59 protein-coding genes (2 of these 59 cut by a window edge) are annotated in these 54,538 nt (G+C 71.2%); 29 read left to right on the top strand and 30 right to left on the bottom strand.

The genetic code is table 11. The features are described from left to right. The 3 genes from ABD830_RS51145 to ABD830_RS51135 form a co-directional block, all read right to left on the bottom strand. Window positions 1-1,019, bottom strand: partial view of an ATP-binding protein gene (locus tag ABD830_RS51145; RefSeq protein ID WP_345002886.1) — the 5' portion only. Its footprint begins 1,321 nt before the window's first position; the window shows 1,019 of its 2,340 coding nt (coding positions 1-1,019); the start codon lies at window positions 1,017-1,019; the stop codon falls past the left edge of the window. 284 nt (window positions 1,020-1,303) lie between these two features. Continuing rightward, window positions 1,304-1,702 (bottom strand): ATP-binding protein, encoded by a 399-nt coding sequence (locus ABD830_RS51140; RefSeq protein WP_345002885.1) that lies wholly within the window; start codon window positions 1,700-1,702, stop codon window positions 1,304-1,306. After that, window positions 1,699-1,887, bottom strand: coding sequence for a DUF5999 family protein (locus ABD830_RS51135; protein ID WP_345002884.1), 189 nt, complete (start codon window positions 1,885-1,887; stop codon window positions 1,699-1,701). Before ABD830_RS51135 ends, ABD830_RS51140 begins: the two co-directional genes overlap by 4 nt. Before the next feature lie 173 nt (window positions 1,888-2,060). Between ABD830_RS51135 and ABD830_RS51130 the strand changes: the two genes are divergently transcribed. Genes ABD830_RS51130 through ABD830_RS51120 form a run of 3 tightly spaced genes read left to right on the top strand, consistent with a single transcriptional unit; the run spans window position 2,061 to window position 3,968 of the window. After that, window positions 2,061-2,819 (top strand): MerR family transcriptional regulator, encoded by a 759-nt coding sequence (locus ABD830_RS51130; RefSeq protein WP_345002883.1) that lies wholly within the window; start codon window positions 2,061-2,063, stop codon window positions 2,817-2,819. A 46-nt stretch (window positions 2,820-2,865) separates the two neighbouring features. Beyond that, window positions 2,866-3,174, top strand: coding sequence for an ArsR/SmtB family transcription factor (locus ABD830_RS51125; RefSeq protein ID WP_345002881.1), 309 nt, complete (start codon window positions 2,866-2,868; stop codon window positions 3,172-3,174). Beyond that, window positions 3,171-3,968 (top strand): SRPBCC domain-containing protein, encoded by a 798-nt coding sequence (locus ABD830_RS51120; protein WP_345002880.1) that lies wholly within the window; start codon window positions 3,171-3,173, stop codon window positions 3,966-3,968. Before ABD830_RS51125 ends, ABD830_RS51120 begins: the two co-directional genes overlap by 4 nt. 60 nt (window positions 3,969-4,028) lie before the next feature. Here the strand turns inward: ABD830_RS51120 and ABD830_RS51115 are convergent, their stop codons facing one another. The 4 genes from ABD830_RS51115 to ABD830_RS51100 all read right to left on the bottom strand — a co-directional run bounded on the left by ABD830_RS51115 (window position 4,029) and on the right by ABD830_RS51100 (window position 10,759). Beyond that, window positions 4,029-5,042: a DUF4037 domain-containing protein gene (locus ABD830_RS51115; protein WP_345002879.1), complete on the bottom strand. Its 1,014-nt coding sequence runs from the start codon at window positions 5,040-5,042 to the stop codon at window positions 4,029-4,031. Window positions 5,043-5,256: 214 nt separating this feature from the next. Beyond that, window positions 5,257-5,988 carry a GNAT family N-acetyltransferase gene (locus ABD830_RS51110; RefSeq protein ID WP_345002878.1) on the bottom strand — a complete coding sequence of 244 codons (732 nt, stop codon included), beginning with the start codon at window positions 5,986-5,988 and terminating at the stop codon, window positions 5,257-5,259. Further along, window positions 5,988-7,427: an adenylosuccinate lyase gene (gene purB / locus ABD830_RS51105; protein ID WP_345002877.1), complete on the bottom strand. Its 1,440-nt coding sequence runs from the start codon at window positions 7,425-7,427 to the stop codon at window positions 5,988-5,990. Before purB ends, ABD830_RS51110 begins: the two co-directional genes overlap by 1 nt. A gap of 80 nt (window positions 7,428-7,507) precedes the next feature. Beyond that, a complete protein-coding gene (locus tag ABD830_RS51100) occupies window positions 7,508-10,759 on the bottom strand; it encodes an efflux RND transporter permease subunit (protein ID WP_345002876.1) in 3,252 nt (1,083 codons plus the stop codon). Between the two features lie 105 nt (window positions 10,760-10,864). Here ABD830_RS51100 and ABD830_RS51095 point away from each other — a divergent pair, with 105 nt between their 5' ends. Beyond that, a complete protein-coding gene (locus ABD830_RS51095) occupies window positions 10,865-11,311 on the top strand; it encodes a MarR family winged helix-turn-helix transcriptional regulator (protein WP_345002875.1) in 447 nt (148 codons plus the stop codon). Window positions 11,312-11,413: 102 nt separating this feature from the next. On the opposite strand, the gene ABD830_RS51090 is transcribed toward ABD830_RS51095, so the two are convergent. Next, a complete protein-coding gene (locus ABD830_RS51090; protein WP_345002874.1) occupies window positions 11,414-13,699 on the bottom strand; it encodes a HelD family protein in 2,286 nt (761 codons plus the stop codon). 172 nt (window positions 13,700-13,871) lie between these two features. Here ABD830_RS51090 and ABD830_RS51085 point away from each other — a divergent pair, with 172 nt between their 5' ends. Beyond that, window positions 13,872-14,219 carry a ribosomal maturation YjgA family protein gene (locus tag ABD830_RS51085; RefSeq protein WP_345002873.1) on the top strand — a complete coding sequence of 116 codons (348 nt, stop codon included), beginning with the start codon at window positions 13,872-13,874 and terminating at the stop codon, window positions 14,217-14,219. A 24-nt stretch (window positions 14,220-14,243) separates the two neighbouring features. On the opposite strand, the gene ABD830_RS51080 is transcribed toward ABD830_RS51085, so the two are convergent. Beyond that, on the bottom strand, window positions 14,244-14,645 hold the full coding sequence (locus ABD830_RS51080) for a nuclear transport factor 2 family protein (RefSeq protein ID WP_345002872.1): 402 nt from the start codon (window positions 14,643-14,645) through the stop codon (window positions 14,244-14,246). 54 nt (window positions 14,646-14,699) lie between these two features. On the opposite strand from ABD830_RS51080, the gene ABD830_RS51075 reads away from it, so the two are divergent. After that, window positions 14,700-15,254 (top strand): TetR/AcrR family transcriptional regulator, encoded by a 555-nt coding sequence (locus ABD830_RS51075; protein WP_345002871.1) that lies wholly within the window; start codon window positions 14,700-14,702, stop codon window positions 15,252-15,254. A 46-nt stretch (window positions 15,255-15,300) separates the two neighbouring features. Further along, window positions 15,301-16,062 (top strand): SDR family NAD(P)-dependent oxidoreductase, encoded by a 762-nt coding sequence (locus ABD830_RS51070; RefSeq protein WP_345002870.1) that lies wholly within the window; start codon window positions 15,301-15,303, stop codon window positions 16,060-16,062. 42 nt (window positions 16,063-16,104) lie between these two features. Here the strand turns inward: ABD830_RS51070 and ABD830_RS51065 are convergent, their stop codons facing one another. After that, window positions 16,105-16,575 carry a pyridoxamine 5'-phosphate oxidase family protein gene (locus tag ABD830_RS51065; protein WP_345002869.1) on the bottom strand — a complete coding sequence of 157 codons (471 nt, stop codon included), beginning with the start codon at window positions 16,573-16,575 and terminating at the stop codon, window positions 16,105-16,107. Between the two features lie 45 nt (window positions 16,576-16,620). Beyond that, a complete protein-coding gene (locus ABD830_RS51060; RefSeq protein WP_345002868.1) occupies window positions 16,621-17,190 on the bottom strand; it encodes a CGNR zinc finger domain-containing protein in 570 nt (189 codons plus the stop codon). A 63-nt stretch (window positions 17,191-17,253) separates the two neighbouring features. Here ABD830_RS51060 and ABD830_RS51055 point away from each other — a divergent pair, with 63 nt between their 5' ends. Further along, window positions 17,254-18,102 (top strand): SCO6745 family protein, encoded by an 849-nt coding sequence (locus tag ABD830_RS51055; RefSeq protein WP_425567279.1) that lies wholly within the window; start codon window positions 17,254-17,256, stop codon window positions 18,100-18,102. Window positions 18,103-18,173: 71 nt separating this feature from the next. Here ABD830_RS51055 and ABD830_RS51050 read toward each other — a convergent pair whose 3' ends face one another. Beyond that, the gene (locus tag ABD830_RS51050) at window positions 18,174-18,515 is read right to left on the bottom strand and encodes a VOC family protein (RefSeq protein ID WP_345002866.1); all 342 of its coding nucleotides are present in this window, start codon (window positions 18,513-18,515) and stop codon (window positions 18,174-18,176) included. A 65-nt stretch (window positions 18,516-18,580) separates the two neighbouring features. Here ABD830_RS51050 and ABD830_RS51045 point away from each other — a divergent pair, with 65 nt between their 5' ends. Both ABD830_RS51045 and ABD830_RS51040 read left to right on the top strand, forming a co-directional pair. After that, window positions 18,581-18,916, top strand: a complete 336-nt coding sequence (locus ABD830_RS51045; RefSeq protein WP_345003460.1) for an ArsR/SmtB family transcription factor — start codon at window positions 18,581-18,583, stop codon at window positions 18,914-18,916. After that, complete coding sequence (locus ABD830_RS51040; RefSeq protein WP_345002865.1) at window positions 18,913-19,335, top strand: SRPBCC domain-containing protein; 423 nt, start codon at window positions 18,913-18,915, stop codon at window positions 19,333-19,335. Before ABD830_RS51045 ends, ABD830_RS51040 begins: the two co-directional genes overlap by 4 nt. On the opposite strand, the gene ABD830_RS51035 is transcribed toward ABD830_RS51040, so the two are convergent. From ABD830_RS51035 to ABD830_RS51020, 4 genes are read right to left on the bottom strand one after another with little or no spacing between them, the layout of a single operon-like run. Beyond that, on the bottom strand, window positions 19,332-19,544 hold the full coding sequence (locus tag ABD830_RS51035; protein ID WP_345002864.1) for a hypothetical protein: 213 nt from the start codon (window positions 19,542-19,544) through the stop codon (window positions 19,332-19,334). The genes ABD830_RS51040 and ABD830_RS51035 overlap by 4 nt on opposite strands. A gap of 3 nt (window positions 19,545-19,547) precedes the next feature. Beyond that, window positions 19,548-20,282, bottom strand: a complete 735-nt coding sequence (locus ABD830_RS51030) for an alpha/beta fold hydrolase (protein WP_345002863.1) — start codon at window positions 20,280-20,282, stop codon at window positions 19,548-19,550. Further along, window positions 20,279-20,902 (bottom strand): LysE family translocator, encoded by a 624-nt coding sequence (locus ABD830_RS51025; protein WP_345002862.1) that lies wholly within the window; start codon window positions 20,900-20,902, stop codon window positions 20,279-20,281. The genes ABD830_RS51030 and ABD830_RS51025 overlap by 4 nt, the downstream gene beginning before the upstream one ends. Before the next feature lie 48 nt (window positions 20,903-20,950). Beyond that, entirely contained in the window at window positions 20,951-21,937 is a 987-nt protein-coding gene (locus ABD830_RS51020; protein WP_345002861.1) for a helix-turn-helix transcriptional regulator, read from the bottom strand. Between the two features lie 43 nt (window positions 21,938-21,980). On the opposite strand from ABD830_RS51020, the gene ABD830_RS51015 reads away from it, so the two are divergent. Beyond that, entirely contained in the window at window positions 21,981-22,733 is a 753-nt protein-coding gene (locus ABD830_RS51015; protein ID WP_345002860.1) for a DeoR/GlpR family DNA-binding transcription regulator, read from the top strand. After that, complete coding sequence (locus ABD830_RS51010; RefSeq protein ID WP_345002859.1) at window positions 22,730-23,917, top strand: MFS transporter; 1,188 nt, start codon at window positions 22,730-22,732, stop codon at window positions 23,915-23,917. Before ABD830_RS51015 ends, ABD830_RS51010 begins: the two co-directional genes overlap by 4 nt. Here the strand turns inward: ABD830_RS51010 and ABD830_RS51005 are convergent. After that, on the bottom strand, window positions 23,914-24,285 hold the full coding sequence (locus ABD830_RS51005; RefSeq protein ID WP_345002858.1) for a winged helix-turn-helix transcriptional regulator: 372 nt from the start codon (window positions 24,283-24,285) through the stop codon (window positions 23,914-23,916). The two genes, ABD830_RS51010 and ABD830_RS51005, sit on opposite strands and share 4 nt — an antisense overlap. A 77-nt stretch (window positions 24,286-24,362) precedes the next feature. Between ABD830_RS51005 and ABD830_RS51000 the strand changes: the two genes are divergently transcribed. Next, window positions 24,363-25,199, top strand: a complete 837-nt coding sequence (locus tag ABD830_RS51000; RefSeq protein WP_345002857.1) for an SDR family oxidoreductase — start codon at window positions 24,363-24,365, stop codon at window positions 25,197-25,199. Window positions 25,200-25,245: 46 nt separating this feature from the next. Here ABD830_RS51000 and ABD830_RS50995 read toward each other — a convergent pair whose 3' ends face one another. The 4 genes from ABD830_RS50995 to ABD830_RS50980 form a co-directional block, all read right to left on the bottom strand. Next, complete coding sequence (locus ABD830_RS50995) at window positions 25,246-26,010, bottom strand: TSUP family transporter (RefSeq protein ID WP_345002856.1); 765 nt, start codon at window positions 26,008-26,010, stop codon at window positions 25,246-25,248. A gap of 91 nt (window positions 26,011-26,101) precedes the next feature. Next, a complete protein-coding gene (locus tag ABD830_RS50990; protein WP_345002855.1) occupies window positions 26,102-26,962 on the bottom strand; it encodes a TIGR03619 family F420-dependent LLM class oxidoreductase in 861 nt (286 codons plus the stop codon). Between the two features lie 190 nt (window positions 26,963-27,152). Continuing rightward, entirely contained in the window at window positions 27,153-27,770 is a 618-nt protein-coding gene (locus tag ABD830_RS50985) for an ATP-dependent Clp protease proteolytic subunit (protein ID WP_345002854.1), read from the bottom strand. 1 nt (window position 27,771) lies between these two features. Further along, the gene (locus tag ABD830_RS50980; RefSeq protein ID WP_345002853.1) at window positions 27,772-28,395 is read right to left on the bottom strand and encodes a ClpP family protease; all 624 of its coding nucleotides are present in this window, start codon (window positions 28,393-28,395) and stop codon (window positions 27,772-27,774) included. 84 nt (window positions 28,396-28,479) lie between these two features. Between ABD830_RS50980 and ABD830_RS50975 the strand changes: the two genes are divergently transcribed. Next, window positions 28,480-29,940 carry a sensor histidine kinase gene (locus ABD830_RS50975; RefSeq protein ID WP_345002852.1) on the top strand — a complete coding sequence of 487 codons (1,461 nt, stop codon included), beginning with the start codon at window positions 28,480-28,482 and terminating at the stop codon, window positions 29,938-29,940. After that, window positions 29,937-30,581 (top strand): response regulator transcription factor, encoded by a 645-nt coding sequence (locus ABD830_RS50970; protein WP_345002851.1) that lies wholly within the window; start codon window positions 29,937-29,939, stop codon window positions 30,579-30,581. Before ABD830_RS50975 ends, ABD830_RS50970 begins: the two co-directional genes overlap by 4 nt. A 124-nt stretch (window positions 30,582-30,705) precedes the next feature. Here ABD830_RS50970 and ABD830_RS50965 read toward each other — a convergent pair whose 3' ends face one another. Both ABD830_RS50965 and ABD830_RS50960 read right to left on the bottom strand, forming a co-directional pair. Then, window positions 30,706-31,569, bottom strand: coding sequence for a DUF2268 domain-containing putative Zn-dependent protease (locus ABD830_RS50965; protein WP_345002850.1), 864 nt, complete (start codon window positions 31,567-31,569; stop codon window positions 30,706-30,708). 45 nt (window positions 31,570-31,614) lie between these two features. Continuing rightward, entirely contained in the window at window positions 31,615-32,385 is a 771-nt protein-coding gene (locus ABD830_RS50960) for a hypothetical protein (protein WP_345002849.1), read from the bottom strand. A 55-nt stretch (window positions 32,386-32,440) separates the two neighbouring features. Between ABD830_RS50960 and ABD830_RS50955 the strand changes: the two genes are divergently transcribed. The 7 genes from ABD830_RS50955 (at window position 32,441) to ABD830_RS50925 (ending at window position 39,028) form a co-directional block, all read left to right on the top strand. Beyond that, window positions 32,441-33,442, top strand: a complete 1,002-nt coding sequence (locus ABD830_RS50955) for an AAA family ATPase (protein ID WP_345002848.1) — start codon at window positions 32,441-32,443, stop codon at window positions 33,440-33,442. A 127-nt stretch (window positions 33,443-33,569) separates the two neighbouring features. Continuing rightward, on the top strand, window positions 33,570-34,502 hold the full coding sequence (locus ABD830_RS50950) for a DUF58 domain-containing protein (protein WP_345002847.1): 933 nt from the start codon (window positions 33,570-33,572) through the stop codon (window positions 34,500-34,502). Window positions 34,503-34,566: 64 nt separating this feature from the next. Next, a complete protein-coding gene (locus tag ABD830_RS50945) occupies window positions 34,567-35,514 on the top strand; it encodes a VWA domain-containing protein (RefSeq protein ID WP_345002845.1) in 948 nt (315 codons plus the stop codon). Window positions 35,515-35,575: 61 nt separating this feature from the next. Continuing rightward, entirely contained in the window at window positions 35,576-36,166 is a 591-nt protein-coding gene (locus tag ABD830_RS50940) for a class I SAM-dependent methyltransferase (protein ID WP_345002844.1), read from the top strand. Continuing rightward, a complete protein-coding gene (locus ABD830_RS50935) occupies window positions 36,163-36,702 on the top strand; it encodes a TrmH family RNA methyltransferase (protein WP_345002843.1) in 540 nt (179 codons plus the stop codon). The genes ABD830_RS50940 and ABD830_RS50935 overlap by 4 nt, the downstream gene beginning before the upstream one ends. A 35-nt stretch (window positions 36,703-36,737) precedes the next feature. After that, entirely contained in the window at window positions 36,738-37,538 is an 801-nt protein-coding gene (locus ABD830_RS50930) for a glycerophosphodiester phosphodiesterase family protein (protein ID WP_378521070.1), read from the top strand. A gap of 56 nt (window positions 37,539-37,594) precedes the next feature. After that, entirely contained in the window at window positions 37,595-39,028 is a 1,434-nt protein-coding gene (locus ABD830_RS50925) for an MFS transporter (protein ID WP_345002842.1), read from the top strand. A 51-nt stretch (window positions 39,029-39,079) separates the two neighbouring features. Here the strand turns inward: ABD830_RS50925 and ABD830_RS50920 are convergent, their stop codons facing one another. Continuing rightward, window positions 39,080-39,559, bottom strand: a complete 480-nt coding sequence (locus tag ABD830_RS50920) for a winged helix-turn-helix transcriptional regulator (RefSeq protein ID WP_345002841.1) — start codon at window positions 39,557-39,559, stop codon at window positions 39,080-39,082. Between the two features lie 33 nt (window positions 39,560-39,592). Here ABD830_RS50920 and ABD830_RS50915 point away from each other — a divergent pair, with 33 nt between their 5' ends. The 3 genes from ABD830_RS50915 (at window position 39,593) to ABD830_RS50905 (ending at window position 41,297) form a co-directional block, all read left to right on the top strand. Further along, a complete protein-coding gene (locus ABD830_RS50915) occupies window positions 39,593-40,144 on the top strand; it encodes a nuclear transport factor 2 family protein (protein WP_345002840.1) in 552 nt (183 codons plus the stop codon). A gap of 65 nt (window positions 40,145-40,209) precedes the next feature. Then, a complete protein-coding gene (locus ABD830_RS50910; RefSeq protein ID WP_345002839.1) occupies window positions 40,210-40,827 on the top strand; it encodes a hypothetical protein in 618 nt (205 codons plus the stop codon). 125 nt (window positions 40,828-40,952) lie between these two features. Continuing rightward, window positions 40,953-41,297 carry an RNA polymerase-binding protein RbpA gene (locus ABD830_RS50905; protein ID WP_345002838.1) on the top strand — a complete coding sequence of 115 codons (345 nt, stop codon included), beginning with the start codon at window positions 40,953-40,955 and terminating at the stop codon, window positions 41,295-41,297. Between the two features lie 61 nt (window positions 41,298-41,358). On the opposite strand, the gene ABD830_RS50900 is transcribed toward ABD830_RS50905, so the two are convergent. The 6 genes from ABD830_RS50900 to ABD830_RS50875 all read right to left on the bottom strand — a co-directional run bounded on the left by ABD830_RS50900 (window position 41,359) and on the right by ABD830_RS50875 (window position 50,496). Then, the gene (locus tag ABD830_RS50900; RefSeq protein ID WP_345002837.1) at window positions 41,359-41,841 is read right to left on the bottom strand and encodes a hypothetical protein; all 483 of its coding nucleotides are present in this window, start codon (window positions 41,839-41,841) and stop codon (window positions 41,359-41,361) included. Next, window positions 41,838-44,285: a molybdopterin oxidoreductase family protein gene (locus ABD830_RS50895; RefSeq protein WP_345002836.1), complete on the bottom strand. Its 2,448-nt coding sequence runs from the start codon at window positions 44,283-44,285 to the stop codon at window positions 41,838-41,840. The genes ABD830_RS50900 and ABD830_RS50895 overlap by 4 nt, the downstream gene beginning before the upstream one ends. Before the next feature lie 52 nt (window positions 44,286-44,337). Continuing rightward, window positions 44,338-44,814 (bottom strand): FxsA family protein, encoded by a 477-nt coding sequence (locus tag ABD830_RS50890; protein ID WP_345002835.1) that lies wholly within the window; start codon window positions 44,812-44,814, stop codon window positions 44,338-44,340. A gap of 125 nt (window positions 44,815-44,939) precedes the next feature. After that, the gene (locus tag ABD830_RS50885; RefSeq protein ID WP_345002834.1) at window positions 44,940-45,692 is read right to left on the bottom strand and encodes a polyprenol monophosphomannose synthase; all 753 of its coding nucleotides are present in this window, start codon (window positions 45,690-45,692) and stop codon (window positions 44,940-44,942) included. Beyond that, on the bottom strand, window positions 45,689-47,548 hold the full coding sequence (gene lnt, locus ABD830_RS50880; protein WP_345002833.1) for an apolipoprotein N-acyltransferase: 1,860 nt from the start codon (window positions 47,546-47,548) through the stop codon (window positions 45,689-45,691). The genes ABD830_RS50885 and lnt overlap by 4 nt, the downstream gene beginning before the upstream one ends. 740 nt (window positions 47,549-48,288) lie before the next feature. Continuing rightward, complete coding sequence (locus ABD830_RS50875) at window positions 48,289-50,496, bottom strand: HelD family protein (protein ID WP_345002832.1); 2,208 nt, start codon at window positions 50,494-50,496, stop codon at window positions 48,289-48,291. A gap of 326 nt (window positions 50,497-50,822) precedes the next feature. Between ABD830_RS50875 and ABD830_RS50870 the strand changes: the two genes are divergently transcribed. The 4 genes in view from ABD830_RS50870 to ABD830_RS50855 are tightly spaced (at most 22 nt apart) and all read left to right on the top strand, a layout consistent with a single transcriptional unit that may run on beyond the window. Further along, complete coding sequence (locus ABD830_RS50870; RefSeq protein WP_345002831.1) at window positions 50,823-52,046, top strand: ROK family transcriptional regulator; 1,224 nt, start codon at window positions 50,823-50,825, stop codon at window positions 52,044-52,046. Between the two features lie 22 nt (window positions 52,047-52,068). Beyond that, window positions 52,069-53,400 carry an ABC transporter substrate-binding protein gene (locus ABD830_RS50865; RefSeq protein WP_345002830.1) on the top strand — a complete coding sequence of 444 codons (1,332 nt, stop codon included), beginning with the start codon at window positions 52,069-52,071 and terminating at the stop codon, window positions 53,398-53,400. 1 nt (window position 53,401) lies between these two features. After that, entirely contained in the window at window positions 53,402-54,331 is a 930-nt protein-coding gene (locus ABD830_RS50860) for a carbohydrate ABC transporter permease (protein WP_345002829.1), read from the top strand. Beyond that, window positions 54,328-54,538, top strand: the 5' portion of a protein-coding gene (locus ABD830_RS50855) for a carbohydrate ABC transporter permease (protein ID WP_345002828.1). The gene runs 683 nt beyond the window's last position; the window shows 211 of its 894 coding nt (coding positions 1-211); its start codon is at window positions 54,328-54,330; its stop codon lies beyond the right edge, outside the window. Before ABD830_RS50860 ends, ABD830_RS50855 begins: the two co-directional genes overlap by 4 nt.

Below are 54,538 nucleotides of genomic sequence, written 5' to 3'. Positions count from 1 at the left end.
TAGCGTACGCCGCCCGGGTGGTCTTCTCGCATCAGCACGGACTTGTCGACCAGGCCGATCACCAGGTCGATCACGTCCTGGCGGGCGATTCCGTCCCCGCTGCAGACCGTCTCGGCCGCCTCCAGGTCCAACCCCCCGGCGAAGACCGAGACCCGCTGCCACAGCAGGCGCTCTTCTTCCAGGCATAGCGTGTAACTCCAATCGATCAGTGCCCGCAGCGTCTGGTGCCGGGGCAGCACCGCCCGTGACCCGGAGGTCAGCAGGCGGAAGCGGTCATCGAGCCGGTCGAGCAGTTGCTGGGCCGACAGGGCGCGCAGCCGGACGGCGGCCAGTTCGATGCCGAGCGGCAGTCCGTCGAGCAGGTGCACGATGCGGGTGACAGCGTCGCGGTTGTTCTCATCGACGGTGAACGTCGGCAGCACCGAACGGGCGCGTTCGGCGAACAGCCGTACGGCGTCCTGCTTCACCAGCGTCTCCAGCGGCGGCGCCGGCCGCTCGCACGAGGGCAGCGGCAGCGGCGCCACGGGCACGACCTGCTCACCGCCGATGCCGAGCGGCTGCCGGCTGGTGGCCAGCACACGCAGGTCGGGTGATGCGCGCAGGAGCGTCTCGGTGAGTTCGGCGCATTCGCCGACCATGTGCTCGCAGTTGTCGAGGATCAGCAGCGCCTGCTTGTCGCGCAGGTAGCGGGTCAGGACCCGCATGGGCGGGTCACCGGTGTGGTCGCGGATCTCCAGAGCCTCGGCGACAGCCTGGGCGAGCATGCCGGGGCAGTCCAGCTCGGCCAGTTCGACCAGCCACACGCCGTCGGGGAAGGCGCGTCGTACCTCCTGGCCGACACGCAGAGCCAGGCGCGTCTTGCCGACCCCGCCGAAGCCGGTGAGCGTCACGGCCCTGGAAGAGAACAGCAGCTGTTTGACCTCGGCCACCTCGTGCCGACGCCCCACGAAACTCGTCACCTCGGCAGGCAGCCCGCCGTCGGGCTGTCCCCGGTAGGTGCCGGTCGTCACCATTGTCATTGGCGCCTTCCGTGATGCGGCCGGCGGGTCTGCATCGGGCCGCATCCCACGTGGTCCAGGTTATGTCGCGGCCGTTATCCCAGACGAGCACGGTCAAGAACCCACAACAAGTTTTGGCCATCGCATGGTGTTACGGCGTCCCGGCCTTGACGGCGGCCGGTCCCGCACCCTGTCGGCGGGCGCGGCCTCACTCCGCCAGGACTGGTGGATTCGGTGAGCGGGGGACGGCGGAGCGTGAGGCGGCGTGGTGGGTCCATACGCGCCGCCCCACGCTCCGCCGCGGTTCAGGCGTTCAGCGCGGCCGGTACGGGCACGGGCAGCTCGAACCAGACGACCTTGCCCCAGCCCGTCGGGGCGCTGCCCCAGCCCGACGAGAACACCTCCACCAGCAGCAGCCCGCGCGATCCCTCGTCATCAGGGGCGGCCGCGCGCGGGCGGGGCGGCAGGGGGCTGGAGTCCTCGACCTCGCAGCGCAGCAGCCCGTCGGCGGCCGACAGGTTCAGGCGCACGATCCCGCGCGCGTGCCGCACCGCGTTGGTGACCAGCTCGCTGACCAGCAGCTCGGCGAACTCGCACGCCTGATGCAGCCCCCACTCCACGAGCTGGGCGCGTGCCGCCTGCCGGGCCTTGAAGACCGAGCAGGCCCGGGATGCGAACGTCCACGACGCCGGCGCTGCGTTCATGCGGCCTTGCCACTCAGCGCCGGGACGACGCTGCGGCCGTCGGGCAGCAGCTCGCCCGTGTCGTCGAAGAAGACGACGCCGTTGCACAGAAGTCCCCATCCCTGCTCCGGGTGGTACGCCACCAGGCGCGCGGCATGATGGTCGATGGCGTCCGCGGGAGGACAGGGAGGCTGGTGCGTACACATGGTGCGATTCCCCCGTTCCTCACATCCAGCCGATTCCTTCACGTTCCAGACTGCCTCACGTATCCGCCAAGAAAGAGGTGAGAAATCCCCACTTAGGTACCTATTTCGAGTACCTACGTAGTGTCCCCACGCCCCCGTGAAGACGAACACGCCCATGCGGCAAGCTGGAACCCATGAGCTTCGCCGTAGGGCAGGTCGCCAAACTCGCCGGCATCACCATCCGCACCCTGCACCACTACGACGAGATCGGCCTGCTCACCCCCGGCGAACGCACCCCCGCCGGCTACCGCCGCTACACCGACGCCGACCTGGCCCGCCTGCAGCAGATCCTCCTCTACCGCGAACTCGGCTTCCCCCTCGACGAGATCGCCGCCATCCTCGACCAGGACGCCACCGACGACCTCACCCACCTACGCCGCCAGCACGACCTGCTCACCCGCAAAGCCGAACACCTCAACCAGCTCATCGCCGCCGTCGAACGCGCCATGCAAGCCGGCGCCACCGGCATCCCCCTCACCCCCGCCGAACGCCTGCAGGCCTTCGGCGACTTCCGCCCCGAAGACCACGACCCCGAAGTCCAGCGCCGCTGGGGCAACACCCCCCAGTACGCCGAAAGCCGCCACCGCGTCGCCACCTACACCACCCACGACTGGCTCCAGATCAGAGCCGAAGCCGACGCCATCACCGCCGACCTGGCCGCCGCCCTCCGGACCGGCCGGCCCGCCGACGGCCCCCACGCCATGGACCTCGCCGAACGCCACCGCGGCCACATCACCCGCTGGTTCTACACCTGCACCCCCGACCTCCACCGCCGCCTCGGCGACCTCTACGTCGACGACCCCCGCTTCACCGCCCGCTACGACACCCACACCCCCGGCCTGGCCGCCTACCTCCGCCACGCCATCCACGCCAACGCCCGACGCACCACCTAGCTACATGCCCTTGCAGGCATATAACCGGGAAGGTATATTAACGGCCATGCGCTTCGACGTGCTCGCCGACCCCAACCGCCGCCACATCCTCGACCTCCTCCTCCAACACCCCCGCAGCGTCGGCGACATCACCCACCACCTCGGCCTCACCCAACCCGCCACCAGCAAACACCTGCGCATCCTCCGCGAAGCCGGACTCGTCACCGTCCGCAAAGACGCCCAACGCCGCTGGTACGAACTCCGCCCCACCCCCCTCGCCGAAATCGACGCCTGGCTCACCCCCTACCGCAAACTCTGGAACCACACCCTCGACCGACTCGAACAACACCTCGACACCATGGAAGACGACCAATGAACGAAAACCTCACCATCCACCCCAACGGCCGCACCACCCTCCACATGCAACGCCACCTCCCCCACCCACCCGAAAAAGTCTGGCGCGCCATCACCGACCCCCAACACCTCGCCCACTGGTTCCCCGCCACCGTCACCATCGACGGCGACCACATCACCTACGCCTTCGGCCCCGACGGACACATCACCGAGAACAACCCACCCCACGTCTTCGCCCACACCTGGGGCGACGACGAACTCCGCTGGGAGATCCACCCCGACGGCGCCACCGCCAGCATCCTCACCCTCACCCACACCTTTACCGACCACCACGGCGCCGCCAGCTTCGCCACCGGCTGGCACACCTGCATCCGCGCCCTGCGCGCCACCCTCGACGACCGCCCCACCCCGCACACCGCCGACAAACAACCCGCCGACTTCGCCCGCCTCCACGAGGACTACATCGCCATCCTCGGCCTCGACCCCGCCACCGCCCACCACGGCGACGCACACGTCGAACGCCAGCTCACCCGGCCCGCCGACGACATCTGGCACCTGCTCAACGGCCACGACGCCACCATCGGCGCCCCGCCACCCGAGCCCTTCACCACACCCGGCCTCCAGACCGGAGCGGTCACCCGGACCGAGACCGCCAAACTCCTGGAGTACGACACGCCGACCGGCCCCGTCCGCTGGGAGCTCACCCAAGGCACCGGCCAGGGCGCACGCCTCATCGTCACCCACACCGGCGACACCACGACCCTCGACGCCTGGCGCATCCGCGTCGAGGAACTGGCCTCCTCGCTCGTCAGCTGAGGATTTTGAAGAAAGGGATATGGAAACTGCACCAACCCGCGCCCTTTACAATGTAGATCACTAGATTTCGAGGCCCAACGCCGCCGCCGTCACCCGCCGCGCCCGCCCAGGCTGCACCAGCAGATCCGTCGAATCCGACAGCTGGTCCACACACCCCACCACCGGCAGGTCCCGGATCACCGGATCCGACACCGCCGCCATCAACGCCTCGGCGAACCGGTCACCCCCGATCACCTCGAACGGCCGGTCGAAGAAGCCCCGTACCCGCCCATCCAGCGGCTCGGCCAGCGCCACCCGGTTCTGCAGCGCCGCCACCCGCGCGTACGCGCCCGACAGCCCCTCCTGCCGCTCCCGCCAGGAGCGGGCCGCCACCGCCGCCCCCAGGCACTCCCCCAGCTCCGCCGAGCCCGGCAGCCGCGCCAGCGCGCTGCCCAGCCATTTCGCGTACGGCGGGTAGCGCCGCCGCAGCAGCAGCGCCAGCCGCATCACCTCACGCGCCAGCCGCGCCCCCACCACCGCCGAGCCCAGCTCGTCGCCCACCTCGCCGCACCGGCCGGGGAACGGCTCCTCCTGCGCGATCCGCCGCCACTGACACGCCAGCACATACCGCCACACATCCGGCGGATACCAGCGCAGTGCCGCCCTGGCCGCCTCCAAGGCGCCGCCCTCCAGCCCGTCGTGGAACACCTCGCCCCGCGTCACCTCGGCCAGGCTCTGCCACGGCACCGACAGCCAGTCCAGCAGCGACACCCCGCCCCGCGGGTCGAAGCCCAGCCGCTCCGCCAGCCACGCCCCCAGCTCCGTCACCGTCACCCCGGGCTGCACGCTGCCGTGGTAGCCGAACACGGTCGGAAAGCCGCGGAAACGCTCCGGCAGGCCCGCCGCCACCTTCGCCCGCACCTCGGCCACCGACTCCGCGGCCACGAACACCAGCACCCGCGGCCCCCAGTCATGGTCGGCCGAGCGGGCGGTGTCGAACTCCAGCACCTCCGACCCCGGCCCGATCAACGCCGCACTGTGCGCCACCCCGGGCACCAAGGGCGCCACCACCTCGCCGTAAAAGGCGCGCGACAACTCAATACCTGGCACAAAATCGGACATCACGCCGTCAACTGTGCCGCAGCGCCGTCCGAACCTCACCCGATTTTCCGGAGGCCTGCGCAGGCGTCATCCAGGTGCGCCCGGGGCGTTCCGACGGTGAGCAGGTGGGTGAGGGTGGCGATGAGCCAGCGTTCGCAGCCGTCGGCGTCCCAGCCGGCCCGACCAGGACGGCACTCGGCGTTTCCGTTCAGGGAGTCACACGGGAGGCCAGCACGCGCCGGCGCCGGTAGCCGATCCGCTCATAGACGGTGATGGCCGCCGCGTTGTCGTCGTCCACCATCAGCGCCGCCCGCCCGTAGCCGGTCAGCAGCTCGCGCGACACCCACCGGCACACCCGTTCGGCCAGCCCCCGGCCGCGAAAACGCGCCCGGGTGGCGACCCCGGCCAGCAGGCCCACGGTGGGCGCCGACCACGCGTCCGCCGCCACCGCCGCCAGCTCACCCTCCACGCGCACGCCCGCCCACCGGCTCACCCCGGCCCAGCCGGGCACCGCGTACGAGTCGGGCGCATCGGCCGCCAGCAGCGCCGCGACCTCCGCGTCGGCGGCCGGCTCCAGCCACCCCACCCCATCAGGAGCGGGCCGCTGCAGGGCGGACAGGCTCATCCAGGAGAACGTCCCGGCCGGCTCCAGACCGTCCAGCTTCGCCGTGACCTCGCCCACCAGCTCCCGCTCCCCGAACGGCCGGTAGGAGGGCCCCAGCTCGGCGAGCGCGTGGCCCACCAGCTCCACCGCGCACGAGACGCCGCCCCACACGGCCAGCCGGTCGCGCCGCGACGCGCCCGGCGCGGCGGCCACGACCGCGTCGCCAAACGCCCACGCCCGCGCTCCCCCGCGCAGGCCCTGCGCCGCCCACATCAGCAGGTCGTCGTCACCGCACGCCTGGCGCACCTGCCCGGTATCGGTCAGCTCACGCAGCATTACAAGATCGCGCCGGGCCGGTACGCGGCCGCCTGCGGGTGCGCCGCCACGACCTCGCCCACCCGCTGCGCGACCTCCCGCACCTGCTCGGCCGCCGCGCCGGTGAACGACACCCGATCGGCCAGCAGCCCCTCCAACTGGTCGCGCTCCAGCGGGAAACGGGCGTCGCCGGCCAGCCGCTCCAGCAGCTCGTTGGCCGCGCCGCGCGAGCGCATCGCCAGCGCCGCCGCCACCGCGTGCTCCTTGATCAGCTCGTGCGCCGTCTCCCGGCCCACCCCGGCCCGCACCGCCGCCATCAGCATCTTCGTCGTCGCCAGGAACGGCAGATAGCGGTCCAGCTCCGCGGAGATGACCGCCGGGAAGGCACCGAACTCGTCCAGCACCGTCAGCATCGTCTCCACCAGCCCGTCGAAGGCGAAGAACGCGTCCGGCAGCGCCACCCGCCGCACCACCGAGCACGACACGTCGCCCTCGTTCCACTGATCGCCCGCCAGCTCGCCCGCCATCGAGGCGTAACCACGCAGCACCACGGCCAGGCCGTTGACCCGCTCGCAGGAGCGGGTGTTCATCTTGTGCGGCATCGCCGACGAGCCGACCTGCCCCTCCTTGAACCCCTCGGTGACCAGCTCGTGCCCGGCCATCAGCCGGATCGTCTTGGCCAGCGACGACGGCGCCGCCGCCAGCTGCACCAGCGCGCTGACCGCCTCGAAGTCCAGCGACCGCGGGTAGACCTGCCCCACGCTCGTGAACCGCTCGGAGAACCCCAGATGGGCGGCCACCCGCCCCTCCAGCTCGGCCAGCTTGCCGCGGTCGCCGCCCAGCAGGTCGAGCATGTCCTGAGCGGTGCCGACCGGGCCCTTGATACCGCGCAGCGGGTAGCGGCCGATCAGCTCCTCCAGCCGCCGGTAGGCCACCAGCAGCTCGTCGGCCGCCGTGGCGAACCGCTTGCCCAGCGTCGTGGCCTGCGCCGCCACATTGTGGGAACGGCCGGCGATCACCGTCGCCTCGTGCTCCACGGCCAGGCCGGCCAGGCGCGCCAGCAGCGCCACCACCCGGTCACGCACCAGCAGCAGGCTGTCGCGCACCTGCAGCTGCTCGACGTTCTCCGTCAGGTCGCGCGAGGTCATGCCCTTGTGCACCTGCTCGTGCCCGGCCAGCGCGTTGAACTCCTCGATGCGCGCCTTCACGTCGTGGCGCGTCACCCGCTCACGGGCCGCGATCGAGTCGAGATCGACCTGCTCGACCACCTTCTCGTAGTCGTCGATCGCGCCCTCGGGAACCGCCACCCCCAGCTCGGCCTGCGCCCGCAGCACCGCCAGCCACAACCGCCGCTCAGCGACGATCTTGTAGTCGGGAGACCACAGACGGGCCAGCTCCGGCGAGGCATAACGGGAGGCCAGGACATTCGGGATACGCGGTGTACGCGGCTTGGCGGTCACGTCGGACAAGTCTATTGACACGCCGGCGCCCGCACGGCACCGGGCCGTACGGGCGCTTCGGCTGCCCCGACAGGGGGCGGTCAGGAGGCCGGGGTGAGGACCTTCTCCTCCGGCTTGGGCTCGGCCGGCTTGCGCCGCATCCGCTCCTTGGCCCGCTCCACCATCGTGTAGAGCGTCGGAACGAGGACCAAGGTGAGCAGCGTCGAGCTGATCAGACCGCCGATCACCACGATGGCCAGCGGCTGCGAGATGAACCCGCCCGACCCCGTCACCCCCAGCGCCATCGGCGTCAGCGCGCAGATCGTGGCCACCGCCGTCATCAGGATCGGCCGCAACCTGCGCCGGCCGCCCTCGATGACCGCCTCCACCACGCCCATGCCCTGCTCGCGGTACTGGTTGATCAGGTCGATCAGCACGATCGCGTTCGTCACCACGATGCCGATCAGCATCAGCATGCCGATCAGCGCCGGCACGCCCAGCGCCGTGTCGGTCGCCACCAGCAGCCCGACCGCGCCCGTGGCCGCGAACGGGATCGACACCAGCAGGATCAGCGGCTGCACGAAGCTGCGGAACGTCGCCACCATGATCAGGAAGACGATCGCGATCGCCGCCAGCATCGCCAGCCCCAGATCGGAGAACGCGTCCGCCTGCTGCGCCGACGCGCCGCCGATCTCGTAGGTGGCGCCCGCGGTCAGCGCCAGCCCGTTCAGCTTCGCCGTCAGCGCCTGCGTCACGCTGCCCAGGTTCCCCGCGTCGGCCACCTTGCCCGACACCGTCGCCGAACGCTCACCGTCGATCCGCGTCACCTGAGTCGGCCCGGCCACCTGCCGCACATCCGCCACCGACGACAGCTTCACCATCCCGGACGCGGTCGCCAGCTTCAGATCCTTGATCGCCTTGATGTCGTCCGGCGCGTCCGCGCCACGCAGCACCAGGTCGCTCGCGCGGCCGTCCAAGGTGATCTGACCCAGCGGCGCCCCGCGGAACGCCTGCGCCACCGACTGCCCGACCTGCGCCTCGCTCAGCCCGCGCTCGGCCGCCTTCTCCCGGTCCACCGCGACCTCGACCCGCGGCGCGCTGGCCTCCAGGTTGGACGACACGTCACGCAGCCCCGACACCTCGCCCATCGCGGTCTTGACCGTGTCGGCCGCCGTGCGCAGCGTCTCGGCGTCGGGCGCCTGCACGATCACGTCGATCGAGTCGGAGGAGAACCCGCCCCCGCCGGCACCGCCCACCTTGACCTCGCCGACGCCGGACAGCTCCTTGATGCGGTCGCGCAGCACCTGCTGCACCTTGTCCGCGTCGGACCCCTCCTTGATCGTCACAGAGTACGACGCCCGGTCCGCGCCGCCGCCGACCGCGCCACCCTGCATGGCGTTACCGCCACCCACGTTCACCTGGTACGTCTCCACGCCGTCCAGGTCCTTCAGCACGCCCTCCACCTTCTGGGCGGCCTTGTCGGTGGTCGCCAGATCCGTACCGACCGGCATCTTCTGCGACAGGGAGATCGTGTTCTGGCCCGAGGAGTCCAGGAAGTTCGTCTGCAACCCGCCCGCCAGGCCCATCGTGGCGACGAACACCGCCACCCCGATCAGCACCGTCGTCAGCTTGAACCGGGTCGCGAACCGCAGCACCGGCAGGTAGGCCCGCTGCAACGGCGAGCGCAGCTCCTTGGCCTCGGCCTCCTCACGCTGCTTGCGCGCCTGCTCCGGCGTCAGCTCCGGCGTCTTGAGGAACCAGTACGCCAGCACCGGCACCACCGTCAGCGACACCACCAGCGAGGCCAGCAGCGCCACCGCCACCGTCACCGAGAACGGGCCGAACAGCTCGCCCACCATGCCGCCCACGATCGCGATCGGCGCGAACACCGCCACCGTCGTCAGCGTCGAGGCCGTCACCGCCCCCGACACCTCGCGCACCGCCGCCAGGATCGCCTGCAGCCTGGCCTCGCCGTAGGCGAGATGCCGCTTGATGTTCTCCAGCACCACGATCGAGTCGTCCACCACCCGGCCCACCGCGATCGTCAGCGCGCCCAGCGTCAGCATGTTCAGCGAGTAGTCGCCCGCCCACAGCACGATCAGCGCGATCACCACCGACAGCGGGATCGACACCGCCGTCACCAGCGTCGAACGCACCGACAACAGGAACACCAAGATGACCAGCACCGCGAACGCCAGCCCCAGCAGGCCCTCGGTCGTCAGGCTCCGGATCGACTCCTCCACGTACGGCGCCTGGTCGAACACCACCGACACCGCCGTGTCCGAGCCGTCGCCCAGCGCCTTGGTCAGGTCCGGCAGCTTGGCGCGGATGTCGTGCGAGATCGACACCGCGTTGCCGTCGGGCGTCATCGTCACCGACACACCCAGGCTCGACGTGCCGTCCGTACGGGTGATCGTCGTCGCGTCCGCCAGCCCCTGCTTGATCTCCGCGACGTCGCCCAGCTTCACCGGCTTGAGCGGCTTCGGCTTGGCCTGCTGCTGCGGGAAGGCCGACTGGCTCGGCTGCCCCTGACCCGGCCGCGCCGTCTGCCCCGTCGGGGGCCGCGTCTGGGACTGGCCCTGCTGCTGACCCTGCTGCTGGGGGACGGCCGCCGGCTGGGCCGGGGTCAGATACAGGTCCTTCAGCTTGGCCACCGAGTCGACCCGCGCGCCCACCTGCACCGTCAGCGACTTGCCGTCAGAGGTCAGCGTGCCCGCCGGGATCGGCGTGCCGTTCGCCTTCAGCACATCGGGGATCTGCGCGGCCGACACGCCCGCCGCCGCCATCTTCTTGGCGTCCGGCTCGATCGTCACCACCTCGTCGCGGGTGCCGGTGACCTGGGCCTCCCGTACGCCCTCCACGCCCTGCAGCTCCGGCACCACGATCCGGCGCAGCTTGTCGGCCATCGCCCGCTCGTCGCCGCCGTCGCCCACCGCCAGCACCACCACCGGGATGTCGTCGGTGTTGCCCGCGACCACCTGCGGGTCCACTCCGTCCGGGAGGGTGACCCTGCTGATGGCCTGCTGCATCTTGTTCAGCGACGACTCGACGTCGGTGCCGTACTCGAAGGCCACCTGGATCTGCGCCAGGCCCTCCTTCGACGTCGAGGTCATCTGCTCCATGCCGGCCAGGCCCTGGAAGGACTCCTCGATCGGCTTGGTGACCTGATCCTCGACGATCTCCGGCGAGGCGCCGGGGAACGGCGCGACCACGAACGCGCCGGGAAAGCTCAAAGACGGCAGCAACTGCTGTTTCAACTGCGGGATCGTGAACGCGCCGAACGCGCTGATCACGACCGCGACCAAAATCACAAGGCTGCGGTTGAGCAGACTCAACCGGGCGAATGCGGTCATAGGCGTCCCCTCCAAGAGTACGCCCCAGACTAACACTTCGCCTTGAACGAATATTTAGACAGATTGAGCTTTCCTGATAACCTTCTCAGGAAGCGAGAGGTGAGCGTGAGCGACGAACGCGAAGACTTGATCCGCAGGATCACCGAAACACAGCGTGGCATGGGGCGACTGTTCGCCCAGCACCAATCCCCCTTGTTCTCCTCCAACCTCACCATCCGGCAGCTCCACGTCGTCATGCTCCTGTCCCTCAACGGCTCCGCCTCAGGACAGGACCTCGCCCACCACCTCGGCGTCAGCCTCGGCACCGTCACCGGCATCGTCGACCGCCTCGTCGCCCAGGGCCTCGCCACCCGGCACGAGGACCCCCAGGACCGCCGCGTCCGCCGCGTCGAACTCTCCCCCGCGGGCACCGCCCTGATCGAGGAGATCAACAACGCCGGCTTCGAGCACTACCGCCGCATCCTCGACCACCTCGACACCGACACCCTCCGCTCCCTGGAGCAGGTCACCCGGACCATCCGCGCGGTGGCCGACAAGCTCTACAACACCTGACACCCTCGGTCGGCCCGGCGTCATGCGCATGACGCCGGGCCTGTCACCTCGCTGTTGTTGTGGTTTTTTGATGTGTGTAGGGTTGAACCAAACCGGGCGCCTTTACGTTGTAGATTCCGTAGCCAGCCGGGACAGCACCTCCGGCAAGTCCCCCTCGTGCACCACCGTCAGCCGCCGCGTCGCCCGCGTCACCGCCACGTACAGATCCTGGCCTCCCATCGGCGACTGCCCCAGGATGCCCGCCGGATCCACCACCACGACCGCGTCGAACTCCAGCCCCTTGGCCTGCCCCACCGTCAGCGCCACCACGGGCGCGTCCAGGTCCCCGTCGGGGAAGAGCGCGGACACCGCCGCGTGGCGGGCGTCGGAGGAAACGACGCCCACCCGGCCCTCGCCGATCAAGGCCAGCTCCTCCGCCACCAGGCCCGGCAGCCCCGACAGCGGCATGCGCACCGCGCGCGGCGGCGCGCCGCCCTCGCGTACCGACTCCGGCGGATCCTGGTCCGGCGCGAACGCCCGCAACACGTCCGCCGCCACCGCCATGATCTCCACCGGCGTGCGGTAGTTGACCAGCAGCCGCTCCACGCGCCAGCGCCCCGCCAGGAACGGGTCCAGCACCTCCCCCCACGAGCGCGCGCCCGCCGCCGACCCGGTCTGCGCCAGGTCGCCCACCACGGTCAGCGACTTCGCCGGCACCCGCCGCATGATCATCCGCCAGGCCATCGGCGACAGCTCCTGCGCCTCGTCCACGATCACATGACCGTACGCCCACGTCCGGTCCGCCGCCGCCCGGTCGGCCGTCGTCAGGGCCGGCCCGTCGTCGGCGTGCCGCTCGGCCAGCACGTCGGCGCGATCGAAGACGCCCTCCTCCAGCACGCCGGTCGTCTGGAGGACCTCCCGCGCGTACAGCTCCTGCTCGGCCTGCTCCCGCGAGGCCCGCCTGGCCGCCACCCGGCGGGCGGAGTCGTCCTCGCCCAGCAACTCGGCCGCCTCGTCCAGCAGCGGCACGTCACCGACCGTCCACCCGGCCTCCGGCGAACGCAGCAGTTCGTGCCACTCCAGGCCCGAGGGCGCCACGGCCCACAGCGTGTCGAACGACGACAGCAGCTCGGAGATCAGCCGCTGCGGCGTCAGCTCCGGCCACAGCTCGTCCACGGCCCGCCGTACGACCGGCTCGCCCCACAGCCGCTGCGAGGCCAGCTCCAGATCCAGCTCGTCCAGGTCGCCCTCCAGGTCGAGCGGCTGCGACAGCTCCGGCTCGTCCTCGATGACCAGCTCCTCGATGTGCAGCGACTCCTCCAGGGCCCGGGCCTCGGCCTTGGCCAGCTCCTTGAGCAGCTCGGTGACGTACAGCTTGCGTGCCATGTTGTGCGGCAGGCGCACCGCCTGCGCCCGCTCGCGCAGCCGCAGGCACCTCTCGCGGGGCACCCGCAGGCTCAGCCCGTCCAGCTCGACCACGAGGTCGCCCTGGGGCACTCCCTGACGCAGCTCCAGGGCGCGGGCGACCACTTCCGCCATCCGCACGTCGCCCTTGACCATCGCCGCCGCCGGCGTGTCGGCAGCGCTCACCCGCACCCCCGGGAACATCTCCTCGACCGTGGTCATCACCACCTGCGTCTCCCCCAGCGCCGGCAGCACCTGGCTGATGTAGCGCAGGAACATCGGGTTGGGCCCCACCACCAGCACGCCGCGCCGCTCGAGCGTGTCGCGGTGGGTGTAGAGCAGGTACGCCGCCCGGTGCAGCGCCGCCACCGTCTTGCCGGTGCCCGGCCCGCCCTGCACCACCAGCGCCCCCTGCAGCGAGGAGCGGATGACCCGGTCCTGCTCGGTCTGGATGGTGGCCACCACGTCGCCCATCCGGCCCGTCCTGCTACGCCGCAGCGCCGCGAGCAGCGCCGCCTCGCCCACGAGCGAGCGCCGGTCGCCGTCGCTCATCCGCTCCAGGTCGAACACCTCGTCGTCGATGCCGACCACCATGCGGTCCTTCAGATGCAGGTGCCTGCGGCGCACCAGGCCACCCGGGTCGGTGGCCGTGGCCACGTAGAACGGCCGCGCCGCAGGGGCCCGCCAGTCGATCAGGACCGACTCGTGGCTCTCGTCGCGCAGCCCGATCCTGCCGACGTACGTGCCGGCGCCCGAGGCGTCGTCGATGCGGCCGAAGCACAGGCCGCGCTCGACCGCGTTCAGCTGGGCCAGCCTCCTGGCGTGCTCGGAGGCCATCGCCTCGCGCTCGACCATCGCCTGGCGGGTGCCGCCGGCCCTGCCGTACACCTCACGCAGCGCCGCCTGCGCCCGCTCCCTGGCGACGTCGAGCCTGCCGTACAGCCACGCCACAGTGCGCTGTTCGCTGTCAAGGGCTTCCGCGAGACTATCTTGACGATTAGCCATTCGGTGGTATACTCCTAACCGGAAGGGGTGTGGAGCTCTGCTTTTTGAAATGGAGCATTCGAGCTTAACCCCGCGCGAGGGCGTGCGCAAACGATCAGGTCAGCGACCGTTTGCCCGGCATGCCCCCACTTCTCCGGCGCGTCCTTCATCGCTCAGGCAGTAACGTGATCCGGTGCCCCGCCTGCCCCTTTTCTGCGTAGCCGTCCTGACCGTCGCAGCCGGTGTGGGAGTGCGCGCGTTGTTCGACGGACCTGTGCCGAAATACGCGGGCGATGCCCTCTACACCGTGTTGATCTACATGCTCGTGGTGCTGATCCTCCCCAGGATCAGGCCCTGGGTGGCGGCGGCGCTTTCGGCCGGGGCGAGCTGGGTGATCGAGTTCGCCCAGCTCGGGGAGATCCCGGCCGTGCTGCGGCCACTGCTGGGCAGCACGTTCAACCCGCCCGACCTCTTCTGGTACGCGGTGGGCGCCGCGGCGGCCTGGGCCGCGCACACGCTCTGGCTACGAAGGACGGGATGACGGCATACCGGACCGTCCCGCCGCCTACGGGTGGAGGACCTTCATGAGGGGCAGCGGGTTGATGTAGTCGCGATAGGTCACGACCTGCCCCTCCCGCACCCGGAAGACGGCCAGCGGCCGCTGCTCGAACGGCTCCCCGGTGGCGGTGACCGTGCCGTGCGCCACGTACTCGACGATGACCACCTCCGGGTCGAGAGTCTCGTGCATCTCCACGTCGGTGTAGTCGTGGAACGTGATCAGGTGCCTGTTGGCGGCCAGGAACGCCCCGATGGCCTGCCTGCCGCGCAGCTCTCCCGGGACGCCGTCAGGGCGGTACGGCCATTCGATCATCCCGTCGGGGGCCATGAGCTCCAGGAAGCGCTCGTGATCGCCCGCGAGGCCGGCCCGCATGATTTCTTCCACGACTTTCGTTGAACGCATGTTCATTGAATGACCGTACAACGAAAGTCCGGGCTCGTTCAACGTTCGTACAATGAAACGATGACCGAGCCGCCCCGCCGCACCCGCGCGCAGCAACGCCGCGACACCGAAGCCCGGATCCTGACCGCAGCCCGCGAGACCTTCGCCGGGCTGGGCTACGAGCGCACGACGATCCGCGCGGTCGCCACCGCGGCCGGGGTCAACGCGGGCCTGGTGATGCATTACTTCGGGTCGAAAGAGGAACTGTTCGCCCGCGCGGCCCACCTCTCACCCCACGAGCTGCCCCCTGGCGACCCGGCCGAGGCCCTGCTCGCCGTGCTGCGCGAGCGCCTGGAGGGGGAGCCCGTGGCATCCCTGGTGCTGCTGCGCTCGATGCTCACGCACACCGAAGCGGCCGACGGGCTCCGCGAGGCGGCGAGCGAGTGGCTGGAGCGGATCGAGGCGGCCATCCCGGCCGGCGACGCCGACCTGCGCGCGGGGCTGATCGGCGCGATCATGATGGGCGTGGTCGTCGATCGCTACCTGCTCAAACTCGGCTCCCTGGCCGACGCGCCCGCCGACGACCTCCTCGCCCTCCTTCGCCCCTGTTTCGAGAGCCTGGTCGGCGCCCGGTGAGGACCCGCGCGGGCCTCCTAAGCAGGGGGTGCTAGCTTGTCCGACCATGTCTGACTATCTGCGAGAGCTGTTCTCCCTCGACGGCCGGCGCGCCCTCGTGACCGGCGGCAGCTCCGGCATCGGGTACGCCATCGCCGAGGCGATCGGCAGGGCCGGGGCCGAGGTCGTGGTGGTGGCCCGAAGGCAGGCCGAGCTCGACAAGGCCGTCACCCGGCTGCGCGAGCACGGCGTCACCGCCTCGTGGATCAGCGCCGACCTCGCCGGCCGCGACGACATCCGGCGCGTGTGCGCCGCGGCCGGCGACATCGACATCCTCGTCAACGACGCCGGCAACAACATCCGCAAGCCCATGGCCGAGCTCACCGTCGAGGACTACGAGCGCACCATCGCCGTCAACCTCACCGCCCCCTACCTCCTTGGCCAGCACTTCGGCCCGCGCATGGCCGCCCGAGGCTGGGGCCGCATCATCAACCTCGGCTCCCAGCAGTCCATCAGCGCCTTCGGCGACAGCGGCGCGTACGGCGCCGCCAAGGCCGCCATCGCCGGCCTGACCCGCTCCCAGGCCGAGGCCTGGTCGGCCGACGGCGTGTGCGTCAACACGATCATCCCCGGCTTCGTCCTGACCCCGCTCACCGCGCCCGCCCAGGCCATCCCCGGCCGCGTCGAAGCGCTCGCCGCCCGCCACATGGTCAGACGCAACGGCGTGCCCGAGGACTTCGCGGGCGCGGCGGTGTTCCTGGCCGGCGACGCCTCCGCCTTCGTCACCGGCCAGATGCTCTTCGTGGACGGCGGCTTCTCCGTCCATTGACGAGCTTTGGAGCGCCTGAGCCGGGCGCCTTTACTTTGTAGATTACTTGCGGCGGATCTCCCGCACTCCTGCGCCCTCGTGCCAGACGGTCATGACGATCTCGTCGCCCTCGACTCTCGTCCACACCACCTCCGTCAGCTCGATCCGGAACAGGTGTGAGTCCGGGCTGGGCTGCTGGAACGGCTCCCGCACCGCCTCGTCGGCGACCTCCACGGCCCGTCCGGCCAGCTTCACGTCGCCCTCCCACGTCGACGGGTCACCCTCCCCAGGCTCAGGAGAGGCGACGTGGACCGCCATGCGCGGATCCCGCCGCAGGTCGTGGACCTTGACCGCCCGGGGCATCGACCCCGTCCACAGCTCGCCGTCCCTGAACGTGGTCTCGATGCCGCTGACCCGGGGTGAGCCGTCCTTGCGCAACGTCGCCAGCACCCGGTGCTTGCACGTGCCCATCACGCGCCGCGCCGCGCCGGCCAGCTCCGGCGCCTGCTCCTCGAACTCCTGCCATGAAGCCATGGCGCACATCCTGGCCGACGCCACCGACAGAAACCACGAGGCCGCTCAGGCGCGGCGGCGGGCGCGGTAGGCGCTGGCCTTGGCGCGGTTCTGGCAGGACAGGCCGCAGAACCGGCGCGAGGCGTTCCTGGTGACGTCCATGAAGACCAGCTCGCAGCCCTCCGCCTCGCAGCTGCGCAGCCGCCGGCCCTGGCCGACGCCGATCACCATGGCCAGGGCCGTGGCGGCGTCGGCGGCCCAGGCGTCCACCAGGTCCGCCCCGGGCGCGTGGAAGGCCAGGACGGACGGGTCGCCGTGCAGGTTGGGCACGGCGCCGTGACGTACCAGCGTCTCGTTGAGCGTGGCGACGTCACCCGCGAACGCCGCGTGCAGGTCGGCGGCCACGTGGGCGAGCCGGTCGGTGTCCGCGCCGGTCAGCGCGCGGCTGGGAGGCCGGCCCTGGCGGGTGAACGCCTCCTCCAGCGCCGCCCTCGGGTCCGCGGGCGGCTCCACGGGACGGCCATGGGCCCAGGCGACCGACAGCTCGTTGACCAGCAGGACGGCCAGCTCCACCCACCTGCCGACATAACTGTCTATTTGCGATTGACCAGTGATGCGCCAAGCCTCTATCGTCACTGGCATAGTTTATCTAGACAGTGAGGGATTGTCGTGAGCGCATTGTCCGGGCTCGCCCGCCGCATGTGGCACCAGCTTGAGCCGATCCACGCGGTGCTGTACTTCTCGCCTCAGGCGTTCGAGGAGGCGGCCACGCTCGGCTACGACGTGGAGTCCCGCTGGCCGAGCTACTTCGCCTACCGCACGGCGCCGCTCGGGCGGGCGGGCAGCCGGCTGGCCACGGCCACGTACTACAGCTTCAGCCCGCGCATGATCGGCGAGCACGTGCCCGCCGCCTGGGAGGTCGCCACCCCTGAGCGGGTGCTGCAGGCGCGGCTGACCGCGGTCGACAGGACCTACCGCCACCTGCTGGGCGACAAGGTGGCCGGACCGGACGTGGCGGAGGCGGCGGAGCTGGCCAGGCGGGCCGCCGAGAGCGTGGCGGTGGCCGGGCGGCCGCTCGCCGCGGCCAACCTCGACCTGCCCTGGCCCGACGAGCCGCACCTGGTGCTCTGGCAGGCTGCCACCGTGCTGCGCGAGCATCGCGGCGACGGCCATCTGGCGGCGCTGCTGGCCGCCGGGCTGGACGGGTGCGAGGCGCTGGTGTCGTTCGCCGCGATCGGCGCCGCCCCGGCGGCCAACTTCGCCGGGCGCGGCTGGAGCGAGCAGGAGTGGGACGCCGCCCGCGAACGGCTGGCCGCGCGCGGCCTGGTCGACCTCGACGGGCAGGCCACCGAGCGGGGACGGGAGCTGCGCGACCAGGTGGAGCGGATGACCGACGGGCTGGCCGCCGAGCCGTGGCGGCTGCTGGGCGAGGAGCGCGCCGAGCGGCTGGCCCGGCTCGCCGGGCCTTTCCTGGGCGCGGTCTTCGAGGCCGGGCTGCTGCCGATGACCAGCACCCTCGGCATCGCCACCGTCAAGGCCCCCGACTAGCCCGCTCCCCCGGGCAGGCCGCTTCTGCGCACGCCACCGAGGGCCGGGGGTATGGGCCGGCGTACGGAGAATCAGCCGAAGCCCGGCACGGGCTGCCAGATGCTGATCTGCGTTCCCTGGTCGTCGGTGCAGGCGCAGCCGCGACCCGACTTGCTGTCGTACACCGCGCCGGTGCTGCCGCCCAGCTCCCGCACCCGTTCGACGGCCGTGTCGAGGTCGGTGACGTGGTAGTAGAGGTTCGGCTGCGAGGAGGGCCCGTCGGAGACGAAGCCCATCGGCACGGCCGTGTTCGTGACGTGCAGGTACGTGTCGTGCTCCCGCTTGAACTCCCAGCCGAACAGCGCCCCGTAGAAGGCGGCCGCCCGGTCCAGGTCCGCCACGGACAGCGTGTAGTACCCCAGCTCGGCACTCATGTATGCACCTCCGCAATAGTTGTCGCTATCGTTAAGGATTAACACCCTAACGGAAGCAGGCAACAATTAACACCAACGTTAACGATCTGGACGCCACGCTGGCGGCGCTCGCCGACCCCACCCGGCGCAAGGTCATCGACCTGCTGCGCGACGGGCCGCGACCGGCGGGTGAGCTGGCGCAGGCCGTGCGGATGAGCGCCCCCGCCCTCAGCAGGCACCTGCGCGTGCTGCGGGCCGGCGGTCTCGTTCGCGCCGAGGCGGGCGGCGCCGACGCCCGGCTGCGCCTCTACACGCTGCGCCAGGAGCCCTTCACCGCGCTGCAGGCCTGGCTCGACCAGGTGCAGGCGTTCTGGGCGGAGCAGCTCGGCTCGTTCAAGGACCACGTGGAGCGCGGCCGGTGACCTCCGTCCGAGCCGGCGTCACCGTGCCCGTCGACCCGGCGGCCGCGTTCCGGATCTTCACCGACGAGATCGACCGCTGGTACGTGCGCGGCCGCCACAGCTGGGTCGACCCCGCCCGTGCGACCGGCATCCGCTTCCAGGACGGCTACCTGCGCGAGCTGTGGTCCGACGGCGGCCACGTCGACACCGGCAGGATCATCGCCTGGGAGCCGCCGCACCGCCTCGTCTGGGCCGACCTCATCAACCCCACCGGCCGGATGGAGATCGAGGTGACGTTCCGCCCGGTCGAGGGCGGCACCGAGGTGCTGCTCGAGCACCGCGGCCTGGACACCCTGCCCCCGGACGTGGCCGGGCGCATCCGGCGCGGCTACTCCTGGAACATCGTGCTGCGCTGGTTCGCCGACCAGTGGAAGGACTAGCGGCGGCCGTACTTCTTGTGCACGGCCTGCTTGCTCACCCCGATCGCGTCGGCGATCTGCGCCCACGCCAGCCCCGCCACCCTGGCCCGCCGCACCTGGACCGCCTCCAGACGCTCGATCTCACGGCGCAGCGCGGTGGTGGCGTGCAGTGCCAGCAGCGGATCGTCGTCCTGAGCCTGCCTCACGAGGGTCGCCAGGTCGTTCGTCATGCACTAAAGGTAGTCCAGGAGCAGCCGGTTGATCTCCTCAGGCCGTTCCATGGCCGGCAGGTGGCCGGCCCACTCCAGCTCCACCAGCCGCGCCCGCGGCAGCTCACCGGCCAGGTGGCGGGCACTGGCCAGGAAGTACGGCAGATCGTGCGCGCCGGCCACCACCAGCGCGGGCACGTCGATCTTCGCCGGCTCGATCTCGCCCTCCGCCTGCTCGGGCTCCGGATCGGCGGCCAGCTGCACCTCGAACGCGTGCCGCTGCATCTCCACCACCCGCCCGAACGCCTCCCGTGACGCCTCGGGCCCGAGCAGGGTGTGCGCGTTCAGCTCGGCCGCGCCCTGGACGTCGCCCTCCTTCAGCAGGCGCCGCTCCTCCGCCCAGTACGCCCGCAGGTCGTCCGTGGGCGGCAGCGTGGAAAGCGGGTTGAGCAGCACCAGCCGGTCGGCGAGCCCGGCCGCGGCCAGCTCCAGCGCGACCCGGCCCGCTCCTGACGCCCCGACCAGCGCCGCGCGGCTCACCTCCAGCTCGGCCAGCAGCCGGGCCACGTCGCCCGCGTCGCTGTAGGGCCCGTCCGCCCGGAACGCGCTCCGCCCGTACCCGCGGAAGTCCACCGTGATCACCCGGAAGCGGCCGGACAGGGCTTCCACCTGCGCGTCCCACATCCTGGAGTCGACCGCCGTCGAATGCAGCAGCACCACGGGCTCGCCCGTGCCGTGTTCGGCGTGCCAGATCGTCATCGTGCCTCCACCACCAGTCGCACACCCAGTCCGATGAGCACCACGCCGGAGATCTGCTCCAGCCGCCGGCGCACCGCCGGCCTGCTCAGCCACGCCTTCGCCCTGCCGACCGCCCAGATGAGCAGCCCGTACCAGAGCAGGTCCACCAGCACCCACACCACGGCCAGCGTCACGAGCGTCAGCGGCACGTTCCGCCCCGCCGGGACGAACTGCGGCAGGAACGACATCGCGAACACCGCCGCCTTCGGGTTGGCCAGGCACGTCCCCACCCCCGCCAGGTACGGCCCGCGCCAGCCCGGCACGACCGCCCCGTCGGAGGCCGCCTCTGACGGCTGAGCGCCCTTGCGGGCCTGCCACAGCGCCTGCGCGCCCATCGCCACCAGCACCACGGCGCCCACGATCCGCATCAGGTCGTAGGCCAGCTGCGAGGCCACCAGCAGCGCCGACAGGCCGAACGCGGCGGCCAGCCCCCACAGCAGGATCCCTGTCTCGTTGCCCAGGGTGGCGGCCATTCCGGAGCCGCGGCCCGCGCGCAGCGTCTGCCGCAGGATGATGGCCGTGCTGACCCCGGGCACCATGGCGATCAGGACGCACGCGCCCACGAAAGCTAGAAGATACATGCCGGGCATGCTCCCAGAAGAGTGTCCGAATATCGCCCGAATAAAGGGTCAACCGTACATCTTGTGCAGTTCTGCGACCGCCTCGCACATCGCCGCCCGCAGCTCCGGCGGCCCGAGCACCTCGACGGCGGCCCCCATCCGCAGCAGCATCCAGCGCCCGTGCGAGATCGACTCGATGGGCACCGTGAGCGTCACCCAGCCCTCCGGATCGGGCTGCGCCGCGACGGCCAGCGCGGCGCCCACGACATCGGAGCCCATCGTGTACGCCAGCAGATCGGCATAGCCGGGAGCCAGCCTGATCACGGCCTCGGCCGTGTACATCCGCTCGCGGAACTCCTTGGCGTACTCCTGCCAGAACCCGCCCAGGTCGAACTCCTCGGGCCGGGCGAACCGCCCCGGCAGCGTCTCCATCGTCAGGATCCGCGCCACCCGGTACGTGCGCGGGCTGCCGCCCTGCTCGTTGTGTGGGCGTGGCGCGGCCACCATGTACCAGGAGCCGCCCTTGAGCACCAGCCCGTACGGGTGCACCACCCGGTCGACCTCCTGCTGCCCCCAGCGCCGGTACGTCATGTGCAGCGGCCGCTGGTCCCACACCGCCTCGGCCACCTCGCTCAGATGCGGCACGTCGTCGGCCGAGCGGTACCAGCTCGGCACGTCCAGCAGGAACCGCTCACGCATCCGCGAGGCGTGCGAGCGCGGCTCGGGCGGCAGCGCGGCCAGCAGCTTCAGCTCCGCGGTGGCGGCCACCTCGGCCAGCCCCAGCTCGGCCGCCGGACCGGGCAGCCCGGCCAGAAACAGCGACGAGGCCTCCTCGGCCGTCAGTCCGTTCAGCCGGGTGCGGTAGCCGTCGAGCAGCTGGTAGCCGCCGGCCGGTCCCCGGTCGGCGTAGACGGGCACGCCGGCCGCCGACAGCGCCTCCACGTCGCGGTAGACCGTACGGACCGACACCTCCAGCTCCGCGGCCAGCTCGGGCGCGGTCATGCGGCCGCGCGTCTGCAGGAGCAGCAGCAGGGAGAGCAGGCGGCTGGCACGCATGGTCCCATTGTATTGCGCACATATGTCGTGTTTGTATGAACATATGGATCGTTTGCGCGCCATCATGAACACCTTGCGCACCAACGACAGCGTCTCGGTCGCCGAGCTGGCCACCGAGCACGGCGTCTCCGAGATGACCATCAGGCGCGACCTGGACGAGCTGGCCCAGCAAGGAGTGGTGCGCCGGGTCAGGGGCGGGGCGCTGTCGCTGCTGCTGCGCGGCGAGGAGCCGCCGTTCGGCGTGCGCGAGCGGGAGGCGGTGGAGGCCAAGCAGCGCATCGGCGCTGAGGCGGCGGCCCTGATCGCCGACGGGGAGGCGGTGGTGCTGGACGGCGGCACGACCGCGCTGGAGGTGGCCCGCGCCCTGCACGACCGGCGCCTGACCGTGCTGCCGCTGGCGCTGCAGGCGGTGGCGCTGCTGGCCTCGGCGCCGCGCGTGCGGCTGGTGCTGCCCGGCGGCGAGGTGCGCCAGGGCGAGCTGAACGTCATGGGGCCGCTGACCGAGAGCTCGTTGAAGGCGCTGCGGTTCGACACGGCGGTGATCGGCTGCTGCGGGCTGTCGGCCGAGCACGGGCTGACCGCGCACGACCTGCCCGAGGTGGCGGTCAAGCAGGCGGCCATCGCCTCGGCGCGGCGGGTGATCGTGGCGTGCGACTCGGGCAAGTTCGCGCGTACGGCGTTCGGCGCGGTGTGCCCGATCTCGCGGCTGGACGTGGTGGTGACCGACCCCGGCATACCGGGCGAGGAGCGCGACGCCCTGATGGCGGCCGGGGTGACGGTCAGGGAGGCTGTGTGAGAGCCGCGCCCGGCACCCGGCGGGGCGCCCTGGTGCGGGAACGTACGGCGGTCTACCTGCTGTTCTTCCTGGCCGGCGCGGCCATGGGCACCTGGACGGCCCGCATCCCCGCGATCAAGGAGCACCTCGGGCTGGGCGACGGCCACTTCAGCCTCGCCCTGCTGGCCATCGCCGGCGGGGCCATGGCCGGGATGACCGCGGTGGGCCGGCTGGTCGACCGCCACGGCAGCAGCCGCGTCATGATCCCGGCCGCCCTCCTGCAGGGCGTCGTGCTCGTGCCGCCCGCCTACGCCCCGAACCTGTGGGCGCTGGCGGGCACGCTGCTGGCGTTCGGGACCGTGCACGGGATCCTCGACGTGGCCATGAACGCCAACGCGGTGGAGGTGGAGCGGGCCCACGGGCGGCCGATCATGTCGTCGTTCCACGCCGTCTACAGCATCGGCGGGTTCGCGGGCGCCACGGCGGGCGGCCTGTTCGCGCATCTCGATCTGTCGGCCGCCGCCACGTTCGCGTCGGTGGGCGCGGTCGTCGTGCTGCTGGCGGTCTGGGCGGCCCGCTGGGCCCTGCGCTCGCTCCCGTCCCCCGCCGAGGACCCGTCGATCGAGGGCGGCTCGGCCGCGCGGCCGAAGGGGATCGTGTTCCTGGGCGTGCTGGCGTTCTGCTGCCTGGTGGGCGAGGGCGCCTCGGCCGACTGGAGCTCGGTCTACCTGCGCGAGGACCTGGCCGCCTCGCCGGGGCTGGCGGCGGCGGGGTATGCCGCGTTCTCCATCATGATGACGGCCGGGCGGCTGGCGGGCGACCGGCTGGCGGCCAGGTTCGGCGCGGTGCCGCTGGTGCGCTGCTGCGGGTTGCTGGCCGCGACGGGGCTGGGGCTGGCGCTGCTGGGCGGGCACCAGGTGGCGGGGGTGATCGGGTTCGGCTGCTTCGGGGCGGGGCTGTCGTGCATCGTGCCGCAGGTATTCTCGGCCGCCGGCCACCGCGATCCCGCCTTCGCGGGCCGGGCACTGGCGCGGGTGGCCTCCATCGGGTACATGGGGATCCTGTCGGGGCCGGTGTTCATCGGGGCCGCGGCCGAGCTGACCGGGCTGCCCCTCGCGCTGGCCATCCCGGCGGTGCTGGCCGCCTTCGTCGCCCTGACCGCCACTGCGCTGCGCCCCCGTACCTCCGCTTCCGCCGGCCGCTAGCGCGAGGCGTGCTCCTCGCGGGCGGACACGACCTCGGGCATGCGCTCCTCCACCCACTCCAGCAGGGGGATCAGGCGCTCGGCGGCCTCGCGGCCCAGCGCGGTGAGGCTGTATTCGACCCGGGGCGGGATCGAGGTCTCGGCCACGCGCAGCACCATGCCGTCGCGTTCGAGGGCGTGCAGCGTCTGGGACAGCATCTTCTCGCTCACCCCGTCGACGCGGCGGCGCAGCGCGTTGAAGCGGTAGGGCCCTTCGTGCAGGGCCACCAGCGCCAGGATCGCCCATCGGCCGGTGAGGGTCTCCAGCACCGTGCGCGAGGTGCACCTGCGCGAGAAGACGTCTGCCACCAGCTCATCGAACTCCTCCATGGAAGACAGCTTACGCCTTTGGGTGTACTTTCTGATAGAAAGCACTAACCAACAGAAAGCACTGAGGGAGAGAAACCATGATCGTGGTAACCGGAGCGAGCGGACACCTGGGCCGGCTGGTGGTCGAGGAGCTCACGAAGCGGGTCCCCGCCGCGCAGGTCGTCGCGGCCGCGCGTACCCCGCAGAAGGCCGCCGACCTGGGCGTCGAGGTCCGTGAGGCCGACTACGACCGGCCCGAGACGATCGAGGCCGCCGTACGGGGCGCCGCCAAGGTGCTGCTCATCTCCGGCATCGAGCCCCAGCGGGTGCGCCAGCACGCGGCCGTCGTGGACGCGGCCAAGCAGGCCGGAGCCACGCTCGTCTACACCAGCGCGCCCAGGGCCGACAGCACCGAGGCCGCCCTGGCCGCCGACCACCGGGCGACCGAGGAGTACATCAAGGCGGCCGGGGTGACGTACACGATCCTGCGTAACAACTGGTACAACGAGGTCTACGAGCAGTCGATCGTCACCGCGCCCGAGCTCGGCGCCGTGTACGGCGCCGCCGGCGACGGTCGGGTCGCCTCCGCCTCACGCGCCGACTACGCCGCCGCGGCGGCCGCCGTGCTGACCGGCGAGAGTCACGACGGCAAGGTGTACGAGCTGGCCGGCGACACCACCTGGAGCCGGGCCGACCTGGCCGCCGAGATCTCCAAGGTCACCGGCAAGGAGGTCGCCTACCGGGACCTGCCGAAGGACGAGTACGCGGGCGTCCTGGCCGGCGCCGGCCTCCCGGCCGCGTTCGCGGAGCTCCTGGCCGACGTGGACGTCAACATCTCCCGCGGCTGGCTCGACGACACGTCCGGCACGCTGCGCGAGCTCATCGGCCGCCCCACGCAGACGATCGGCGACTACGTCCGCTCCCTGCTGGCCTGACCCCGCAGCCGTCTTGGGGCGCCCCGCTTGCCATGGAGGCGCCCCTTCAGGGGCCGAACTGCTGCCACCCCAGCCTGGCGACCAGGGCCACCACGACGCACAGCAGGACGATCCGCACGAAGCCGGCACCGCGCCTGAGCGCCATCCGCGCGCCGACCTGGGCCCCGGCCACGTTGCACACGGCCATGCCGAGCCCGAGCGCCCAGTTCACGTGCCCCTGGAGCCCGAACACCACGAGCGCCCCGAGGTTCGTCCCGATGTTGATGATCTTGGCGGAGGCGGAGGCCGAGACGAAGTCGAGCCCGAGGATGGTGGTGAAGGCGATGATGAGGAACGTCCCCGTACCGGGACCCACGATGCCGTCGTAGAAGGCGATCCCGACCCCCGCCGTCGCCACGGCGGCGAACACCCTGGCGTCGGTGCGCAGATGAGGCACCGGCACGGCCCCGAGCGCGGGCCGCAACGTCACGAACGCGGCCACACCCAGCAGCACCACCATGACGAGGGGCCGCAGCACCTCGGCCGAGATCGCCGCCGCCGCCCACGCCCCTAATCCGGCGCTCACCACGGCCAGTGCCGCGCCCGGCAAGGCCACCTGCCGATCGACCTTGGTGGACCGGGCGTAGGCGATGGCGGCCGACGTGGTCCCGAAGACCGAGGAGAGCTTGTTGGTGGCCATCGCCTCGACGGTCGGCATTCCGGTCATCATGATGGCGGGAAGCTGCAACAGCCCGCCGCCGCCCACGACGGCGTCGACCCACCCCGCCCCTGCCGCTGCGGCCAGCAACACCAGGACCTGCTCCAGCGGCACGCCACTCCCCCGTTTTCCCCCGATAAACGCAAAGAGTGTACAAGGTGCACTTTGACCGGTTTTCGCCGCTCGCTCATCCTCGACAGCGCCGTCAAGCGGTGGTGAGCCGGCCGACGCGCTCCACCATCTCGTCGGGGTCAGCGTCGAACGTGTGCCAGAACACGTGGTCCACGCCCATCGCCCGCACCTCGGCCAGGTCCTCGGCAACCTGCTCCACCGAGCCGGTCAGCGGCATCCGCTCGTCCAGCGGCCGGTCCGTGATCACCCCGTTGACCTGGGCCACCACCGGGCCCGAGCCCTTGCCGTACGTCTCGACGGCCTGCCTGAGCTGGTCCCAGGCGAACACGACCACGGTGATCCCCATCCCCAGCCGGGCCGCCCGCTCGATCGCGGGCGGCGCCGCCGCTCCGGCCAGCAGCGTCAGCCCGGTGGGCTTCGGATTGATCTCCGACTCGGCGATCGTGTAGAAGCGGCCGGCGAAGCTCACCGGGTCGGGGCCCCAGCAGGCGCGCATGGCCGCGACGTGCTCCTCGAACCCCGCTCCGCGACGCCGTACGGGAGTGCCGGTCGCCTCGAACTCCTGCTGCATCCACCCCTGTCCCAGGCCGATCATGGCACGCCCGCCGCTGAGCCGGTCGAGCGTCGCCAGCCGCTTGGCCAGCACGACCGGACTGTGGAACAGCGCGTCCACGACGCTCGTGCCGAGCCGGATCGTGCTGGTCTTGGCCGCGACGTAGGCCAGGGTCTCCAAGGGGTCGTAGACGAGGGCGTTGTTGTCGGGGAGCGGCATGGACTGGTCGGTGCCGGCGAACACCGCCTCGGCCGGCCGCAGCAGCCGTTCGAACGCCCACACCGCCCCCAGCCCCGCCCGCTCCGCCGCCTGCGCCACTCTGCTGATCGCCCCAGGGTCCGCGTGCCGCCCTGACGTGGGGAGACCGATTCCGAGATCCATGCGCTGCTCCTCTCTGTTACCTGTTGGACCGGGGTGGCAGAGAAAAGTCATCGGTCTTTCGGGACGGATCCGGGAAACGGCCCCTCCGAGCTGCCTGCGACCCGAGACCCGCGCGCAAGGGCCCCGGCCACGCAGGCACGAGGAGCCTCACCCGGGCGTGAAGGGCCGGGTGAGGCTCTCGGGTGACCGCTCAGCGGGCGGCGGTCAGGGTGCGCTTTCTGGAGGCGTAGACGTCGTCCACCAGCCCATACGTACGCGCCTGCTCCGCCGTGAAGATCCGGTCGCGCTCGATGTCCTTCCTGATCTCCAGGATCCCCCGCCCCGTGTGCCGGGAAAGGATCTCTTCCTGCTGGTCGCGCATCCGCAGGATCTCCCTGGCGTGGATCTCCAGGTCGCTCCCCTGGCCGCGCCCGCCCTCCGTGTGGGGCTCGTGCAGCAGGACGCGGGCGTGGGGCAGGGCGGCGCGCTTGCCCGCCGTGCCCGCCGCCAGCAGGACCGCCGCCGCCGAGGCGGCCTCGCCGATGCAGACCGTGTGGATCTCCGGACGGACGAACTGCATCGTGTCGTAGATGGCCGTCATCGCCGTGAACGACCCGCCAGGGGAGTTGATGTAGAGGCTGATGTCACGGTCGGGGTCGAGCGACTCCAGCGTCAGCAGCTGGGCCATCACGTCGTTGGCCACGACGTCGTCGATGGGCGCGCCGATGAAGACGACCCGGTCCTCGAAGAGCTTGCTGTAGGGGGTCGTCTCCTTGACCCCGTACGACGTGCGCTCCGAGAACGAGGGCAGCACGTAACGGCCGCTCATATCAGTTCATCCCCTCTGAGATGTGGTCGACGATGCCGTACTCGAGCGCTTCCTGGGCGGTGAACCACCGGTCGCGGTCGGAGTCGGCCTGGATGCGCTCCAGCGGCTGGCCGGTGTGGTGCGCGATGATCTCGGCCATCCGGCGCTTGGTGTAGAGCATGTTGTCGGCCTGGATCTGGATGTCGCTGGCCGAGCCGCCGATGCCGCCGAGCGGCTGGTGCATGACGACCCGGGCGTTGGGCAGGGCGTAACGCTTGCCCTTGGCGCCCGCAGAAAGCAGCACCTGCCCCATGGACGCGGCGAACCCCATCGCCACCGTCGCCACGTCGCACGGAATGAACTGCATCATGTCGTAGAGGGCCAGCCCGGCCGTCACGGACCCGCCCGGCGAATTGATGTAAAGCGTTATGTCGCGCCTCGGGTCCTCGGCCGCCAGCAATAGGAGCTCCCCGCAGAGCCGGTTGCAAATCTCGTCGTCCACCTCTTGGCCGAGAACGACGATGCGCTCCTTCAGCAGGCGCTGACTGAGCTGGTCAGGCCAGGCCGAGCGCTGGTTCTCCGTCATGACGGCCGCCTTTCTGTGCTGGGCATTTCTCGGAAAAACGCTAGACCCGGCGGCCGGCAATTCTCAGATCATTTCGCTGGCGGCGCATTTCTCTAAGAGCGCATTCCACCGAGAGCGAATAACTATCGACATACAATCGCGGATGTGAGAAGGAACCTCCCCCGCCGGTGGGCGTGCCTCATCCTGGGCGGCGCGCTGCTGATGCCGTACATGATGGCCGGGGTCGTCGTCTCGGCTCAGTGGCAGGAGCAGAGCGCCAACCTGCTGCTGCCCATCCAGATCGGAGTGTTCGTGGCGGTGCTGCCGGTGGTGGCCGTGACCGGGCTGTTCCTGCCCGTCCGCGGGCTGGAGGTGAACGCGGCGCAGGGCCTGCTCGGGGCGCACGTCGAGACACCGCCCAGGCAGGCCGGCCGCTCCTGGCAGGAGCGCCGCCGCACGGCCGCCTGGTTCACCCTGCACCTGGCGATCGGCGGCCTGGTCAGCGGCTGCACACTGGCGATCGTGCCGTTCACGCTGGCCACGCTCGCGCTGCCGTTCGCCGGGCAGGCGACGCCGGTCCTCGGCATCGCGGCCGAGCCTGGGTGGCCGGTCGTGCTGTGGATGGCGGGCGGGCTGGCGCTGCTCGCGGCGCTGGTGGCGGTGGCGGCGGGCGCGGGCGAACTGCTCGCCCGGCTGGCTCCCGTCCTGCTCGGCCCCACCCCGGCCGAACGCCTGGCCGCCGCCGAGGAGCACGCCCGTACGCTCGCCGAGCGCAACCGGCTGGCCCGCGAGCTGCACGACTCGGTCGGCCACGCCCTCAGCGTCGTCACCCTGCAGGCCGCGGCCGCGGGCCGGGTCATCGACCGTGACCCCCAGACGGCGAGGACCGCCCTGGCCGCCATCGAGCAGTCGGCCCGCGCCGCCCTGGAAGACCTCGACCACGTCCTGGGCCTGCTCCGCGAGGACGCTCCGGCCAACGACTCACTGGGTGGCCAAGACCTGCCCTGCGCCTCCCGGAACAGCCGCGACGCGGCCGACATCACCCAAGGCGACCACGACACAGGCCACGCCGCCCAGGGGGACCGCGACGCGGATGGCGTGGGACTGCGTGGCCGCGCCATGGCCGGCGTCCCAGACGGCGCCCGCCGCACTTTGCTCCCCGAAGGGGCCCCAGCGGGAGCACGGAGGAACCCTGACCCGGCCGGCCAAACCCGGCGCGGTCCGGACGGGCACGACGGGCGGCGAGGGTCGCGGGCGCCCAGGGCCACGCTGGCCGACCTCGACGAGCTGGTCGCCGCGTCGGGCGCGCAAGTACGGCACGAGGTGGGCGATCTGTCCGCCGTGCCCGCCGTGGTCTCCAGGGAGGCTTACCGCATCGTCCAGGAGGCGCTCACCAACGCCATCAAGCACGGCCGCGCCCCCGTACACCTGACCGCCACCGTGCACGGGGACGACCTGCGGCTCGAGGTCACCAACCCCGGAGGCCGGAACGGCGCCCACTCCGGCGGCAGGGGCGTGACCGGCATGCGCGAGCGCGTCCGGCTGCTCCGCGGCGAACTGGAGGCCGGACCCACCGAGACCGGATGGAAGGTCTCGGTACGCCTGCCGCTACGGTCGAGCCCATGACGCTCAAAGTCGTGATCGCCGACGACGAGGACCTCATCCGCGCCGGCCTGCGGATCATCATCGACGCCGAGCCGGACCTGACCGTGGTCGGCGAGGCCGCCGACGGCGCCGCGGTCGTGCCCGTGGTGCGCCGCGAACGGCCCGACGTGGTCCTCATGGACGTACGCATGCCCGCACTCGACGGCATCCAGGCCACCCAGCGCCTCCTGACCCTCGACGACCCGCCCAAGGTGCTCGTGGTCACCACGTTCGAGAACGACGACTACGTCTACGAAGCGCTGCGCGCCGGCGCCAGCGGCTTCCTGCTCAAGCGCGCCAGGCCGGACGACCTCGTGCAGGCCGTCAGGCTGGTCGCCGCAGGCGACTCGCTGCTGTTCCCCGCCGCGATCCGGACGCTGGCCGGGCGCCGCCCCCAGGGCTCGGCGCGAGTGCCCGGGATCGACCGGCTGACCGGACGCGAGGGCGACGTGCTGCGCCTGATGACCAAGGGCCTGTCCAACCACGAGATCGCCGCCGAGCTGGTCGTCAGCCAGGAGACGATCAAGACGCACGTCGGGAACGTGCTGGCCAAGCTGGGCGTCCGCGACCGCACCCAGGCCGTGATCGCCGCCTACGAGTCCGGCTTCGTCTCCCCTGCCTGAGACCTCCCCACGGGGCCGCGACCCGGGTACGACCGCCGTCCAGGGCTGGTGTCCTTGGGGAGAGCGAGGGGAAGGGCTGCCTGCCGAGGCCGGAGGGAGAGGGGCCGTGACCCCGAGGCGCGGGTCACGGCCGGAGGCCGGCGCGCCGCAGGAGCTCGGAGGCAGGCAGCAGCGTCGCCTCGGTGGCGGTCAGCCCCGTGGCGGCCAGGGCCTGGTCGACGAGCCGCAGTCCCACCGCGTATCCCGCCATGTCGGGAATGCCGCGAGGCTCCTGCCCGAAGTTCCGCACCGCCGAGTCCCCCAGCACGTACGCGGGCGTGTTCTGCATCCCGGCCAGCTCGAAGTCCGCCATGATCCGCTCGTACGCGAGCTCGAACGCGTCCCCGGTCACCATCGACGCCCACGGCCCCATGGCCCCGGGCCCCGACAGCTCCCGTACGAACGCCTCCGCCAGCCCCTCGGCGACGACGTGCTCGCCCACGGTCACGGTCGCCGGGTTCCACTCGACGTTCGCGTACCGGATGTTGTGGTGCAACTCGTGTACCGCGAGGTGCGCGATGCGGCCGATCACCTCGTCCGAGGGCCAGGCCAGCAGGTAGAGCCAGCCGGTACCGCCGCCCATGCCGTAGTAGCCGCCGGTCACGTTCATCAGGTGCGCGTTGTCGGGGTCGCCCATCACGAGCATGACCTGCAGCGAGTCGGCCTGCTTGGCTTCGTGGAGCCGTTCGGAGGCGCGTTCCAGCTCGCGCCGCACCTGGCCTGGCACGTCGGCGTCGATCATGCGCTGGACGGCGGGCAGGTAGCGGGGGTCGTCGGCATCGACGCGGAAACCGCCGCCCTGGTGGTGGATGTCGACGATGTCGCCGGGCATCGGGATCGCCTGGCGCATCGGCGCCAGCATCTCCCGCAGCGCGTCGGGCCGCCGGTCGAGCGGCTCCCCGAGAAGGGCGGCCATGGCCGTGAGCGTGTCGTGAACGATGAACTCCATGCCGCGGACGCTAAAGCCTCACGTAACGTGAGGCTCAACCGGATATCAGAGCGGAGATTCCTCGCCCGCGTCGTCGCCGGGCGTCTGCCCGGGCGTGACCTGCCCGCTCTGCGACGGCGACGGCGACTGCGACGGGGAGGGCCGCGGCTCGGGGCTCGCCGGCGTCGGCGGCGGCGTCGGGACGAACACCGTCGGCGGCAACTGCTTGGGCTGCGGCTCGCTGTCGCGCCTGCCCAGCAGGAGCATCAGCAGGATCGCCGTCACCAGCAGCACCAGCAGCACCAGCGCGAGCGCGGCCGTCAGCACCCGCTTGCGGGTCTCGGTCAGCGGCCTGCGCCGCCGCGTCGGCCCCGGCAGGGCGGGCGCGCGGTCGGTCAGCCAGTACGGCACGAAGTCGGGCCCGTGAGCCTGCCCGATGAGCGTCCCGCCCACCATGACCGGCTCGAGGAAGCGCTCCGCCCCCGGCCGGCCCGGCACGTACGGCACCGCCACCCACGGCGCGGGCCCGCCGTCGAAGGCGAGCACCTCGGGCGTGCCGTCCAGCACCGCGCTCCGCGACCGCCCGGCGAGCCCGAGCCAGCCGCGCACGCCGGACCGCTCGCCCTTGGCCTCCGTGATCGCGGTCACGAACCTGTCGCGCGCCGCCGCGTCGAACGCGGCCCCTCGGGTCAGCACGGCCAGTGACACGGCGCGCCCGTCCGGTCCCTGGCCGAGGTACACGAAACCGGCCGGGACCGCGTGCAGGCGGGCCTGGACCACGTATGGTCCCAGCCGGGGTGGATCGCCGTACTGCAGGGGACTTGCCACGTTTGCCATGAAAGCACAGACGTGGCGTCGTGCACGTTTGCGGCGCGTTTGGTGGAATGGCGTCATGAGCGTCGCCGAAGAGTTGCCAGGCGGAAACGACGTGGAGCTGCTGCGTCAAAGTCTTGACGAGGTCCGGCGTGTCATCGTCGGCCAGGACCACATGGTCGAAAGACTCATCGTGGCCCTGCTGGCCCGCGGGCACTGCCTGCTCGAAGGAGTCCCAGGCGTCGCCAAGACCCTCGCCGCCTCCACCCTGGCCACTGTCGTGGGCGGCACGTTCGCCCGGATCCAGTTCACCCCCGACCTGGTGCCGAGCGACATCATCGGCACCCGCGTCTACCACCCCTCCAACGAGAAGTTCGATGTCGAGCTCGGCCCCGTGTTCGTCAACTTCCTGCTGGCCGACGAGATCAACCGCGCCCCCGCCAAGGTCCAGTCCGCGCTGCTGGAGGTGATGGCCGAGCGGCAGGTCACCCTCGCCGGCGTGACCCACCCGCTGCCCAAGCCGTTCATCGTGCTCGCCACCCAGAACCCGATCGAGTCCGAGGGCGTCTACCCGCTGCCCGAGGTGCAGCGCGACCGCTTCCTGTTCCGGGTACGGGTGCCGCACCCCAGCGCGCACGAGGAGCTGGAGATCCTGCACCGGATGAGCGTCACCCCGCCGGTCCCCGAGCGGGTGCTCGACCCCGGCAAGCTGCTGGCCCTGCAGGAGGCGGCCGAGCAGATCTCGGTGCACCAGCTCGTCGCCGACTACGTGGTACGGCTGGTCATGTCCACCCGCAACCCCGCCGAGTACGGCCTGGCCGACCTCACCGAGACCATCGAGATCGGCGTCAGCCCGCGGGCCACCCTGGGCCTGGTCTCGGCCGGCCGCGCCCTGGCCCTGCTGCGCGGCCGCGACTACCTGCTGCCCGACGACGTACGCGACGTGGCCGTGGACGTCATGTCGCACCGGCTGATGCTCACCTTCGACGCCCTGGCCGACGGCGTCGATCCGGAGCAGGTGGTCAGGCAGATCCTGCACGCGGTGCCCCCGCCCCTCGTCGTCTGGAACCAGAACCGTTGAGCGCCATGGAGCGAACCCGACGCCCAGCGAGCGGAGCGAGCAATTGGACAGGGTGCGTCGCGAAGCGAAGTGGAGGCCCGACGGAGGCGGGACTCCGCGAAGCGAATGAGGAGCTGGTGAGCGACAAATGAGCACAGCGGAGCAGGCGCTCCGGCGGCTGGAACTCACGGTCACCCGGCGGCTGGACGGGCTGCTGCACGGCGCCCACCAGGGACTGCTGCCGGGGCCGGGCAGCGAGGCCGGCGACAGCCGCGTCTACGTGCCCGGCGAGGACGACGTGCGCCGCATGGACTGGAACGTCACCGCCCGCACCACCGTCCCCCACGTACGCGACCTGATCGCCGACCGCGAGCTGGAGACCTGGGCGCTGGCCGACCTGTCGCCCAGCATGGACTTCGGCACCGCCGACACCGACAAGCGCGACCTGGTGGTGGCGGCCATCGGCGCGATCGGGTTCCTGTCGAGCAGGATGGGTGACCGGTTCGGCGCGCTGGTGCTGCACGACGAGTACGTGCACCGCATGCCCGCCCGTACCGGCCGCCCCGCGCTCTACGGGCTGCTGCACTCGCTCATGGACGCCCCGCGCGGCCGGGTCGTGCCCGACCCGCCCGACCTGGCCGAGGGCATCGAGGTGCTGTCGGCCAGCCGCAGGCGGCGCGGCGTGCGGCTGATCGTCTCGGACTTCCTCGACGCCCACCCCAACCTCGACCCCGACGCCGAACGCCCCTGGGAGCGGCCCATCAGGCGACTGGCGGCCCGGCACCAGGTGCTGGCCGTGGAGGTGATCGACCCGCGCGAGCTTGAGCTGCCCGACGTGGGCCGGGTAGCGTTCACGGACCCCGAGACCGGGAACGTACGCGAAGTGCATCTTTCACCCAAAGTTCGGCAAGCGTACGCGGAGGCGGCCGCCCTGCAGCGCGAAGGCACCCGCGTGGCGCTGCGCCGCGCCGGCATCGCGCACCTGGTGCTGCGTACCGACCGGGACTGGGTGTTCGACGTGGCACAGTTCGTCCTGCGCCAGCGCCGCATGAGCCACCTCGCCCACAGGAGACCTACGTGACCGAGCGAAGCGAGGGCACCATTAGACGCAGCACCTTGGTCGCAAGGCCGACGAAGGAGGCCTTGTGACGTTTCTCGCCCCCGGCTGGCTGTGGCTGTTCCTGCTGGTGGGGCTTCTGGTGGCCGGGTACATCGCGTCGATGTTCGCCCGCCGCCGCTACACCGTGCGCTTCACGAACCTGGCCCTGCTCGACCTGGTCGCCCCCGCCGGGCCCGGCTGGCGCCGCCACGTCGCCCCCGCGCTGTTCCTGGCCATGATGGCGCTCCTGGTGGTCGGCGCGGCCAAACCCGCCGACCAGGTACGCGTCCCGCGCGACCGCGCCACCATCATGATCGCGCTGGACGTGTCGCTGTCCATGGACGCCGACGACGTCCAGCCGGACCGCATCAGCGCCGCCAAGGCCGCCGCGCAGGCGTTCGTCAGGGAGCTGCCCGACCGCTTCAACGTCGGCGTGGTGTCCTTCGCCCGCTCCGCCAACGTCGTGATCTCACCCACCACCGACCACCAGGCCGTGGTCACCGCCCTCGGCACCCTCACCACCCGCCCGGGCACCGCGATCGGCGAGGCGGTCTTCAACTCGCTCGACTCGCTGCGCTCGTTCGACCAGCAGGCCGCCACGGACCCGCCGCCGGCCGCCATCGTGCTGCTCTCCGACGGCGACAACACCTCCGGCAGGTCGGTGAACGAGGCCATCGACGCGGCGCAGCAGGCCCGCGTACCGGTCTCCACGATCGCGTACGGCACCCAGGAGGGCACCGTCAACATCGACGGCAGGCCGGTGAACGTGCCGGTCAACAAGCAGACCCTGCAGTCGCTGTCCGACGGCACCAGCGGCCGGGCCTACGCCGCCGAGTCCGGCAGCGAGCTGCGCGAGGTCTACGAGCAGATCGGCACCTCGCTCGGCTACAAGCTGGTCAACCAGGAGGTCACCCAGTGGTTCATCGTGGCCGCGATCGTGGCCGGGCTGCTGGTGGCGGGGGCGGCGGTGCTGTTCGGGTCCAGAATCCCCTGACCTGGCCCGCCGGCCTCGGCGCGGACTGAGGTCGCGGGGCGGTCCGGTAACGTTTTGCGACGTGGCCCACTACTTCTCCGAGCAGCCGAAGACCGCGAGCAGGCCGGGATCGGTCGATCTGGTCCTGCCCGATCTGCACCTGCGGCTGGAGACCGACAGCGGCGTGTTCTCGCCGGAGCGGGTCGATGTGGGCACGCGCGTCCTGCTGGAGAGCGTTCCGCCGCCCCCGCAGGAGGGCGACCTGCTCGACCTGGGCTGCGGCTACGGGCCGATCGCGCTGACCATGGCCTCGCGGGCGCCCGATGCGACGGTCTGGGCCGTCGATGTGAACCGGCGCAGTGTGGAGCTGACCGCCCGGAACGCACAGGCCGCCCGCCTTTACAAAGTAAGGTCTGTACATGTCGACGAAGTTCCAGATGATGTGAAATTTCGGGCAATCTGGTCTAATCCTGCGATCCGAATAGGGAAGCAGGCTCTGCACGAGATGCTCACCAGGTGGCTGACGAGGCTCACCCCCGACGGCGTGGCCTACCTGGTCGTCCAGAAACACCTCGGCTCGGACTCCCTGCAGCGCTGGCTCGGCGAGCAGGGCTGGCAGGCCTCACGCGAGGCCAGCCGGGCCGCCTACCGGATCCTGAAGGTGACCCGATGAGAAGGCAGCTGCGCCCCACCGACGTCAAGCGGCTCAACCGCACCTGGCGCAGGAACACCGGAAACCGCCTCGGCCTGATCATCGAATCGGTCACGGGCCCGTTCAACATCGGCTCCATCTTCCGCAGCGCTGCCGCGTTCGGCGTGGACGAGATCTGGCTCGCGGGCAACGCCACCCCGCCCACCAACCCCAAGGCGGGCAAGACCGCGCTCGGCACCGAGCGCCTGGTCACCTGGCACGAGCCGGTCCTGGCCACCGAGGCGGTCAAGGCCGCCAAGGAGGAGGGCTACGCGGTGCTGGCGATCGAGCTGACCGCCGAAGCCGTGCCGCTGCACCGGGCCGACCTGGCCCGCGACGTGTGCCTGGTGGTCGGCAGCGAGGACCACGGCTGCTCCCCCGCCCTGCTCGAGGCCGTGGACGGCGTCTGCTACATCCCGCAGGTCGGGCGGGTGGGCTCGTTCAACGTGGCGGTGGCGGCGGCCATCGCGCTGGCCGAGGCGCGCCGCCAGGAGTGGGAGAATCTCCCCGAACCGTAACCGATCCGTTCACCCACGGAAGGCATACTCAGGACGTGCTGAGCCGTCGATTCGCCTTTCTCGACCATCCGGGCCCGCTGGCCTTCGCCCATCGCGGCGGTGCGGCCGAGAGCGCGGAGAACTCCCTCGCCGCCTTCGAGCGGGCGGTCGCGCTCGGCTACACCTATCTGGAGACCGACGCGCACGCCACCTCCGACGGGGTGCTGCTCGCCTTCCACGACCACACGCTCGACCGCGTGACCGACCACCGGGGCCGCATCTCGGAGCTGCCCTACCGGGCGGTCAGGCAGGCCCGCATCGGCGGGGTCCACGAGATCCCGCTGCTGGAGGACCTGCTGGGCACCTGGCCGGAGATCCGGTTCAACATCGACGTCAAGGAGGCGGCCGCCATCGCCCCGCTGGCTGCGGCGATCCGGCGTACCAACTCCTATGACCGGATCTGCCTGACCTCCTTCTCCGACGAACGCCTGGTGATGGCCAGGGCGGCGCTGGGCAGGGAGGTGTGCTCGGCGCTCGGCCCGCGCGGCGTCGCCGCGCTGCGCGCCGCGGCCTCCACCTCCGGCTACGGCCGCCTGCTGGCCCGCCTGTCGCGCTCCGGCGTCCCGTGCGCTCAGGTGCCGGTGGGCTTCCGCGGCCTGCGCGTGACCACCCGGGCCCTGGTGCGTACGGCGCACGCCGTCGGCATGCAGGTGCACGTATGGACCGTCAACGATGCCGCCCGCATGGAGCACCTGCTCGACCTCGGCGTGGACGGCATCATGACCGACAACCTCACGGCCCTGCGCGGCGTGCTGGAGCGCCGCGGCCAGTGGCACCCCGGCAGCCTGGCCGCGTAGAGAGTCCCCACCCCCTCCACAAGCCCCTCACGGCCGCATAGGAGCGACCCGACGCCATGCCCGTACCCGCACCCCCCGCGGCCCTCGACGACTCCCCCGCAGCGCGCAGGCGCGAGCAGCGCGGCTGGTACTTCTACGACTGGGCCAACTCCGCCTTCTACACCACGATCATCTCGGTCTTCCTCGGCCCGTATCTCATCCCGGTCGCCAAGACCGCGGCCTGCGCCAAGGACTTCCCGGCGATCGCGTCCGACACGTGCGTGACCGACTTCGACAAGCTGGCCGCCGCCCACCCTGGCCTGGGGTACGTCGACGTGCTGGGCGCCGACATCAGGCCGGCCGCGTTCTTCGGGCTGACGCTGACGATCGCGGTGCTGCTGCAGATCGTCGCGCTGCCCGTGGTGGGCGCGCTGGCCGACCACACCGGCCGCAAGCGGGAGCTGCTCGGCGGCTTCGCCTACATCGGCGCGCTGGCCACGATGTGCCTGTACCTCGTCGAGGGCGACCGCTACATGCTGGGCGGGGTGCTGTTCATCCTGGCCAACCTGGCGTACGGGTCCTCGGTCGTGGTCTACGACTCGTTCCTGCCGCAGATCTCCACCCCGCAGGAGCGCGACGGGGTCTCCTCGCGCGGCTGGGCCATCGGCTACCTCGGCGGCGGCCTGCTGCTGGCGCTCAACCTCGTGCTCTACCTCCAGCACGAGAGCCTGGGCCTGGGCGAGGGCATGGCGGTGCGCATCAGCATGATGTCGGCGGGCCTGTGGTGGGCGATCTTCACGATCATCCCGCTGCTGCGGCTGCGCAACCGGCCCGTACCCGTCCACGAGGGCACGGCGCTGGGCTCGGTCGGCGGTAGCTTCCGCCAGCTCGGCCGCACCCTGGCCGAGCTGCGCCGCTATCCGCTGACGCTGCTGTTCCTGATCGCCTACCTGGTCTACAACGACGGCGTGCAGACGGTCATCGGCAACAGCGCGGCCTTCGCCTCCGAGGCGCTGAAGCTCGACAAGACGGTGCAGATCACCGCGATCCTGATGGTGCAGTTCGTGGCGTTCTTCGGCGCGCTGCTGCTGGGGTGGCTGGCCCGCGGCTTCGGGACCAAGCGCACGGTCCTGGCGAGCCTGGTGGTGTGGACGTTGATCGTGGTGGCGGCGATGTTCGTGGCGGAGAAGCAGGAGCTGCAGTTCTACCTGATGGCCTTCGCGATCGCCATCGTGCTGGGCGGCACGCAGGCCCTGTCGCGCTCGCTGTTCTCGCAGGTGATCCCCAAGGGGCGGGAGGCCGAGTACTTCAGCCTGCTGCAGATCAGCGACAAGGGGTCGGCGTTCATCGGCTCCTTGACGGTCACCATCGCGCTGCAGCTGACCAACAGCTACCGCATCGCCATCGTCTCGATGATCATCTTCTTCGTGGTCGGCTTTGTCCTCCTGGCCATGACCAACCTCCGCAAGGCCATCGAGGCGGCGGGCAACGAGGTGCCCGCCCGCCTCTGAGTGACGGCCGGCTTACCGGGCCGGCTTACCGGGCCGGCTTACCGGGCCGGCTTACGAGGGCGCCGCGAGGAGCATGGTGCCCGGGCCCTGAGCGGCGCCCGGGCCCCCGATGGCCGTCACCGTGTCGGCCGTGGCCTCGCCGCCGCAGTGCGGGCAGGTGACCACGGGCGTGAAGCGCTCGCCGCAGGAGTGCACCAGGAGCGCGGGCGGGCCGCCCGGCGGCGTCGACCAGCGATCCCCCCAGGCCATCAACGTCAGCAGGGCGGGCACGATGTCGCGGCCCGCCTCGGTGAGGACGTACTCGTGACGCACCGGACGCTCCTGGTACGGCCGCCTGTCCACGACCCCTGCCGCGACCAGGTGCTCCAGGCGGCGGGTGAGAAGGTTGCGCGAGATCCCCAGATCCTCCGCCAGGTCGTCGAACCTGCGCAGCCCCAGGAACAGGTCGCGCAGGATCAGCGGCGTCCACGGCTCGGCGACCACGCCGACGGCCTGGGCGATGGAGCAGTGCATCTCACCGAACCTGTTCATACGCCCAGAATAGTGGGTTGATAAAGTGAACTCATGACAGTTCACATTCAGGACTCACCCGCCAGGGCGTACCGCGAGGCCGGGGAGGCGCATGACGTCGACGCCCTCCTCGCCACGCTCGCCGACGACGTCGTCTTCCGCTCGCCGCTCAGCGCCACGGCCTCCTTCGCGGGCAAGGAGCAGGTCCGGGAGCTGTTCTCGGTCGTGTTCAGCGCCCTGTCCGACCTGCGCTACCAGAGCGACATCGGCGACGGACGCCGCCGCGCCCTGACCGCGACCGCCCGGCTGGGCCGCCAGGAGATCCACGAGGCGGCCTTCGTCGAGGTGGGCGAGGACGGGCTGATCAAGGAGATCACCATGTGGATCCGTCCACTGCCCGGACTGACGGCGATGATGGCCGCGCTCGGCCCCCGGCCTGGCCCGGGCCACCGGCAGGCCGGGCCTTCCCTGGCTGGTGAGCGCCGCCGTCAAGCCGCTGGCGGCGATGACCCGCCTGGGCGACAGAACGCTCGTCCCCCTCCTGACCCGCCGGCGCTCCCGCTGAAAGATGAAGTCGCCGCTCCAAAGAGAGAGCACCGCTCTTGACATCAGCGACCACTGACGAGAGCATTGCTCTCACATAAGAGCATTGTCCTCTTCAAGGAGCACTGATGGCCCCCAGACTCACCTCCGCCGCCTTCGCCGCCGCGGGGATCCTCTTCCTCGTCTATCCAGCGGTCCGCCCCTCCGGCGACGACGCCACCGCCATGGCGTCCACGGCGTGGGTCGCCGGGCACGCGGCCGCCATGGTCGGATTCGTGCTGCTGGGCCTGGCCGTGCTGGGACTGCACCAGGTGCTCGGCGACCGCCTCTCCCTGCGCGCCGCGGCGGTGACCTGGGTGGGCGCGGGCCTGACCCTTCCGTACTACGGCGCCGAGGACTTCGGCCTGAACGTGATCGCCCAGCGCTCGCTCCGCGACCAGGCGCCGGCGCTGATGGAGCTGGCCCAGGAGTTCAGGTACGGGCCCGTCGCGGTCACCATGTTCGCCGCCGGACTGTTGCTGCTCGGCGTCGGCACGATCATGGCCGCGGTCTCCGTGTGGCGGTCCGGAACGCTGCCCAAGTGGAGCGCGACGGCGCTGGCGCTGGGGTTCGCGCTGTTCATCCCGCAGTTCTTCGGACCGTATCCGCTGCGGATCGCGCACGGCGTCCTGATCATGATCGGCGGACTTTGGCTGGCCGCGGCCCTGGTCACGACCCAGATGCGGGCCCGTTCGGCGAAGGTGTGAAGAACCGAGGCCCGAAGCGCGATTGGATCACCTCGCGGGTGGGAATCCCATCACGGTACCAAGCGTTAGACACCGTGGGAGACAGACCCCCCCACGCAAGGGGGCCCTGTAGGAGGCATTTAGACATGGGCGAGCGCGCGCTTCGTGGCACCCGGCTCGGGGCAACCAGCTACGAGAACGACCGTAACACGGATCTGGCCCCGCGCCAGGAGGTGTCCTACACCTGTCCTAAGGGCCATCGCTTCGAGGTTCCGCTTGCAGCCGAGGCTGAGATCCCAGCGACCTGGGAGTGCCGCATGTGCGGCGCGACCGCGGTACGCATGGACGGCGAGCAGCCGGAGTCCAAGAAGGTCAAGCCCCCGCGGACACACTGGGACATGCTTCTGGAGCGGCGGTCCATCGAAGACCTTGAGGAGGTGCTCAACGAGCGGCTCGCGGTACTGCGGGCCCAGCGTCGAAAGAGCGCCTGACTTTATCTCACGGTGACACCCCCGGGCGGCCTGCCGCCCGGGGGTTCTTCATGCGCGCGTGTCAGGAGGCCAGGGCCTGCGGGGCAGACTCCTTCAGGCGGGCGTTGGCCCACCGGAGCTGCCTGAGCGTCTGGGGATGGCAACGCCGCGCCAGCTCGAGCAGGTCCCGCTGTTTCGCCCCCTGGGCGGCCTGGGCCAGCAGTTCCCAGTCCAGGGAGACCTCCGAGGCCGCCAGATACAGGTGGCGGAAGTCGGCCAGCAGGAGCAGCCCGGGCTCCGGGCGGCGGCCGAGCCATTCGGCCGCCTTGTCGCGCAGGCGTTCCACCATGGACGGGTCGCCCGCCGGGGACGGGTCCAGGTCCAGGCCGTAGTCCTTGCCCGCCTCGGCCAGCGCCCGCACGTGGTCGTGGCACCAGGCCGCGAGGTCGCGGGCGACATGGTACGTCTCGTGGTCGGTCTTGTGCCGCTCCGACATCCGCAGCAGCACGTGGGCCAGCTCGTTCTCGGAGCGGTGCAGTTCGCGGATCACCAGATCCAGGTTCATGACAGGGACTCCTCCGCCTGGGCTTCGGCTCCTCCGGCAGTGGCGGGCACCTCGGCGGAGACAGGACGGGACGCCGTGGTGGTCGGCGCCAGGGACGGCGTGCCGGGGCAGACCTCCACCAGCGAGACCCGCGCCGCGGCGGTCTTGAAGAGGGGCTGTTTCGAGACCGGGTCCCAGTCCGTGATCGTCAGCTCGTTGGCCGCTCTTCCCGATCCGGCGCCGGGCCCGCAGCCGCCCGGAAGGTCCCAGTAGCCGTAGTGGAACGGCAGGAAGACCAGTCCGTCCCGCATCTCGGTGATCCGCAGCCGCGCCCGCACCGAGCCGCGCGCCGTGGCGATCTCCAGCAGGTCGCCCTCGGCGAAGCCGTCGCGGGAGGCGTCCGCCGGGGACATCTCCACCCACGGCTCCGGGGCCGCGCGCTGGAGCTGCGGCGCCCGCGCGGTCTTGGTCCTGGTGTGGAAGTGGTAGAGGGTACGCCCGGTCGTCAGCCAGAACGGGAACTCGCCGCCCGCCTGTTCGTGCGGCGGGACGTACTCGGCGGCCTTGATGATCGCCTTTCCGTCGGGATTGAGCGCCTTGTACTCGGTGTCCGACAGCGGCGCCCCCGTGAGCAGGTCGCGCCCGTAGGCCTCGCAATAGTCGGGGGCGCTCCAGAAGCGGCCCTCGGCGTACAGGCGCTCGGTGCCGCCGGGGCGGTCGGCGTCGCACGGCCACTGGATGCCGCCGCTGCCGCGCAACCGCGCGTACGACAGCCCGCTGTAGTCGCACGGGCGCCCGCGCGAGCACTCCTTCCACGCCTCGAACGCCCCCTCCGCGTCGCCCCACTTCACCAGCGGCGCGCCGTCCTTGTCGCGCAGGTCGAGCCGGTGTGCGAGGTCCAGGAAGATGTCCAGGTCGGGGCGGGCCTCGCCGGGCGGCTCGACGGCCTTGTCCGACAGGTGGACGGTGCGGTCGGCGTTCGTGAACGTGCCGGTCTTCTCGGCCCACGTCGCGGCGGGCAGCACCACGTCGGCCAGCTGCGCGGTCTCGGACAGGAAGATGTCCTGGACGACCAGGAAGAGCCGGTCCTGGGCGAGGATCGAGCGGATCCGCTCCAGCTCGGGCAGCGACACGGCCGGATTGGTCCCCGTCACGTACAGGAACCGGATCGAGCCCTCCTCCGCGTAACGGAACATCTGCATGGCATGGGTGGGCGGGGCGTAGTGCGGGATGTCCATCGGATCGACGTTCCAGACGCGGGCGAGGTCGCGCACGTGGGTGTCGTTGGACCAGTTGCGGAAGCCCGGCAGGTCGCCGTCGGCGCCGCATTCGCGGGTGTTCTGGGCGGTCGGCTGGCCGTTCATCTGCAGGACGCCGCAGCCGGGCCTGCCCAGCATGCCGCGTACGAGATGGATGTTGTTCACCTGGACGGCCGCGGCCGTGGCCTGGTGGGCCTGGTAGAAGCCCTGCAGGACGGTGGAGAGCAGCCGCCGCGCGGTGCCGATCAGGCGGGCCGCTTCGCGCAGCGCGTCCGGGGGCACGTCGCAGATCCTGGCGGCCTCCTCCACCGGGAAGTCGTGCACCCGTTTCTGGAGCTCCTCGAAGCCGACCACATGGTCGCGCAGGTACCGCTCGTCGATCCAGCCGTTGGCGATGATCTCGTGGAGCAGCCCGTTCATCAGCGCGACGTTGGTGCCGGGACGGTTGGCCAGGTGCACGGTGGCGGCCCGGGCCACCGGGGTCTCGCGCGGGTCCACGCAGACGAGCGCGGGCGGGTTCGGGCCGGCGAGCCGGTCGAGGATCCGCGTCCACAGGACGGTCTGCGTCTCGGCCACGTTGTGCCCGTACAGGGCGATGACGTCGGCGTGGTCCACGTCGGTGTAGGAGCCCGGCTGCCCGTCGGAGCCGAACGACTCCTTGAGCGCGGCCGCCGCCGTGGCCGTGCAGAGCCGGGTGTTGCCGTCGAGGTGGCTGGTGCCGATGCCGCCGTGCGCGATCACGGCGAGCGTGTAGTACTCCTCCAGGAACAGCTGGCCGGTGGTGTAGAAGCCGATGGCGCTCGGTCCCTGCTCGTCGAGGAGCTGCCTGGCGCGGCCGGCCACGCGTTCCATCGCGGTGTCCCAGTCGGTCTCGACCAGCCGTCCGTTCTGGCGGACGAGCGGGCGGACGAGCCGGTCTGGCGCGTTGACGGCCTGCCAGCCGTACAGGTCCTTCGGGCCGAGCCGGCCGTGGTTGACGCGGTCCTCGGCGCGCCCGCGCACCCCGACGACACGCCCGTCCTTGACGGCGATGTCCAGCCCGTCACCGTTGCTGTGCAGGATGGTCGCGCTCTGCACCCAGCGGTCCACGTCCTGCGCGCGTACGCCGGCCTCGAGGAAGGAGTCGACGCGGACCGGCCAGGGCTCCCCCGGCCCGTACGGCGTCCGCGTCCCCCATGGCTCGGCGATCCTGTCCACGTGCGGCATGCGTCCTCCCGCGAGTCGTCCGGTCCCGGACGCATGCCCCGTGCGGAAGGAGTCAGTCGCGCTCCTCGCGGATGACCTCGCCGTGGACCACCCGGCCGCCGTGCGCCGCTCCGGGGTCCTCGACGGACGGGAAGAGGTGCGAGTACGGGGAGCTCGCGGAGAGCTTCTTGACCCTGCGGTCGAAGAACCAGGCGCCCAGGCGGCGCATCAGGGGCCGGGTGAACGGCAGCACGCACAGGAACCCGAACACGTCGGTGAAGAAGCCCGGCGTCAGCAGCAGCGCGCCGCCCACCAGCACCAGGCCGCCGTCGGCCAGCTCGCGGTCGGGCATCCGGCCGGACCGCAGCGCCTCCTGCAGCGCCTGCCAGGCCCTGCGGCCCTCGCGGCGCACCAGCCACGCGCCCAGCAGGCTGTCGGCGATGAGCAGGGCCACGGTCGCGGGGCCGCCGATCACCGAGCCGACCTGGATGAGCAGCCAGATCTCCAGGACGGGGACGACCAGGAAGGCCAGGAAGAGCAGCAACCGCATCGTTTCCTCGATTCCGCACACGCGTTACAGCACGAACAACGCCCGGCGACCGGAAAGCGTTCCGCCCGTCCTGAGAGCCCGCTCAGTTACGGGCCGCTCGGTTGCGGCCACTCAGTTACGGCAGCTCAGTTGTGGCCGCCGCCGCCGCGCAGGCGCTTGGGCAGGCCGGTGACGCCCCACAGCCCGATGCGCCACAGCGCCTCGGACATGACCTTGCCGCTCATCTTGCTCTTGCCGATCGTGCGCTCCACGAACGTGATCGGCACCTCCACCACCCGCAGCCCGTGCTTGGACGTACGCAGCGTCAGGTCCACCTGGAAGCAGTAGCCCTGCGACTCCACGCCGGACAGGCCCACCTTCTCCAGGGTGGCGGCGCGGTAGGCGCGGAAGCCGGCGGTCGCGTCGCGTACGGGCAGGCCGAGCATGACCCGGGTGTAGAGGTTGGCGCCCTTGGACAGCAGCTCGCGCCGATGGGGCCAGTTGACCACCTTGCCGCCGGGCACGTAGCGGGAGCCGATCGCCAGGTCGGCGCCGTCGGCCAGCGCCTCGAGCAGCTTGGGCAGCTCCTCGGGCTGGTGGGAGCCGTCGGCGTCCATCTCGACCAGGACGTCGTAGCTCTCCCGCAGGCCCCAGCGGAACCCGGCGATGTAGGCGGCGCCGAGGCCCTGCTTGGCCTCCCTGTGCATGACGTGCACGTGGTCGTCGTCGGCGGCCAGCCCGTCGGCGACCTCACCGGTGCCGTCGGGACTGTTGTCGTCGGCCACGAGCACGTGGGCCTCCGGCACCGCGGCCCGGATCCGCTCGACGATCGCGGGCAGATTGTCGTGCTCGTTGTAGGTCGGCACGACGACGAGCACCCGGCCGAGAGTCTCCATCATCCGTCGTTCCTCATCCGATCGCCTCGCCGCCTGCCACGCCATGCGGCGACTCCTGCCGCCGCCGCTCCCATCATCATCAATGCCCATTCCGGAACCGCGCCCACTTTCGTGGCGATCGTCTCCCGGGTGCGTACGGGCACCTTGACCACGTTCATGTCCGCGACCAGTTCGCGGGTCCGCCAGGAGACCTTACCGTCAGGTCCGATGTTCGCGGAGATCCCCGTGGTGGCGGCGGCCACCACGGCCCTGTTGTGCTCGACGGCGCGCAGCTTGTACATGGCCAGCTGCTGCGGCGGCAGGTTGGACAGGGCGTAGGTGGCGTTGTTGGCCTGCATCACCAGCGGGCTGCCCCCGGCGCGTACGGTGCCGCGCACCGTGTCGTCGTAGGCGACCTCGTAGCAGTTGACCGCGCCGATCGTGACCGGCCCCAGCTTCAGGTCGCCCGGTTTGTCGCCCGCGACCGACTGCCTGCCGACCAGGCTCGCCCGTTCCCACAGGGCCAGCACGATGTCCTTGAACGGCGTGTACTCCCCGAACGGGACCAGGTGCTGCTTGTCGTAGTAGGCGCCGGGCCCGGTCTTCGGGTCCCACACGAGGCTGCGGGTGGCGCGGTTCTCCTCGCCGATCGCGACCACGGCTCCGATCAGCGTGGGGACGCCGACGTCCTGGACCGAGTCCTGGATGATCTGGCGGGCATACGGGTCGCTGTAGGGGTCGATGTCCGTGGAGTTCTCGGGGAGGGCGACGAAGTCCGGCTTGGGGAGCCTTCCCTCGCGTACGGCCTGGGCGAGGCGTTTCGTCTCGTTGGCATGATTTTTCAGGACAACGGCGGGTTCGTCGCCCAGGAAGCCCATGCCCCTTCCCGGGACGTTCCCCTGGACGATGCCGACGTTGACGGTCCGTCCCTCGTCGCCCGGCCTGGGGATCGCGAGGGTCAGCACCGGCACGGCCAGCGCCACCCCCACGGGTACGGCCCTGCGCCACACGGAACCTTTGATCCCCGAGCCGACCTCGGGCCGCGCACCGGCCTCCGGCGTCGGAGCACCATCGGGCGTCAGAACACCGTCAGAGGGCGCAGGAACGAGCTCAGGCCCGGGAGTGGCCTTGGGCTTGACCAGGGCGGCATAGGCCAGCAGCGCCCCGCACAGGGCGACGGCGAACGACACCAGCGGCGCGCCGCCCAGCGCGGCGTACTCGGTGAACAGTGACTCGCTCTGGCTGAACGCCACCCGCGCCCACGGGAACCCGCCGATGGGCACCAGCCCGCGCGCCCACTCCATGGCCACCCACAGCCCGCCGAACCACAACGGCCAGGCCCGCAGCCTGAACACCAGCGCGGCCAGCGCGGCCATGACGGCGTAGAACACGCTCTCCGTGCCCACCAGCATGAGCCAGACGTCGTCGCCGATGGCCCGCACCCACGCGAGGGTGGGCAGCAGGAACACCACGGCCGTCAGGTAACCGAGCCAGGCGGCTCTCCTGGGCCTGGTGCCGTAGAGGGACGCGACGATCAGGCCGATGCCGAGGGGGGCGCACAGCCACCAGTCGAGCGGCGGGAAGGCGGTGTAGAGCGCGAGCCCACCGACCACGCCCGCCGCCACGCGTGCGAGCAGCACCCACCGTCCCTCGGTGCGCCCATCCCGCGCGGAGGCGGTCGCTGGCACAGAAGCGGTCGCCGCCATGGAGAGGGTCGCTGGCGCGGAGGCGATCTCAGGCGCGGAGGCGATCTCAGGCGCAGACGTCGATGCGGCGCCGGACGGCAGCTCGGGCTCCGACGCGTCAACGCCGCCCGCCCCGTCCTCGGCGACTCGCTCGTCCTCGGGCGCATCGCCGGAGGTGCGCGCGGCATCGGACATGGCCCTCGCGGGCGGAGACGCGGCGCCGGTGGACGGCAGGGCACTTGGCGCGTCGCTCGAGACGGACGCGTCGCCCGAACCGAGCGCGCTGGTCGAGGCGGACGTGAGCGGAGGCTCAGCCTCGGACGTGGCGGCTGCAGGGGCGGCGGGAGGGGGCGCAGTGGCATGCGTCGAGTCGCGCCCGGGTGTGGGCGGTAGGCTCGCTCTCTCCTGAACCACTCCGGGATCTCCTCCGCCGAATCGCACGCCTGCTTGCGAAAACGCTACCGCCCCGCGGGCGCGGCTCAAGCCAGCGCGGCAAAGAAGATCGAAAAGAATCGGCGTTGCATGGGAGGCGGCAGGGTGATCCCGTGGCCGACGGGACCACCCGGCGCACATGTCGGTCCTGCGCACGAGAGCGGGAAGAGGGCCCGGAAACCCTTCGGACCGGACCCGTCTCGTCGGCGGCGAGCGCGGAATTCCGTTGTCTACTGGGCTCCCGGACCCGTCCCGGGTCCAACCCCCCGCCCGGTTGGGGTGCCCCGACTCGACGGACCGACGGCCCTGCACCTGGCTGTGTGGACGAAGTCACGCTCCGTCACGGACGCAGGATCCGACGATGTCAGAGACGGCCAACCGGCCAAGTCCCGTGCTGGACTGCGCAGCAAACTACCGACTCCACCTCAGATGTCAACCGTGTCCCGATCAGCAGAAACATCAAGTTTTCCCAGGTAGAGCATGGGCCGGAAGCCGATCGAAGCTCATTTGCCTGCTGGTGAGCGGCTTTGCAGACCGCTCAGCGCCTGTGAAAGCGGGCGCTCGTGCACCACTCCCAGCCGTTGCGTGGCACGGGTGAGAGCAACATACAGGTCGCTCGGCCCCCGTGGCGACTGGGCGGCGATGAGGTCGGGCTCGGCCACGATCACCGAGTCGAACTCCAGCCCCTTCGCGTCGGCCACCGACATCACGGCCACCGGAGCGTCAAGAGCAGCCGCCGCCCCGGCCCGCCCAGAGCCCCCAGAGGCCCCGGAGCCGGCCCTGGCCGCGCCGGAGGTCACCACCGCCGCGCCCGTCACCGTGGCGGCCACCTCGGCCCCCAGGGACTCCAACAGCGCGTCCGGCACCACCACGGCGACCTTGCCGCCCTCGCCCACCTCCGCCTTGGCCAGCTCCGGCAGCGCCGCCAGCGGCGCCGACCACGGCTCCACGTCCGCCTCGCGCACGGACGTCGGAGCCTGCAGCGCGGGATCGATGGTGGCCAGGACGCGGGCGGCCACCGCCATCAGCTCCACCGGCGTGCGGTAGTTGACGGTGAGCCGCTCCTGCCGCCACCGCCCGGCCACGTACGGATCGAGGACCTCCGCCCACGACCGCGCCCCGGCGGCGGATCCGGTCTGCGCGATGTCCCCGACGATGGTCATCGACCGCGTCGGGCACCGCCGCATGACCGCCCGCCACGCCATCGGCGACAGCTCCTGCGCCTCGTCCACGATCACGTGCCCATAGGCCCATGTGCGGTCGGCCGCCGCGCGTTCGGCGGTGGTGAGGTAGGGACCCCCGTCACGCTGCCGCTCGGCCAGGCGCTCGGCCTCCATGACGTCGGACAGCCCGGTCAGCTCCAGGACCTCGCGGGCGTAGGCGAGCTCGGCCTCGCGCTGGTGCTCCTCGGCCTGCCTGGCCGCGGCCAGCTCCTCCTCGGCCTGCATCGCGGTGGCGCGCAGCACCTGTTCGTCGATGTCGCCGAGCAGGTCGGCGGCCTCGTCGAGCAGCGGCACGTCCGACTCGGTCCACTCGCCGCCGTCGCGCCGCAGCAGCGCGCGTTCCTCCGGGCTCAGCGCCGAGGCCGCGTACCCGAGGCGCTCCGGGGAGCCGTACAGGCCGAGCAGCAGCCGCTGCGGCGTCAGGTAGGGCCACAGCCGGTTGAGCGCGGACTTGACCGCCGGCTCGGTGCGCAGCTCCTCGCGCAGGTCGGCCAGCTCGTCCTCGTCGATGAGCCCCTTGCCGATCTTGCGGGCCTGCTGCCTGGCCAGGGCGTTGAGCAGCGAGCGCACGAACACGGCGCGGGCCTGGTTGTGCGGGCGGCGGGAGCGGACGGCCTTGTTCCTGGCGGCCTCGAGCATGGAACGGTCGATGGTGAGCGTGATGCGCCCGATGGTGATCTCGACGGGTTTGCGCGGCACCCGCTGCCGGTCGCGCACGGCCTTGGCGATCACCTCGGCCATGCGGAGGTCGCCCTTGACGGCGGCCACCTCGGGCCGTTCCCTGGCGGTGGCGGTCACGCCCGGGTACAGCTCCCCGACCGTGGACAGCAGCACGTCGGTCTCGCCGAGCGAGGGCAGGACCTGCTCGATATAGCGCAGGAAGGTGAGGTTGGGGCCCAGGACGAGCACGCCGCGGCGCTCGAGGCGTTCGCGGTGGGTGTAGAGCAGGTACGCGGCGCGGTGCAGGGCCACCACGGTCTTGCCGGTGCCGGGGCCGCCCTGCACGACCAGCACGCCGTTGAGGTCGCTGCGGATGACGCGGTCCTGCTCGGCCTGGATGGTGGCGACGATGTCGCGCATGCGGCCCGTGCGCCGCTCGTCGAGCGCGGCCAGCAGCGCGGCCTCGCCGTTGAGCGTGGCGCGGTCGTCGTCGGTGAGCGAGTCGAGGTCGAGCAGGTCGTCGTCGACGCCGACCACGGTGCGGCCCTTGGTCTGCAGGTGGCGGCGCCTGGTGACGCCCATCGGGGCGGCCGGGGTGGCGCGGTAGAACGGCTGCGCCACCGGCGCCCGCCAGTCGATGAGCAGGCGCGTCTGCTCATCGTCGGTCATGCCGATCTTGCCGATGTACAGCCGGCCCTCGTCGACGTGATCCAGGCGACCGAAAACCAGGCCGCGCTCGACCGCCCACAGCCGCGCGAGCCTGGAGGCGTGCATGTCGGCGAACGTGTCGCGTTCGGACATGTTCTGCATCGTGCCGACGGCCCCCATGGCCAGCACCTCTTTGAGTTGCCGCTGGGTACGCTCGCGCAGCTCGTCGAGGCGGGCGTAGAGTCCGGTGACGTACGCCTGCTCCCTGGCGAGCTCTGTTTGACGAGTTGCCGCCTGACCATTATTGTGGTTAATGGGACACTCCGGGCCATTCTGCTTGTTGTTACGACAAACGACTACATTAGCAGGCCTGTTGAGGCACTCTCACTCGCTTTCTCTTGATCCTCTCCTGTTACGTCTTGGTCTCACCCCTTGACCGGCACGGGCCGACTCCCTATGTTCCGAGTTAGGAAACTTTCCTAACTCTTGAGCAAGGAGATGTGACTGTGAGCGGTCCGGTCCCGGGGACCCCTAGTCTGCTACGCGCCATCAATGATCGCGCCGCCCTGCAGGCCCTCCTCGAACGCGGTCCGCTGACCCGCCCCGAGATCGGCACCCTCACGGGGCTGTCCAAGCCGACGGCCTCGCAGCTGCTCTCCCGGCTGCAGGACGCGGGGCTGGTCGTGCTCGACGGCATCAGGGAGGGCCTGCCGGGACGTACGGCCGAGGTCTACCGCATCAACCCGGCGGCGGCGTACGTGGCCGCGCTCGACGTCACCCCGGACCGGATCGAGGCCAAGGTGGCCGACATCACCGGCGCGATCGTCGGCGAGCACGTGTTGCCGACGCCGCGCCGGCCCCATGGCGAGCTCGTGGACCGCCTCAAAGCCGCCCTGCGCGGCGCGAACCCGCCGGGCACGCTGCGCCGGGTCGTGATCGGCGTACAGGCCGCCATCGACCCGTCCACCGGCCGGCTCGGGTACGCCGCCGCCAAGGACGTGCCCGGCTGGCAGATCCCCGACCTGGTGCCCACCCTCAGCGCGGGCCTGGGCGTGCCGGTGGACGTGGAGAACAACGTCAACCTCGTCGCGCAGGCCGAGCAGGCGCACGGCGCCGCCCAGGGCCACCAGGACTTCGTGCTGCTCTGGGCCGACGAGGGCATCGGCGCGGCCATCGTGCTGGGCGGGCGCATGCACAGGGGCGCCACGGGCGGCGCGGGCGAGGTGGGCTACATGCCGACCCCGGGCGCGCCCACGGCCCGCGAGGCGGGCCGCTACGCCAACCACGGCTACCAGGCGCTCACCGGCGGCCCTGCCGTGCTGAAGCTGCTGCGCTCGTACGGCGTGCGCGGCGCCGACTTCCAGCACGCCGTCGCCAACGCCGTCAAGGCGGCCGAGGGCAAGGGGCAGAAGGCCGACGACGCCAGGGCCGGGCTGCGCGACATCGCCGCCCGCCTGGCCGTGGGCCTGGCCGCCATCACCTCCGTGGTCGACCCGGGGCTGGTGATCCTGACCGGCGGCATCGTGCTGTCGGGCGGCGAGACCCTGCGCGAGCTGGTCGAGCACGAGCTGCACGCGCTCACCATCCCGCAGCCCCGGGTCCGCCTGTCGAGCGTCGAAGGCAACCCCGTCCTGGCCGGCGCCCTCCACTTGGCCCTCGGCACCGTACGCGACCAGGTCTTCAGCTCGACGGTGGCCGCGTCCAGCGGCTCGCCGACCGTTCCGTCATGATCCCCGGCAGGAGGCACCCCCCGTGCGCTTCGTCCCTCTGGCGGTCGCCGCGGCTCTCGCGCTGACCGCCTGCACAGCAGGCAAGGAGGCGGGGCCGCCGCTCGGCGCCCGGCCCAGACCCTCGGGCTCCGCCTCGCAGCCCCTCCCCGCCGCCACGCTGGAGCTGTGGCACGGGTTCTCCACCGACGCCGAGGTCAAGGCGTTCGAGGACGCCATCAAGGGCTTCAACCAGAAATTCCCGCAGATCACCGTCAAGGCCGTCAAGGGCGTGCAGGACGACCAGATCACCCAGGCCATCCGCGGCGGGAACGCGCCGGACGTGGCGGCCTCGTTCACGACCGACAGCGTCGCCCAATGGTGCAGGTCGGGATCGTTCCAGGACCTGACTCCGGTGATCAAGCAGGACGGCATCGACCTGTCGGTACTGCCGGAGGTGGCGCGGTCCTACTCGAGCTTCGAGGGCAGGCAGTGCACGCTGCCGTTGCTGGCCGACGCGTACGGCCTCTACTACAACAAGGCCCTGATGAAGGGGAACGCGCCGCCCAAGACGCTGAGCGAGCTGACGGCGCTGGCCAAGAAGCTCACCGTGCGCGGCGCCGACGGCACGATCAAGGTGGCCGGGTTCGTCCCGAGCGCCCAGTACTACGAGAACGTGCCGAGCCACCTCGCCCCCTTGGTGGGCGCCACGTGGTACAACGACGACAGCACCTCGGCCATCGGCTCCGACCCGGCCTGGAAGAAGCTGCTCACCTGGCAGAAGGAGCTCGTCGACTGGTACGGCTACGCCAACCTGGAGAAGTTCCGCAAGAGCCTGGGCGACGAGTGGAGCGCCAAGCACCCGTTCTACGAGGGCAAGGTCGCCATGGTCCTCGACGGCGAGTGGCGCAACGCCATGATCGGCAACGAGGCGAAGGGCCTCGACTACGGCACCGCTCCCCTGCCCGTCGCCGACGACCGGCCCGACCTGTACGGCAGCGGCTTCACCGCGGGCACCGTGATCGGCGTGCCGAAGGGCGCCAAGCATCCGCAGCAGGCGTGGGAGCTGGTCAAGTACCTCACCACGGACACCTCGTCGCTGGTGACGCTGTCGAACGCGCTGCGCAACGTCCCCACGACAAGGGCCGCGATGGACTCCCCCGATCTAGCCGAAGACGCCAATTTCAAGACTTTTCTGGATATCTTCGCCCATCCGAAGACCTCGACCATCCCCGCCAGCGTGAACAGCGTCTTCAACCAGGAGGCCATGCAGACCTTCATGGAGAAGTGGGAGAAGGGCGCCGTACCGGACCTGGACGCGGGCTTGAAGAGCGTCGACAAGCAGATCAACGACAAGCTGAAGCTGACCGGGGGCTGAGGTGGCCTCGCTCGCTGACGTGTGGCGGCGCCGCGAGGGCCTGCGCGCCCTTGTGTGGCTGTCGCCGTGGCTGGCCGGAGTGGCGATCTTCTTCATCTACCCGCTGCTGTCCACGGTGTACTTCTCCTTCCACCGCTACGACATGTACACCCTCGAGTTCGCCGGCCTGGACAACTACCGGTACCTCTTCCAGGACCCCAGGGTGCTGACCTCGGCCAAGAACACGCTCTGGCTGGTGGTCGTCCTGGTGCCGGCGACCGTGCTCTTCTCGCTGGCGCTGGCGCAGCTCGTGGTCAGGCTCAAGGCCGGGGCCGGGCTGTTCCGGACGATCTTCTACCTGCCGTCGCTGGTGCCGATGGCGGCCGGCACGATCACGTTCGTCTTCCTGATGAACCCCTCGACCGGGCCGTGGAACCAGTTCCTCGCGCTGTTCGGCATCCAGGGGCCCGACTGGTTCGGCGACCCGGCCTGGTCCAAGCCGAGCCTGACGCTGCTGTCGCTGTGGAGCTGCGGCCAGCTCGTCGTGATCTTCCTGGCGGCGCTGCTGGACGTGCCCAGGCACCTGTACGAGGCGGCCGCCATCGACGGGGCGGGCCCGTGGCGGCAGTTCCGCAGCGTGACGCTGCCCACGCTCGCGCCGGTGCTGATGTTCGCCCTGGTCACGAACGTCATCTACGCCCTGCAGTACTTCACGCAGGCGATGATCGCCTCCCGCGTGGCCTCGGGCTCGACCGACTCCCCCGGCAGCTCGTTCTCGCCCGGCTATCCGGACGAGTCGCTGCTCACGCTGCCGCAGTGGCTCTTCCAGGTCGGCTTCCGCGACTACTCCATGGGGTACGCCTGCGTGCTCGCGCTGCTCCTGTTCGCCACGTCGATGATCTTCACGTTGATCCTGCTCCGGCAGTTCCGCCGGGCCGAGGAGGCCTCATGAGCGCCACGGCGACCGCGCCGCCCCGCACGGTGGCCGCGCCCGCGCGCCGGGACGGCGTCCGGGCCCGCAGGCGGCGGCTGCTGGTCTGGATCGCCACGCACGCCCTGGCCATCGCGCTGGCGCTGATGTTCGTGGCGCCGGTGGTGTTCATCGCGCTGACCGCGCTGATGACCGACCAGCAGGCGCTGACCAGCGACCTGTGGCCGC

The organism is Nonomuraea helvata, assembly GCF_039535785.1.
GTDB classification, from domain to species: domain Bacteria; phylum Actinomycetota; class Actinomycetes; order Streptosporangiales; family Streptosporangiaceae; genus Nonomuraea; species Nonomuraea helvata.
The sequence above is the reverse complement of the archived record's forward strand: the minus strand, read 5'-3'. Positions and strand labels throughout refer to the sequence as shown.

Bases quoted from the DNA above. Each gene is read 5' to 3' on its own strand.
- ABD830_RS51140 (WP_345002885.1), bottom strand. From the start codon at position 1,702: ATGAACGCAGCGCCGGCGTCGTGGACGTTCGCATCCCGGGCCTGCTCG.
- ABD830_RS51135 (WP_345002884.1), bottom strand. From the start codon at position 1,887: ATGTGTACGCACCAGCCTCCCTGTCCTCCCGCGGACGCCATCGACCAT.
- ABD830_RS51130 (WP_345002883.1), top strand. From the start codon at position 2,061: ATGAGCTTCGCCGTAGGGCAGGTCGCCAAACTCGCCGGCATCACCATC.
- ABD830_RS51125 (WP_345002881.1), top strand. From the start codon at position 2,866: ATGCGCTTCGACGTGCTCGCCGACCCCAACCGCCGCCACATCCTCGAC.
- ABD830_RS51120 (WP_345002880.1), top strand. From the start codon at position 3,171: ATGAACGAAAACCTCACCATCCACCCCAACGGCCGCACCACCCTCCAC.
- ABD830_RS51110 (WP_345002878.1), bottom strand. From the start codon at position 5,988: ATGCTGCGTGAGCTGACCGATACCGGGCAGGTGCGCCAGGCGTGCGGT.
- ABD830_RS51100 (WP_345002876.1), bottom strand. From the start codon at position 10,759: ATGACCGCATTCGCCCGGTTGAGTCTGCTCAACCGCAGCCTTGTGATT.
- ABD830_RS51090 (WP_345002874.1), bottom strand. From the start codon at position 13,699: ATGGCTAATCGTCAAGATAGTCTCGCGGAAGCCCTTGACAGCGAACAG.
- ABD830_RS51080 (WP_345002872.1), bottom strand. From the start codon at position 14,645: ATGAACATGCGTTCAACGAAAGTCGTGGAAGAAATCATGCGGGCCGGC.
- ABD830_RS51075 (WP_345002871.1), top strand. From the start codon at position 14,700: ATGACCGAGCCGCCCCGCCGCACCCGCGCGCAGCAACGCCGCGACACC.
- ABD830_RS51070 (WP_345002870.1), top strand. From the start codon at position 15,301: ATGTCTGACTATCTGCGAGAGCTGTTCTCCCTCGACGGCCGGCGCGCC.
- ABD830_RS51065 (WP_345002869.1), bottom strand. From the start codon at position 16,575: ATGGCTTCATGGCAGGAGTTCGAGGAGCAGGCGCCGGAGCTGGCCGGC.
- ABD830_RS51055 (WP_425567279.1), top strand. From the start codon at position 17,254: ATGTGGCACCAGCTTGAGCCGATCCACGCGGTGCTGTACTTCTCGCCT.
- ABD830_RS51050 (WP_345002866.1), bottom strand. From the start codon at position 18,515: ATGAGTGCCGAGCTGGGGTACTACACGCTGTCCGTGGCGGACCTGGAC.
- ABD830_RS51035 (WP_345002864.1), bottom strand. From the start codon at position 19,544: ATGACGAACGACCTGGCGACCCTCGTGAGGCAGGCTCAGGACGACGAT.
- ABD830_RS51030 (WP_345002863.1), bottom strand. From the start codon at position 20,282: ATGACGATCTGGCACGCCGAACACGGCACGGGCGAGCCCGTGGTGCTG.
- ABD830_RS51025 (WP_345002862.1), bottom strand. From the start codon at position 20,902: ATGTATCTTCTAGCTTTCGTGGGCGCGTGCGTCCTGATCGCCATGGTG.
- ABD830_RS51020 (WP_345002861.1), bottom strand. From the start codon at position 21,937: ATGCGTGCCAGCCGCCTGCTCTCCCTGCTGCTGCTCCTGCAGACGCGC.
- ABD830_RS51015 (WP_345002860.1), top strand. From the start codon at position 21,981: ATGGATCGTTTGCGCGCCATCATGAACACCTTGCGCACCAACGACAGC.
- ABD830_RS51005 (WP_345002858.1), bottom strand. From the start codon at position 24,285: ATGGAGGAGTTCGATGAGCTGGTGGCAGACGTCTTCTCGCGCAGGTGC.
- ABD830_RS51000 (WP_345002857.1), top strand. From the start codon at position 24,363: ATGATCGTGGTAACCGGAGCGAGCGGACACCTGGGCCGGCTGGTGGTC.
- ABD830_RS50990 (WP_345002855.1), bottom strand. From the start codon at position 26,962: ATGGATCTCGGAATCGGTCTCCCCACGTCAGGGCGGCACGCGGACCCT.
- ABD830_RS50985 (WP_345002854.1), bottom strand. From the start codon at position 27,770: ATGAGCGGCCGTTACGTGCTGCCCTCGTTCTCGGAGCGCACGTCGTAC.
- ABD830_RS50970 (WP_345002851.1), top strand. From the start codon at position 29,937: ATGACGCTCAAAGTCGTGATCGCCGACGACGAGGACCTCATCCGCGCC.
- ABD830_RS50965 (WP_345002850.1), bottom strand. From the start codon at position 31,569: ATGGAGTTCATCGTTCACGACACGCTCACGGCCATGGCCGCCCTTCTC.
- ABD830_RS50960 (WP_345002849.1), bottom strand. From the start codon at position 32,385: ATGGCAAACGTGGCAAGTCCCCTGCAGTACGGCGATCCACCCCGGCTG.
- ABD830_RS50955 (WP_345002848.1), top strand. From the start codon at position 32,441: ATGAGCGTCGCCGAAGAGTTGCCAGGCGGAAACGACGTGGAGCTGCTG.
- ABD830_RS50950 (WP_345002847.1), top strand. From the start codon at position 33,570: ATGAGCACAGCGGAGCAGGCGCTCCGGCGGCTGGAACTCACGGTCACC.
- ABD830_RS50935 (WP_345002843.1), top strand. From the start codon at position 36,163: ATGAGAAGGCAGCTGCGCCCCACCGACGTCAAGCGGCTCAACCGCACC.
- ABD830_RS50925 (WP_345002842.1), top strand. From the start codon at position 37,595: ATGCCCGTACCCGCACCCCCCGCGGCCCTCGACGACTCCCCCGCAGCG.
- ABD830_RS50920 (WP_345002841.1), bottom strand. From the start codon at position 39,559: ATGAACAGGTTCGGTGAGATGCACTGCTCCATCGCCCAGGCCGTCGGC.
- ABD830_RS50915 (WP_345002840.1), top strand. From the start codon at position 39,593: ATGACAGTTCACATTCAGGACTCACCCGCCAGGGCGTACCGCGAGGCC.
- ABD830_RS50910 (WP_345002839.1), top strand. From the start codon at position 40,210: ATGGCCCCCAGACTCACCTCCGCCGCCTTCGCCGCCGCGGGGATCCTC.
- ABD830_RS50905 (WP_345002838.1), top strand. From the start codon at position 40,953: ATGGGCGAGCGCGCGCTTCGTGGCACCCGGCTCGGGGCAACCAGCTAC.
- ABD830_RS50900 (WP_345002837.1), bottom strand. From the start codon at position 41,841: ATGAACCTGGATCTGGTGATCCGCGAACTGCACCGCTCCGAGAACGAG.
- ABD830_RS50895 (WP_345002836.1), bottom strand. From the start codon at position 44,285: ATGCCGCACGTGGACAGGATCGCCGAGCCATGGGGGACGCGGACGCCG.
- ABD830_RS50890 (WP_345002835.1), bottom strand. From the start codon at position 44,814: ATGCGGTTGCTGCTCTTCCTGGCCTTCCTGGTCGTCCCCGTCCTGGAG.
- ABD830_RS50885 (WP_345002834.1), bottom strand. From the start codon at position 45,692: ATGATGGAGACTCTCGGCCGGGTGCTCGTCGTCGTGCCGACCTACAAC.
- lnt (WP_345002833.1), bottom strand. From the start codon at position 47,548: ATGTCCGATGCCGCGCGCACCTCCGGCGATGCGCCCGAGGACGAGCGA.
- ABD830_RS50875 (WP_345002832.1), bottom strand. From the start codon at position 50,496: ATGGGGGCCGTCGGCACGATGCAGAACATGTCCGAACGCGACACGTTC.